Below are 56,227 nucleotides of genomic sequence, written 5' to 3'. Positions count from 1 at the left end.
CGTCCTCAAGATGGTCCTGCTCGCCCTCGACGCGAAGCTGGATGCCACCCGTGAAGTCGGCGAGCTCGAATGGTCCCATTGGGAACCCTTCCGTGTACTTCATCGCGGAGTCGATCTCCTCCATGGTGTGTTCGCCTCGGTAGATCATCCATGCCGGCCCCTCGCCGTAGGGACGCATGAGTCGGTTGACGATAAATGAGGGGATGTCAATCTTGCACCGGATCGGTGTCTTATCGAACGATTCGATGAGGGCCTCGGCGGTGTCCCCGACGGCGGCGGGCGTGTGTTCGGTCATGATAACCTCAACCAGCTCCATCAGCATCGGTGGGTTAAACCAGTGAGTACCGACGATCTGTGACGGCCGATCGGTGACCTCCGCAAGTCGAGTGATGTTGAGGCCGGACGTGTTCGTCGCGAGGATGGCATCCTCGGGGGCCACTTCGTCGAGATCCTCGAAAATGTCTTCCTTGACTGACTGCTGTTCGACTGCCGCCTCGGTGACAAACTCTGCACCACTGACCGCTTCTTCGAGATCGGTGGTGAACGTCAATCGATCGATCGCCTCGTCTGCCTCCGCTTCGGTTGTGGTTCCATTTTTGACGGACTTCTCATAGGACCATTCGATCTTCTCTTCCGCCTCCGCGAGTTGTGACTCGTCAATATCGTTAACGTACGTCTCGTAGCCCGCCAATGCGGCGACGGCGGCGATGCCACGTCCCATCTGTCCGCTACCAATGACTGCAACGGTCTCAATGTCGGTGAGTTCGACGACCATACACGTGTCATCTCGAACGGTATTAAAAAGTGTACCGTTCGAATGGAATTGCGTGACCTGCCTCGGAGTCAGGTGGTTTGAGAGAGCGAAGCTCTCTGGCCATCGTGGACATTTTTGCTTTTCGAATGCCCCTGTGACAGTCGGCCTGTTCGGCCTATCGAAATGGTCCCTTCGGCCGACTGAGTCGCTCCGCCAGAGGAGTAATTATATGATGAACACTGACAGTGATGTGTACGCATGCCAACCGAGTTCGAAGCCACCAGCGTAGAGTTCGATAGCGAAACTGGAATCGGATACATGACGTTGACCCGTCCCGACGCACTGAACGCCCTCAACGGTCAGCTTCGGTCGGACATCATTGCCGGTCTCGAGGAACTGGAGTCGGAAAACAACGACACCGACGGAATCGCACTCCGCACCGTCGTGATCGAGGGCGTTGGAGGGAACTTCTGTGCCGGTGCGGACATCAATGAGTTCAGCGATGCTGCCCCGGGAGACCGGTCGGAGCGAACTCACTACGAGTTCATCCGCGACTTTCCGGTTCCGGTTATCGCCAAGATCCGGGGTTACTGTCTCGGCGGCGGTCTCGAGACGGCCATGTCGTGCGATTTCCGGCTGGCCCACGAAGATGCACGGTTCGGACTCCCAGAAGTTGATCTTGGACTGATCCCCGGAGCGGGCGGTGTTCAGATGCTCAGCAAACGGGTCTCCCCTGCGGCTGCGAAAGAGATTGCGATGACGGGCGAGCACGTCAGTGCCGAGCGCGCACACGAACTGGACATCGTTCGCGATGTCTACGGCTCGGAGTTTAATGACGCCGTCGTCGAGTTCGCCGAAACGCTCGCGTCGAAGCCACCGCTTGCAATACAGGCGATTAAACGGTCGGCCGCCATCGCCACACAGACAGGGCTTGAGGAGGGCATCGACTACGACCGGCGACAGTTCGAACCATTGCTTTCGACCGAGGATCACGAAGAAGGCGCTCGGGCGTTCGCAGAAGATGACTACGAGCCGAAGTTTAACGGACGATAGCAGAACGGACATGACGATCGTCTGTGATCATTTGTCGATCAGTTTGAGCGTAATTGATTTGTCTTTCACGCACAACTGATCATACGGATCATGGACGACTTTACCAACTTTGACGTGCGTCGCGACGACGGAACTGTTTGGCTTACCCTCGAGAGCGAGAGTTCGATGAACTCGCTTAATGACACGCTGGTAACAGAACTTCTGCACCTTGCAACCGATTGTAACGAGGACGACGACGTGCGATGTATCGTCCTGCAGGGATCCGACGGCGTGTTCTCCGCCGGCGGTAACATCACGTCATTTGACGAGGATCAGAACGCCGCTGCGGCAACTCTTCGCCGCGGTGCGTCTGCCCTCCACGACGTCGTCGTCCAACTGAAACAGGGAGAAACGCCGCTCGTGACAGGCATCAACGGGCCCGCCGTCGGAGCCGGGTTTAGCCTCGCGCTGTTGGGGGATATCTCCGTCATACACGAAGACGCGTACCTCCAGTACGGATACCCCGGTGTCGGGCTGACCGGCGACGGCTCCTCGACGTTTTACCTCCCACGAATCGTCGGACTGCAGGAAGCAAAGCGGATCGCCCTGCTCAACGAACAGATTCAGCCGACCGAGGCGGTGGATCTCGGCCTCATCACCGAGGTCGCGAGCGCAGACGACTTCGACGAGCGCCTCACCGAAATCGCCGATCAGCTAGCCGACGGGCCGACGAAGGCGCTCGGTCGCATCGCGCGACTATTCGACGAAACGTACGCCCGACAGTTGCCCGACCAGTTGGCCGCCGAGACCGAACAGATGGCGGCTACAGCGAAGACCGACGATTACCTTGAGGGCGTCTCCGCCTTCAAGGGCAAGCGAGAACCGGAGTTCACGGGACGGTAGTCTACTGACTCAGGCACTTCGGAGATCTTCGAGGACGTCCGTCCAGTAGTCTCCGCCGTCGAAGTCGAACAGAATCCGGTCCGCGGTTCCACCGTACTTCTCGAGGATTTCCCCGGCGAGTTCATTCGGCGGGGCATCGATTGCGAACGCGTTGACCATCTCGTCAGTCACGAGGTCGGTCATTTCGTCCCACTTATCCTCTTTCGACAGTTCGTGGAGCTCCATTCCGACGTCTTTCCACCCGTGAGTCTCGAGCACGTCGTGGTAGGTTCGGGTCGACCCATAGAACGCGATCCGACGCTCCACTTCCTGACGTCGCTGTTCGCGCTCGGCTTCGGAGTCGCCAGTGATGAGGAACGGACTCGCAGAGAGCGTCACCTCGCTGGGATCACGACCCCCTATCTCGGCTCCTTTCTCGACCAGTGGAGCGATGACCTCGTCCGTGTACGTCGGTGTATTGAACGCGTGCATACAGAGCCCGTCAGCGACATCGCCAGCCATTTTGATGTTGTAATCGTTGACACCTGCGACCCAGATATCCGGTGGGCCGACCTCGAGCGGACCAGGGTTGAACTCGTCGGTCATCAGGGAAAATTGATAGAAATCTCCGTCGAAATCGAGGTCAGACTCGGTACCCTGAAACACGTCGAAAATGTGGCGTAACGCCATCACTTCTTCGCGGAGTCTCGAGCCCGGATGCTCCCACTCGAAGTCGACCGAAAACCGGCGTTCGTTGTGTCCTTTGACCTGCGTTCCGAGTCCGAGTGTCATTCTGCCGCCAGAGAACCGCTGGAGGCTCCATGCCATGTATGCGAGTATCATCGGTGATCGGGTAAACGCCGTTGCGATGCGCGTCCCGATCGTCACGGTGTTCGTCCGGTCCGCGATCGGCGAAAGCGGAAGAAACGGATCCTCGTCGAGTTCCGGCGTGAAGATACCGTCGAACCCGATTTCCTCCGCTTTTACGGCTAACTCGTTCGTCTCGGACGAAAGGCCAGCGATGCTTGCATCGATTTGTATCTCTGCCATCGGCTTATCTATTGCAGTAACGTATGTTAACAGTTTCCACCTTTCTCGAGTCGATTGGCGGAGATGTGAATGCCGGTACGTTTCATCGATAATAATATGTGTACCGGGACAAACGTATTACTATGTTCGGCCGTAACCGACAGGCCCAGTGGGCCGTGTTATCGGCTCCACCTGCCCCTCGAATGGAACGAGCGACGACAGCGCGAGCAGTGCAATCTCGCACGAGCAACAGTGGCGGTTCCGTTGGAAAGCTCCGCTGGAGCCGAGCGGTGCCCGGCGAGAACTCGGTCGACTGCTCATCCAACGAGAAATCGCTACTGAGACGTGGTTACTAATGCTCGCTTTAGATGATATCACCGTTCTCAGCCTCGAGAGCGGCGTGAGCGCTCCATTATGTACTCGAATGCTCGGCGATTTCGGTGCCGAAGTGATCAAAGTCGAACGGCCCGGCGTCGGCGACGTCAACCGCCATTGGGACTCGGCAGTCAATGGGGATTCGTCAGCTCACGTCTGGGTCGACCGGAACAAGTTGAGCATCGAAATCGATCTCAAATCCGACGAGGGGACAGAGATATTCTCAGAACTCGCTGCCGAAGCCGACATCGTCGTCCAGAACTACGCCCCCGGTGTCGTCGAACGGCTCGGCGTCGACTATGACACCGTCTCGACGATCAACGAGGACGTGATCTATCTAAACATCTCCGGATACGGGCGCACCGGTCCGTATAGTGATCGGAAGGCGTACGACCTCGTCATGCAAGGCGAGACCGGTTCGATCCTTATGAACGGCTCGCCCGACGCGCCGGCGAAAATCCCGATCAGTATCTGCGACATCAATGCCGCGACTTACGGGACGATCGCCACGCTGCTATCGCTCTTCCATCGCGAGCGGACCGGAAACGGCGACGAAATTGACGTGACGATGTTCGGTGGGATGCTCTCTTGGATGGGTTACTTCCCACATAAGTACTGGCACAACGACGAACTCCCTGAACGAATCGGGATGCGTCATCACCTGATCACGCCGTACGGACCATACGAGACGGCTGACGACCAGTACGTCAACTTCGCCATCCTAAGCGAGGCCCACTGGAAGGAGTTCTGCGTCGAGATCATCGACCGCCCCGTCCTCCTCACGGACGACCGTTTCGGGACGAACGAGGATAGGATATCAAACCGAGACGTGCTCGAGTCTACGATCGAATCGATCGTAGAAAGCGAACCACGAGACTATTGGGCCGATCAGCTCTCCGAAAGCAGTATTCCCTGGGGTGACGTCAATCAGCTCGACGACGTACTCGACCACCCGCAGACGGAACACCTCGATCTTGTGAAAGAACTCGAGACCGAAGACGGCCCCGTCCGATACGTCGACAACCCGATCTCGTTCGACGATCTCGAGACGACTGCCGAACAAATGCCGGATCTCGGTGAGCACACTAACGATATCCTTGAGACGATCGGCTACACCAGTGATGAGATCGACGAATTGCACGCGAACAACATCGTATAATTCGGTCAAACCGCCGAAGAGCGGATCGTGATCGAATAGGTCCGGAAAATTCGATCGGAGACCGTCTCACCGACGACAATCCGATAGTCAATCACGCGTTCTGACGATCAATTCAGTTCCGCTGCGTGTCGAAACATGGACAACCTCTATTACAGAGTGAATGCGAGTAGAAGGCGTGCTAATGAAAGACGCTGTCATCGTCGATGCAGTGCGAACGCCGTTCGGAAAGCGGGACGGATCCTTCCGAGATACACATCCGAACGATCTCGCCGCGAAACCGCTTGAAGCGCTCCGTAAGAGAAATGGGTTTGAGCCAGAAACGATTGAGGACGTTATATATGGGTGTGTAAGCCCGGTTGACGAACAAGGATCGAATATCGGACGGCTCGCACCGATGGTCGCTGGCTGGGGCGATATCGTTCCGGGGGTACAGCTTAATCGGATGTGCGGTTCGGGCCAGCAGGCAGTCAACTTCGCTGCGACAAATATCATGGCCGACCAACATGATGTCCTTGTCGCCGGCGGCGTCGAACACATGACCCGCGTCCCAATGGGATCCGATGCAGCGGAAACAGGGTTGACCGACACCTACTTCGAACACTTCGACGAACGAACGCATCAGGGAGAAGGTGCCGAACGCATCGCCGAAGAGTGGGACCTCAGCCGTCGCGAACTCGACGAGATCGCCGTCGACTCCCAGCGCCGATGGGGGAATGCGTGGGATGAGGGCCGCTACGACGATCAGATTATCCCCGTTGAGACTGAACTTGACGGCAAGTCGGTCACCGTCGAACAGGACGAGCACCCCCGCCCCGATACAGACCTCGAGACACTCGACAACCTGCCGCTCTCGTTCCGCGATGAGGGCGATGGCTTCCACCATCCCGGTAATGCCTCGGGGATCGTCGACGGTGCAAGTGCCCTATTGGTCGCGAGCGAGGAGGCCGCGGCGGAACACGACTGGGAGCCGATGGCTCGTATCGTCCAGACCGAGGTCGTCGGCGTCGACCCGGTCACGATGTTGAAGGGGCCGATTCCGGCGACTGAACAGGTCCTCGAGAAAGCAGATATGACGATCGATGATATCGATCTCTTCGAGGTCAACGAGGCGTTCGCCTCGGTCGTCGCCGCTTGGCTCGAAGAGACTGGCGCGTCGTGGGAGGACACCAACGTCAACGGTGGTGCGATCGCCCACGGCCACCCGCTCGGAGCAACGGGTGGTGCGTTGCTGACGAAACTGGCTCACGAACTCGAGCGCACGGGCCAGGACACGGCGCTATCGACGATGTGTATCGGCTTTGGCCAGGGTATCGCGACGATCATCGAACGGGTCTAAGCTGCCTGTCTGCTCGTCAGTCGACCTCCCATTCGTCCGTGAGTTCCAGATGACGTGAAAAGCGAATGTACCCACGGCTCGGTCGACGATTGTGATCGAGACCGGAATTGAAGTATCAATGTGAAACCGACTCACCGCCTCCGTGAAAGGGGGCGGTCGACTCACCGTCTTTTCACGGTATTAAACACCGAAACCGTTATATGATGATCAGTGCTTGCTCATACCATGCAGGGAGTAACCGTTAGCTGGCTTGCCGAGCGTAACGCGTACAAGTTTCCCGAAAAGGAAGCAGTCGTCATGCGGCCGCTATCAGGCGGGCGGGATTCGATTACGAACGCGACATTCAACGAGCGCGTTAACCGCGTCGCGAACGGACTCCAAGAACGGGGTATCGAGCGCAACGATAAAATCGCTGTCTATACAGCAAACTCGATTCCGACGCTCGAGATGTACCTCGGAGCCATGCGGATCGGCGCGCTCCCGGTTCCAGTAAACCACCGATTCCAGACCGACGAGGTTCGGTACGTCCTCGAGGACTCCAACGCACGACTGCTTCTCTTTGACGGACAGGCTGTCGATATCGTCGATGAGATCCACGACGATAAGGAGGTCCCCAATGAGTTACTGTTTTACGGCGATGACTGCCCGGAGTACGCAAACGATTACGTCGACTTTCGAGAGGGGGCGGCCGCTACTCCGGTCGACATCGTCCCATCACGGCTCGACGAGGCGATGCTCATGTACACGTCCGGTACGACTGGCAAACCGAAGGGGTGTCTACTCACCCATGACAATATCGTCCAGGCGACTGTTAATGCCATCACCGAGCGGGCCTTCCAAGGAAGGCAAGTCGATACGGACGGACGCGCCATCATCGTTACACCCCTGTTCCACGTCGCAGCCTTCGCCAAGTTCGTCAACAATCAATACGCCTCTGCAACGACAGTTTTGGTTGACGGGTTTGATGCCGAGCACGTGCTCGGGGTGCTTGAGGACGAGGGGATCACGAGCGGCTTTTTCGTTCCCACGATGGCACGCGCGTTGCTCGGAATCGATGATTTCGACTCGTACGACCTCTCGTCGTTCGCCGAATTCGGGCTCGGAGGTGCGCCGTCCGGTCGAGAACTCAAGGAAACGATTGCGGAAGCCTTCGGTGCCGACATACGAGAAGCGTTCGGGCAGACAGAGATGTCCCCGACGACGACGATGTTGATGCCGAATGAGGCATTTGACCACGCTGACAGCGTCGGTCGGCCGCTCACCAACGTGCTCTGTAAGGTGGTCGATCCGGAGACGGGCGAGGAGGTCGAACCTGGGGAAATCGGTCGGGTCTGTTATCGAGGGCCGACGATGTTCCAAGGCTACCACAACCTACCCGAACGGACCGCGGACGCGTTCGACGACGGCTTTTTCGTTTCAGGTGATCTGGTGACAAAAGATGAAGACGGTTTTGTCGAATTCGTCGGCCGGGACGATGACATGATCATCACGGGCGGTGAAAACGTCTATCCCGCCGAAATCGAGGAAGTCCTGTACGAGCACCCAGCTGTCGACGAGGTAGCCGTCATTGGTGCCCCCGATGAACAGTGGGGTGAACGGATAAAAGCAATCATCGCCCCGGTGAATGCCGAGAATCCCTCGAGCGAGCAGCTTCGGCAGTATGTCGGTGACCGGCTTGCGGATTACAAGAAACCGAGGGAGTTTGTTTACGTCGAATCACTCCCGCGAAACCCGTCAGGAAAAGTCCTCAGAGATCCACTTGAGTCGAAAGAAGGTTCCGTTGTTGATAGCGATTCATAGCCCGCTCAAGTGGCCTGTTCCGTCCTCCCTGCGACGCATCTTCGATTGGTACGAGTCAGGGCCGGCGATATCGACAGTAGCCCAACCGCTGAATTGACTCGATAGGATAGGGAGGAGAAGTTCTGCGAAACGTGGCACTGTCGCCGACGAGAAACCGCACTTTGAGTTCGATGGTCGCGTAGCGCCGCGTCTGATCGACTGGCCATCGACGCCATCGCTTGACACCGTCCGCTGACACGTATTTTGAAGTGAGTTCAGGTCAGTGTCAACGTATGCGACTCAACGGAATCCGCGTACTCGATCTGACTCGCCTGTTACCCGGCCCGTACACGACACAGCTTCTCGCCGATTCGGGGGCGGAAGTCGTGAAAGTAGAGGACACGGGAGCCGGTGATTATGCTCGCGAGAGCGAACCGAAGTCGTCACGCGGTGTTGGTTCTGTTTTCGAGATGGTTAATCGGGGAAAACGAAGCGTCTCGATCGACCTGAAGTCAGCAGATGGGCGGCTTGCCTTCTACGATCTCGTCGAGACGGCAGATGTCGTATTCGAAGGGTTTCGACCAGACGTCGCCGAACGGCTGAGAGTCGATTATGACACCCTCGTGGAACACAACGAGGATCTCGTCTACTGTTCGCTCACCGGGTATGGACAAGACGGCCCGTGGTCGGACCGCGCCGGTCACGACCTAAACTACATCGCTCTGGCTGGGCTGCTCGATATGACCCGCGAGGCCGACGACGCGAAACCGCAGATGCCAGGATATCCGATCGGCGATATGGCGAGCGGATTGTTCGCCGCGTTCGCCATCACTGATGCGCTCCTCTCACGGGAACTGGGGAACACAAACGGTGAGTACATCGACATCTCGATGACTGATGTCGTCGCATCGTTCTCACAGTCGGTCGCCTACGGGGCGTTCAACGGCGATCCGGAGACTCCCAGACCCGGCGAGACCACGTTTACGGGAAAACTCCCCTGTTACGACAGCTATCAAACCGCAGATGGGAAGTGGGTGACGCTTGCCGCCCTCGAGCCGCAGTTCTGGCGTGCGTTCTGCGAGATTGTCGAAAAAGAACACCTCATCGAGCGCCATCGATCGACCGATCGGGACGTTCGGGAAGCCATCCGAGACGAACTTGTAGATATGTTTCGCGAACGCTCACGCGAGGAGTGGGAGGCGCTCCTCAAGCCGGCTGACACTGCGTTCGCGGGCGTCTACAGCCCGGCCGAAGCAGTCTCCCACCCTCAAATCGAGGGACGCGATATTATCGAGCGGGCCGATTCGGCCCCGCCCCGGATTGGCTTTCCTGCCCGCTCGAACGAGGACCGTCCACAATCAGACGAGACCCTTCCCGAGCAGGGAGAACACACCGAGCGCTATCTCGCTGAGGTCGGCTACAGCGAAGCAGAGATAGCCAGTCTTCGCGAATCGAACGCGATTGACTAACAGCGAGAGACGACAGGTCAGCGGGGCTGCCGTAGCGCGTTTTCCTCGTGGTGCCCCGGATATAAACGAGAGAGGTTTTATGCACTAGCGAGAACAAACTGGTGATAGATGTCACAGAAGTCTAGCAGTAGTGGTGGCGTCGCGTTCGATATCGACGAAGAAACGCAACTTATCCTCCAGAGTCTCGACGAGTTCGTCGAACAGGAAGTTGAACCGATAGTCAACGACATCGACGAGGAACTCTCAAATCCGCGTCTAGGACACGACATCGATGGCCGCATCGTTGACGACGTACTCGACACGATCGACCAAATTCGGAAAAAGAGCGCAGAGGCAGGGTTCTATGCGATGAATATGCCCGAAGAGGCCGGCGGCGATGATATCTCGGCCGTCACGTGGTATCTCGCAAACAAACAACTCTCGGCGACCGGTGTTCCTCTCGCCGACCACGTCTTGGCCGGCCCGTCTGGGCCAAAGCCCCTGCTCGCGCAGGCCGAAGGCGACCAACGGGTGAAGTACCTCGAGCCGGCGATGCACGCGGAGAAGACGACTGCCTTCGGGCAGACCGAACCGGGGGTCGGCTCGGATTCACCAAACATGGCCGCCCGCGCCGAGAAAGACGGAGACGAGTGGTTGCTCAATGGCACCAAACAGTGGATCACGAACGCTCCGTACGCGGACTTCATTCAGGTATTCGCACGGACGACACCACAAGAAGAGGCCGGCCGTTACGGCGGAATAACCTGTTTCATCGTCGAGGAAGACGAGTACGAGATCGGCTCGTTCAACAACGCTGTCGGTCGCGAGGGAATGCAAGCGGAGGTCCACCTCAACGACGTTCGACTCTCGGAGGACCGTATCCTCGGTGAGCTCGATAACGCATTCTACGATGCGATGTCGTTCCTCGGACTCGGCCGAGTCGAAATCGGCGCACGAGCGGTCGGCAACGCCGAGTGGCTCCTCGATCGCGCGACTGACTACGCGAACGATCGGGAAGCGTTTGGAAACTCCATCGGAAACTTCCAGTCGATTTCGCACAAGATCGCTCGCGGCCGGGCGAACGCTTTCGCCGCGGATACTGTCGGACTCCGATGTGCGTGGCAACTTGATCAAGGCGACGACGCCATCACCGAATCATCGATCCTAAAATGGTTCGCGACAAACACGTTTTGGGAGATTGCCGACGACGTCGTCCAAATACACGGTGCGAACGGTCTCGCCGAAGAGAACCGCTTTATGGACCGCTTGCACTATGCTCGGACCCAGCGTATCGTCGAGGGAACCGACGAGATTCAGCTCAATACGATCGCGAAACAATACGGCGTCGAGATGTGATGTCGATCCGGTTTGATTTATCGCTCGAGGCGTTCTCTCCGTAAGTGACCAACTGGCGTTTCATCGATCCCGTTTTTCTTGGGGATAGTGTTCGAAGTAAGCGGACTCGTTGTTCAACTCAGTTGGAACAACGTCCGTCCATTGTCGTGGTCGACAACGGTAGAAGCAGAGATGGTTGAGCCGGTACTACACTCGCTCGATGATCGTGGCGACAGCCTGGCCAAAGCCGATACACATCGTCGATAGCGCTGTGTCCTGGCCCGTACGCTCGAGTTCGTGAGCCAGTTTTGTCAGTAGCGCGCTCCCAGTTGCTCCGAGCGGGTGGCCGTGGGTGATCGCGCCACCGTTGACGTTGGTGTCTTCCCAAGAGATTCCCGTCTCTTCGAGCCAGGCGGCGACGACCGAGGCGAACGCCTCGTTGACCTCGAAGAGGTCGATATCACTCGCCTCCATGTCTGCCTTCTCGAGGACCTGTTCGGTCGCCGGGATGGGGCCAGTGAGCATCATGACTGGGTCGACACCGACGACCTCCGTCTGGACGATTCGGGCCATCGGCTCCCAGCCGTGTTCCTCGGCGGCCTCCTCGCTCGCGATCAACAGCGCGGAGGAACCGTCGACGACACCCGAAGAATTTCCTGCGTGGATGACTCCCTCACCTTCGTCTCGGAACGCGAGCGGCAGGTCGGCGAGCGTCTCGAGGTCCGTTCCGGGTCGGGGGTGTTCGTCTTGTTCGACGGTGATAGGTTCGCCGTCGAGTTCGGTCTCGACGGGCACAAGCTGACTGTCAAAGCGGCCTTCGTCATTTGCCTGCTTCCAGCGTTGGTGGGAATCCACGGCAATTTCGTCGAGTTCGCGCCGAGAGAAGCCCCACTCGGCGGCGACGCGCTCGGCGCTTTCACCCTGATGAACGAGTTCGTCGTAGTGTTCAAAGTATGTGTCTGTCGTATCGGGTTCGGCCGTCTTTCCGCTCCGATTACTAGACATCGGGACGCGGGTCATATGTTCGACGCCGCCGGCGACGACAACGTCGTGGAAGTCGGCTCGGACGTTGGCCGCGGCCAAATTCACTGTCTGTTGACCGGAGCCGCACATCCGATCGAGTTGCAGTCCTGGGACGGAGTCGCCCCAGCCGGCGACCATGGGAGCGATTCGGCCGATGTTTGATCCCTGTTCGAACACGGGTTTTACACAGCCGTACATGACGTCCTCGATGATTGTTGGATCGAAACCGTTGCGCTCCTCAAGCGCCCTGAGTGGAGCGGCCGCGAGGTCCTGTGGGTGTGTGTCGCGAAGCGAGCCGTTATGTTTACCGAACGGCGTTCTAACGGCATCGACAATTACAGCGTCATTCATCGTCAACAATGATAACACATGTCGTATTAGGAGTTACGGTACGGAGATTACAGACCATACAAATACAATCCGATGAGACCTCAGTCACGTACGATCTCGTAGTATTCCACATACTTCACGTAATCGCAGTCACGGAACCCGTTCTCACTCACTCTATTTATGGAACCCCCGGTCTCTATGAGATCGGGGAACCGTTCTTTCGTCGCCTCGGCGAGTTCGTCGTAGTGGCAGACTCTCGAATCATCTTGGATATCGGTAGCACTACAGTGACTGATTTCCTCTACCATGGTAGTAACCAACATTCGGAGGGTATTCAATGTTATCATCAGTCTGAGCCAGTTCGCAGTCGCGATCAACACGGGCCCCACGGGCCGACATGGATATCGCCGACTACACGATCGTCGACGACCTCTTCGACATCGGCCCCGAACTCGTTAATGAGTTCGAAGACTGACCTACCGGATAAAAATCGAGCTGTTCGGGCCGTTCGGTCCAATCCGCTACTTGTTCATAGTCAATCAACCATTCGACAAAAGGACTGAAAGAGGAAAGACGATCTAGTCATTCATTGTCACTGTTCTACATCGTAACCAGAACCGCATTTGTTCCGACGATTCGGGAGAACGGGATTCGAATGCGAGTACGAACTACCTTCGAACGTACCAGAACAAGGGTTCGAAATCGCGTTTCGAATCGGTTCCGGATACTATCACGAGGCTTCGGTTCTCACGGGCAAATTATCCCCGGATGTAACCGCCGTTGACGCTGACCACTTCCGCGGTGATCCAGCTGGCAGCATCGCTCGCGAGGAAAGCGACTGTGTCGGCGATATCCTGTGGCTTGCCAAGGCGGTTAAGCGCGTATGACTCGAGGACCTTCTCTCCGTATTCCGCGAGCCAGTCCTCAGTCGCAGGCGTCTCGGTTGTCCCCGGTGAGACGATATTCATCCGGATCCCGTGTTCGCCGACTTCTTTTGCGACGTTCATCGTGAACGCGACGTTTCCGGCTTTCGCGCCCCCGTATACGGCGAGGGATGGATCGTTTCCTTTGTATGAATCGCTGGCATAGTTGATTATACAACCGCTTTCTTGCTCGACCATGTGCGAAAGTGCGGCGTGTGTACAGTTCATCGTCCCGAAGTAGGTTACCCCGACCGCCTGGTCCCAATCCTCGGGTGTAGATTCGAGGAACGACGATGTACGCGTACTCAGTCCCGCATTGTTAACGAGAACATCAATCGAACCAAACTCGTCGACAGTGGTATCGATCATCTCAGTAGCGTCGTCATATGACGAAACATCCGTCTGGATCGCTAACGCTTGCGTATCGTGCTCCTCCTCAATGGTCGCAGCGGTCTCATCAGCGGCTTCGATATCTACATCAGCGATAGTGACGTTAGCGCCATGTGCTGCGAACGTTTCGCAGACAGCCTGACCGATCCCGCTTGCGCCGCCGGTCACAACGACACTATCGTCCGTAAAGTCGAACTTCTCGGCAAGTGTTTTTTCGGACACGGACTCCAATTTTAGTGCATCTCATATAACACTACCGGGTAGCGTCGGTTACGATTGGAACCTCGTGGTTCCACGAACGCCATCCTACAGACAGTAATTAGCTGCCAATCTACCCACAGTATACTGAGTCACCACTCGATGTTGGGATGATTGAACGGGGCTTGCTTCGAGAGTCCGTAGTCTCTGTGTTGCGTTTCAATATCTGTCCAAGGGTGGGAAATTTACCAGTGTGAGCACTATTGATTTTCTCTGTATCTCTCGTGTCCCTCTGTCATTGCGTTCGGAGAGATGAAGGAACGCCCTGCAAGAGCCAACACTGATTCGCGAGCTATTTGACGCAACCAATTCGAACGAATAACTATTCGTTCCGAAAGGCGGAACGCGATTGGTTTCCCGAGGGGCCGTTCTGACATAGCTGCATCGGTCCGTATACCTATGGTGTATCCCGAAATGAGTAGAAACGGTAGTACAATCGAAAACGGTATGCTCGCTGTTGAGACGAGAACTGGAAGAGGGATGTTCCGTTATTCGGAATTTAGCATAGGGCACGGGACGTGACCAGATTCAAGGGTGGGAAATGATCGTCCCACCATCAACTGAACTCCTCACGCAAAACGGTGAACCGATTGACCGTTTCGATGCAACTGCTGATACGAAGTTTGAAGGGAGATTATTGACTTTCAAAATAGGTTGTTTGGACGGAAGCACGTGCTGTGGATGTCCACAGGCGATTATGCCGTGATATCTCTATTTCATAAGAAGGCCTGAACCGTAACATCTGGTCCGAGCGACTACCGATTACCTTCGATTGTGAGTCCAACACGGCGGTTGGGAAAGCCGTCGATCATTGAGGCTTCGTTCGACTCTTTCGAATCAGAATGCGACCGCTCTACCTTCGACTCTGTTCCGCTGCAGAGAACGAATTGAGAGAATAGTGTGGGATTATCGAACTAAGAGACGTATATGCCCGAATTTCGATATTGTTACATTGGTTGATCGGCCTCGATAGCAGGATCTAACTGGATTTGAATATACGGAACACTTCACCGATGTGGCTACCGTCTAGGTTAACATAATATTGGATAGTGCAATCGGTGTAAACAACACCAGAGGCTACGAATCAATCGGGTACGGTGTCACAGACCAAGACTGGGTCCCGATCTTTAAATCAGGCAAACGGCCAAGAACGCGTACTCGCCGTCCGAAAATGATGAGCAAGGAAGCACTCGGGCCGCCGGCCAAATCGCTCACAGCTATAATGATGACGGATAGGATCTTGTATCGATGCCTAGCTCGGATCGACGGGACTAGTATTTCCTCTTTGGAGTCGAATGCAGGCAGTGAACGCGATCTATAACGAGCAGCTAGAGATCCACACAGTATGTGCTGCGCAGCGCTCTAGAGCACATCGTCCGTTAACCAACAACATAGCGGATGCAGCGTCGCTTGGATGAACACAACTCAGATCTGAGATCGGCAGATGAGAAGACTACCGCTCGAGATAGATTGGATTACAATCATAGGGTTGTAATTGACCTGCTCAACCAACTATGGTGTAGATATAGGCACAGTCTAGTATCTTGGCTGAACATATTTAACGAATACGTCTTCGATCTGGTGCATTATCACTCAGAGATACAGTTCGGGCTGTCAGGTTCCCAAGACAAGAATTTTTGAACGCTTTCGCGGAAGAATCGTTTAATCTCATTTTGGACCAAGTTATCCAGTCGAGAGTACTGCCTCTAGGGGCTGTGTTCAGATTAGTTGATTCCATACGTACGCGTAGCTCTGGAGCCAAGTTTCAGCGGTATTCGGTTCGGCGTTTCTGAAGCAATTTCCGAACTGGTAGGTTCGTCGTTCTACCTCTTGGAAGAAACGTTCGACGGTGGTCCGATTTCTGTGTGTCTCGTGTCGAAACCGGAGATAATATCAGTTGAGTATAGCTTTCAGCCAGGGTCCGGAATCGATGAGAAACATGGCGTCGTCGACGTCGTGTTTCTCGGTGGGTTCAGAGAGAAAGATTGAGGTATACCCTCGTTCCGCGTCGAAAACAGCCTGATATGAAGAAAATCGTTCGTTTCGGGACCGACAACAGCGTACAGTCAGTAGCGCTGATCGTCGAGATGGATCACGGTCTCATCGAGCTCAATGTGATCCGGCTGGGCACCGTCTGTCGGCTGTAAGTCAGCTTTTTTCACCCATTTGTGAACAGTCGAGCGCGGTCATTTGACACCGATTACTCCAAGACAGATATAGTAATCGAGAGTGATAATTAGCACAACTGGAGATGGATACTGAGTTCCATGAACTCGCGCGGTGTCTGCTCGCGCTCCATAAAATCTAACTCGATCCCGATGCTAGATCCGTCGAAGCAATCGAATTCTGGCATAGCACAACGAATTCCACTGCCTCGCTCCTTCAAACTCTAATCTGAACAGCGCCGGTCAGTATGTCCCCAACCGTTTTCCGGATCAGTGATAGCGAACTGGGACCAGTCGGTTACTCGTTACCTGTTCAACTAACCATCAATCTCTGAGAGTGCTTCTGTGGCAACGTCTCCGAGTTCACCGGCCTCAATATGTGAGTACCGCTCTCGCACCATCTCCTCTGAATTGTCGAGATAGCGGGCCGCAACCGTGTATCCGAATGCGCGGACAAGAACCTCGCCCATCCCGCGTCGACCGCCGTGTGGTGCGAGATAATCGTGTTTCGGATGGTCGATGTCGACATCACAGTCTTCCGAGAGTTGCTGGAGAATCGACCGTGCGCCATCCGTCGTAATCGACGGCGGCCGAACGTCCTCGTCGAGAGCCAACAACAGGTCGCGAGCGTACTCCTCACGTCGCTCGTCAATCGCATCTGGGCGCTCCCCTCGGTTGGCCAGCTCATCCTTCATGAGCGTCGCGAGCGTCCGCTGGTCGAACGTCGGGAACACTGGCCACCGCTCAGTTGGTGGCTCCATCAACTTTTGATAGCTCCGAAGCGGCGAGATCACCGGATCGGGGAGGCTCGCAGCGTCCCACTGCTGTTTCTTCCGATAGACGTCCATGCTCCCGTCCTCGAGCGAGATTTCCTCCCACCGGACCCCGCGCCGGCGCGGGTCGTTCGGGTCCCGAAGCAGTTCCCCGACACGGACAGCTGTATAGGCGAGGACGAACACGAGGGCGCGTTCACGGGCAGCTTTCAGCGCCGTGTATCGCGCTCGCTGTCTGTCTAAGGGATCGGCATCCTTCGGGAGTGTCGTGTACATCTCGATGGCATCGCGGGCTCGCTCGTCGACGTGCCGAGTGAGGGCGTGGCGTTGTTCGGACGTCCAGGCCTGCTGGTCACCGGGCTTGCGGCCGTCGTCGTCGGGGAGTGGTGCCATCGCACTCGCCCGCTGCGCATAGTGCGCCTCGAGGTAGCCCTCGTTGACGCACCAGCCACACCATGCAGAGATATAGCGGTAATAGGTTTGTACAGTGTTCTGTTTGAGCCCTCGATCACCGGCGAGGTGTCGGGCGTACTCCCGAAAGACGCGTTCGTCGAGGTCCTCGAAGGTGGGCTCTCGGTCGACATCGTCGGGGACGATCCCGGCCCAGTCGTCGCTGCGGTCGCCGTCGGCCCACTCGGCGAACCGCTCGAGCTCGCGTGCTGCGTTTCGTCGGTAGTTCCCGCCGTCCCCACCACGGCCTTTCCCCTTGTCTTGGAGGTAGCGCTCGAACGAGTCGATAAATGGGGTCAATTGCGTTCTTCCTGTGGATGTATTCCGGTCCATAGTGTTCTCTCTAAGTGCCTAATGGAGTCAGTCACACAGACAGACGCCGCCCTCCCGGATCTGACTCACCGCGAACTGATGGACAGCGATTGCGAGTTCGGTCATTGCGTCCGCTTGTTCTTCGGTTGGACGACCGCCACCGTAATAACTCTCAGTCCGGTTTTCGCTGTAGAGGTTCCTCATCTCCTCTGCAGTCTGCCTCTCGAATAGCCCGATCTGATGGGCACGTTCGTAACTGAATTGATGATCCTGGAAATCTTGGAGTGTATCGGTCGTCATCGAGAGGGCATACGCCTCGATTGACCGTTCAATGGCCCCAAAACAGACCTCGATGACGGCAGTGTAGTACCCGTCTTGTGCTTGGAGTGTGTCGACAACTTCGAGAAGGCGACACGCTTTCGTCAGCTGTGTCTTCCAGTCTGCATCGGCGCTAATTCCGTCCTCGAATTCTGTCCGACCTCGTCCAACCATCTCAAAGGCGTCCTGCGCACGCTCAAGTGCTGCGAGCACAGATGACGGGTCTGAGCCGCTACTCATCGGCAGCTCCTTCCTCCAGAAGGAGGTTTTCGACAGTTTCGAAGTCATTCGTCTTGTAGACTGGAATTCCCGAGACGATGATTTCCCGAATGTCATCGGTGTAGGCCGGAATCGCTTGGACGGCCTCGACGTCGATATCGTACGCATACCGGTCACCATCGAATTCCATCTCTTCGAGGTCGCGTGCGATGGCGTTCGCTTCTCGTTGGCTTTCGGCCCGCCCAGAGCGAACTAGCACCCAGAGATCGATATCGCTTCGTCGGTCAGCATCTCCCCGGGCAACACTCCCATACAGGATGATGCCGACGACGTCACTAATGTTCTCACGGAGCTTCGTTACAGCAGTTTTGACCGGCTGGTGATATTCCGATTGGGGAATCCGAAGAATCGGATCGTCTGGGATGGAAAGACGCTGTCTGTTGATCTGAATAAGGCGCTGGTTGCTTTTGGGAGAGTCTGTGACCAGATCATTCGAACTGAGAACATTCACAGCCCGTCGAACGGACTGGTGTGAATGGCCGATCTGCGTCGCAAGTTCTCGCAGGGAAAAGTCACTGAATCGATGGTTTGTCAAAAATAAAAGGACATCACTCGTCGCCTTATGTTTGAATAATTCCGGATCAGAAGGGGGTACCGAAAGCGAAATGGATGCTCCGGGCGAATCCGTACTTTCCGTCTCGCGGTTCATATGACGTGGTACGGACTACTACTATAAAAACATTATATGTGGATCTGATTCTACCTAAATACTCACTACGGGATCAACGTGCTTGCGGAGAAAGACATCCGGATACCGAGTTCGTCGACGATCTCGGAAAAAGTGACGGGACCGTGCTGCAAAATGGAACATAAATCTGAGCGAGTATTGGCGTCTCGAGGGGGTCAGCGACCGTCTGAAGCTGCTGAATGGGTGGCTTGCCCGACCAGGGAGGTGAGTTCGCCATCTCGATTGCGAAATATCGATAATTCGTGAACAGGCATCTGACCGGGGAGGTGAATTTGGAGCCCACTCGGTAACTGCAGAAAGACACCCCCTCTCAGCGTCTCTACCCCGGAGAAAGCGGCGTCATGAGGCGGTTGCAACATTCGTGCTTCCCCGACGGCGTCGGGGTGCTTCAAAGTGGTCGTGATTACCGGAGCAATCACGACCAATAATCAAACCGAAGGGACCCATCGGTTTCGGGAGTTTCCAGACGCCTACCCACCAAATAGACGATGGCGACACAGTTGTAAACTGTATGCCACTATATTGAAATTTCGGGGTGGAAGTTGAGACTACAGCGGGTATAGTGGGCCTCTGATGCGTGAATTTGACCGATTCGGTCAGCGGAAACTGCCACAGATGGCTCTCAAAGCGGCTATTATTATCATATATCCAACTATATGGACAAATTTCGAGACTTCCAGCAGCGTAGCCACTCAGACGGCACGCTAACCCGAACAGAGTACCTCACTACCCGATTCCAGTTTCCTTCTTCAGCAGCGTCAGCGTGTTGTCCGCTGTAATCACCGGTGAGTGCTCGTACTCACCAGTCAACTCAACCTGCACGAGCAGATCGACAGCTCGCCAGATCGAGTACAGCAGACACGCGAACGCGAAGTAGAAGAATCGAAGCCCGAAATTCTTCGACGTTGTCGCCGCCATGAACCGCTTTATCGATCGGTAGCCACTCTCGATTTCCCACCGGTAGCCGTACTCCGTGAGGTGTCCGCTCCCCCGATTCGTCATGAACACCGAGTACTGGCGATGGTCGTCGTGCTCTGAATCCTCTTTCCGCCGATAGATTAGCGTCGTCTTGTGCCACTCGTTCTTGCCGAGGTGGAGCTTCCGATCGGTCTCGTATCTGTCCTGACCCCGCTGAAGTAACCGCTCGGCCTGGGCTTTCTCGCTGGTCTGCATCCGTTTTGGGACGACGTAGGAGAGCCCGCGCTGGCTGATCATCTCCAAGACGTGCTGGCTGTCGAACTCCCGGTCCATCAGCACGTTATCGGCGTGAACGAGATCCTCGGCAGAGTCGAGCAGATCCTCGACGATTTCTAATCGTGTCTCACCCTTTCGGACCGGACGTGCGTCCAGCACCATCGGGACGGCATTCCCGACCAACTGAACTGTCGCCCACTGGTAGGCGTACTCGTCGTTCTTTTCCTTCGTCCCGATAATCTCGTCTTCGTGGTCGGTGCGGTCACCTGTGAAGGGATCATTTTCAGTGATATCGATCGCTACGATTCCGGCACGATAGAACACCTCCGTCGCTGCGATCTCTTCTAAGAGACGGCCCACCGCCTGCCGATACATCTCTCGGATCTGTTCGATCGAGAGATCACGAAGATGGTCACGATGCGCGTGTCCCATTGGAGTCCGGTCACGAGTCGACTCGTGGATGAAACTGCGAGCTCCCTCATTCGCAGCGAGATTCTCTCGCAATCCCAGATACGTGTGCAAATCCCAATACGCATTCTCGGGGATCTCACAGCCCTCACTACGATTAAGCGAGAACGTGGGGAAGATGATGCGGCTGACGTGGTCGGTGATCTCGCTCGCCTGTTCGAGAACGACCTCATAGTCTGGGTTAGACTGACCGGATTCAGTATCGTGGTGCCGAAGGGTCCGGTCCGGTTCACGCGGAACCGTGATACCCGCGTTCTGAGCACCGATGAGAATCGTTCGAGCAACGGTTTCGATGGTCTCGCAGAGCTCGTTCGTGAAGCGTGTGTGCCAGCTTCGCCATAGCGTCGACTGATCTGGGATCGACTCGATACCCAGTTGCTTACGGATATCAGATCGACGGTTGAGGTACTCAACGAGTGCTGTCTCGTGGTCCCACCCGTGGAGTTCTTTCAGCACGAACAGGCGAAAGAGCGTGGCCATCTCGTAGAGTGTCGAGTTCGCGTAGCGATCGTGAGGATCGAATCGAAAGTAGGCCAGCGGAACCGTACAGACGAACTGTTCAACGGAGGTATGGCCGTCGTGATCGAACCACGCTTCCGACACAGTACGAAGGTCCGACTCCAGTCCAGTTAGCGAACTCCGGTCATACAACGGTGTCGAGTCGTACGCCGGCCACTCGACGTGCGGTTTCCGGGCGATCCGACGAAAGACACTCCGGCGAGACTCACTGGTTGGTGCCACTGTGAGACGCTGGACACGTCACGGCCAAGAACTCGTTCTCTTCGACAGACAGTCAAGAGAGCAGCCTACAGGTGGCCGTATCCTATGCGTTCGAGTTCTGCTTCCAGTTCGACGTGCATCGCTTCGACAGTTTCCTCGTCGAAATGCTGGCCCGTCATCGCACCCGAAATCTCCGCGATTTCAGCGTGCCACTCGCGTACTGCGTCCGCAAGAGCCGCGAGGAGTTCTTCCTCCGTCTTGTCTGCCCCGTCGACTTCTTCGACGACCTGCCAGCCCGGTTGAAAGTTTTCGAGGACGTATCCCCTCTCTTCGAACTGAATCGCGAACCGCTCGCAGACTGCCCCGAATCCGGTTTTGAGACTGAGTAGTGGAATGACGTGGACGACATTATTGCACTTCTCTAGCTCACGAAGATCCGCAACGGGGACCGCGGTTTCAGGGAGCACCGAATAGAGTGGGTCTGGGAGTGGCGAATCACTTTCAGCGGTTCCTGGCACGTCGTACTGGTCGTCGATGGGATCGCCTTTCTCTTTCATGACCTCCGGTGGTTTGTCGCTCGGCTCATCGCTGAGAATCTCTTTCAAGATTGCGTAAAACCGCCATTCATCGCCGTAGTCGTAGAGGTAGCAGATGCGATCGTACTGTTCGATACCGAGCTGGCGGGTCATCTCGCCGATCGTCACCTGGCCAGCGTTCTCAATCCGTTCCGTACGCAATACCGGATCACCACCAAGCGACTCCTCGTACTCCTGCGGGCACTGGTATTTGACGGCGCTGTCCCAGTAGTCTTCATCGTCGCCGACGAACCAGAGGTGACCCTGATCGAGTCCGACTGCGGGGTTGATCGCCGACTGGAACTCGGCGATCGTTCTGTCCGCGCCGACGATGATATCCCGCCACAGTGACGTCGGATCGGGGTCGAATTTGACGCGAAAGCGGTAGGCAGTCATCCTTGCATCTCCGCTCCCGTGCGGAAACTGGTGAGGTCGTCGATACGCTGTTCGAGCTCCTCGATCTCCGCTCGGAGCTGATTCGCCTCATCGTCCTCGCTAGCAGCAAGGCGATCTTTCAATCCCTGTAGCCGGGATTCTTTCACGTCTTCATCGACCTCTGCCTTGCGGACGTACTCGCTTTCTTGGACCTCGTACACATCGGAGTCGGAGAGCGTGGTGACCTCAAGTGCTTCATCGACTTTCGAGCGGTCGACACTCAGTACACGCTCGCGATCGATACCAGCGTCCTCAAGACGTTCCAACACCTCGTCGTCGTCTTTGAGCGAGCGATTTCGGCGACTCGTCCGTTGGACGGAGCCATACTGCCCGGAAACCGGACGGTCGTGATGGAGCCGAGCGAGGAGGACATCCGCGACCTCCTTGCGGAATTCGTTAGCATCTCGCTGGACATCCGAAAGCAGAGTGTAGAGATTCACCAACGCGTTCGTCTCCAGTTCAGAGAGAGTAGTCACATCGTGACGTTCGAGTGCATCGATGAGGAGGAGCGCGTCCGAGTAGACATCCAATCCGTCGGGTTCAGTTCGTTCCTCGTCTGTTGATTCCTGCTCGACACCCATCACCTGCGTCGCCGTCGAAACCGCTGATTGTGTGATGATGCCAGCGTCCTCATCAACCTCGAATCGTGGATGGACACTCCACACCGCCGGATACGGATCGGCATCCGCCGGGAGACGGTCAAGGTCAAATCCGTCGGGGGCGTCCTCGATTCGTCGATAGAGCGTTTCGAACTGGCCACGCTGGAGCGGCCGCGTCTCGTCTCTGTCTTCGAACTGAATGATGACGCAAGCGTCCTGCACGTCAGTAATCCGAAATCGCTGATGGGAGAGCGGTGTGATAAGCGTCGCACTCTCGGGGAGGTCGTCAAGCTCCTCGAGAAGCGTGTGCCAACTTGCGGTGAAAGACATATGTCGTGGTTGTGCGCCATTCAGACTAAATCTTGTTCACGACGCGGCCACTGGCAGGTAGTCTCCGTAACAGACAGCCTGATACGTGGCTCGTCGGAACTACCGATATGGCTGAGACGTACGCACTCCGTGTCCAGATCGAGTCACACGAGTACAACGGCGAATTCTATCTCGTCGGCGAAGGATACGGAACCCCAGCAGACGTGCTGGATAACGTCGCTGCCGACCATCTCTTGCGAATCGCGAATGCGCGACGTATCGAAGAGTACCTGCTCGATGTGCTGCAGCACGGAGGAAATACAGGTAAACCCCAGTATGAGGCGACAGACAGCGATGTCGAATGCTGGGTTCACGTCGACGTCTCCTACCGGAGATACGCCTTCGGTGTCGGAGACAGAGTGTTCGAGTTCTCAAGCGAACCGACCAAAAGCGAAATCGCGTCGACTGTCACGCAACTCCAGTCGTAGGCTGTGGACTCTCGTTCAGGGATCGAAGTGGTAGATGTAGGGGTAGTCAGCCTTCCCAGCGGGCATAATCTCTTTGAGTAGCCCGCGAACCTCGGATTCGGAGGGAGCACTGGTGATGATCCGATCATCGTAGATCGCTACATAGGCTTCGTTGAGTCCCAACTCGCGCAGTTCGCGACCCAAGCTGCGGGCTCGAGCCTTCCCCATCTCCTGATGGTAAATCCGCTCCAGTTCGTCGGTTTTCTCCCGCAACTGCTCGATCTCCGGCGCGTATCGCTCTCGGTTGCGCTTGTTCTTCATGTAGAAGCGCAACTCCTCGGCGTCCGTCTTTTCGTCTTCCTCGGGTGCTGGAAGCGAGTCGATAATGCCGAAGCGATGTTTGGCCTCTTCGTACTCGTCATCGATGTCAGTACTGAGCGAGCCCCCGAAAATGATGTTCTTGACCCCGATCCATCCATCGTAGACGATCTGGTCCTCGAACGGCAATAGGACAACACTCGAAACTGGGACTGGAAGTGCGGACTCGTCCCATACTTCGGCGAACGGAAGCCGATCCGGGCGGACTGCGTATGCTTTCGGCGGTTCTGTCCAATCGAGGAAGATTGCGTCGTCCTCGCGATAACGGACGACGACGAACTCTCCAGCGACGAAGTCAGTCCATGCTGTGACCTGTTCGAGATCAGCCTCTGACAAGGTTGACAGGATTCTCTTCAACGAAGTCCTCAATCAAGTCTGTCGTCGACTCATTGTACAGCGTGTTTCGGAGCGGGAGAAGCTCGTCAGTGTAGTGATGTGCCAGATCAGTGACAGTTTCGATTTCTTCTATGACCTCGAATCGGTCGTTGACATACACCAACAGATGGGCGTACAGGTCCAGAAACCGTTGTTCGCTCTCTTCGGATAGCCGTCTGTCGGCTTCACTCATCGGTAATAGACATGTTCACGGCCACCTAATCAGATGTTTCGAACTCCAACCCGTCATCGGTACTCCGAGATCGTCCGATACGGGACGTAGTAGCCGATCTCATCGATCCACGTCGACAGCCATTTGTCGGCAGTCGCTTCATCGATTTTCCCAGCATCGATTGTAGCCAACAGAACGCCAATCGACCCGACAACGGTCACACCCTGGTCTTTCGCAAATGACCGAGCATCTCCGTCGTCTGTCAGCAGTCGACCGTCGTGTGCGTCGGCGAGGGCGAACGCCTGTGCTTCACCGGGATCGAGATGGTCACTGACAACCGCCTCTCTGTTTGCGACGGTGTCCGAGATTGGCGCGACCGGGATCTCGTCGTCGAGTGTATTGAGTGCTGACTGAAGATATGGGTGGTCATCAACGCCGTTTTCGAGTTCTTTGCGAACGACTGGTACCGTACAGATTCCAGAGAGGTCAGCAACTACCCACAGCTGATCGATGTACGCAAAATTCGAGAGGACAGTCGTATTCAAGACGCTCGGGTTCGCTGGGAGATCATTACCTGTCATTTACCACGTGGCTCCTCATCAGACATGTCCTCATCATCGAAGTCGAGTTCGCGTGCTGCCTCTACCTCGTAGGCTGCATCGTCTTCGTCAACGAGCCCGAGGCGAAGTTCAACGCCGTGCTCACGGAGGATGTCACGCATCGTCCAGCGGTCGACATCAGCGAGTCTCGCAGCATCACCGAGTGTGATCCGCTCGCGTTCGTAGAGGGCGACCGCAGCTGCAATACGTTCGTTCTCGTGGTCCTCGAAGTATTCACGCACGAACTCGCGCAACGCATCGCTCTTGCCCCCGAACACACCAGCCTCGACAGCCCCCTCAATGAGGAGATCGAGGTCATCTGGGTAGGAGCCGGTAATTCGTGCCATCGTTCTATCCGTGACTACGTCTTCATACTATTTATGAACTGCGCCAGAATGCCATATGCATTGAGATGATCAGTCTCAACTACTGCCGGAACTCATTCTGCGCGAGGTCACCCGTCACCGAGTTCCGAAAGGCGGGCTTGAATTTCCTCAGTATCCGCATCAGAGAGCGCCTCAGCACCGAACTGAACGAGTAGCGGGTAGAAGTGGCGGTTCTTCTTGAATTCGTCCTGGCCCGCCTTTCGGAGCTTTAGCTGCGACTCGAGGTAGGTATCCTCCATTTTGTCGAGGACATCGTCGGGGATGTAGATCGTCCGCCCGTTCCACTCGTCCTTGATGTTCGTCTTCGTTTTGATCGTTTCGTTCGTTTCATTCGTTGAAGTCGATTCGGTCGTTTCGGTCGATGAACTGGTTTCCACCGTTTCACTCACCTCACTCGTTTCGCTGGAATCGACCTCATCGTCCTCCTCTTCGTAATTGCCCTCGATGCCGGAAGCATCACCCCAGCCGTCGCTCATGCTTCCACCTCCTCAAGCGCGGTCTTCTCGAACGTCTCATCGAACAGGTCGGCGATCTCGTTGAACAGGTCGCGTGCATCCTCGACGCGCTGGTTCTCCTTGCCGAAGCCGAAGACGGACACTCCTTTACCAATCGACTGAGAGAGGTCGGTCCGCTTCGGGATCTCGAACACTGGGAGGGAGTACGCCGACTTGATCTCCTCGATGGTGTCGCGGTGTTCGGCGTTTTGCTCGACACGGTTACAGACGATGGCGAGCCGATTGATATCTCCGTATGCCTGTTCGAGGGAGCTCAGCTGCTTTGCGAATATCTGGAGGCTGTTGGCGTTGAGCTTCTCGGGAATGACGGGGATGACAACGTTGCCGGTCGCGACCAGGGCATTATCGGTGAGGACGTTAAGCGACGGCGGTGTGTCGACAATGATGTAGTCGTAGTCCTTCTCGAGTTCGTCGAGAGTCATCTCCAACCGCTCGCGACTCTTCGGTGCCTCAAGCAGCGTCTGGATGTTCTTGTTGTTCGCGAGCTTCTCGCTCGCGGGGAGGATGTCGAATTCCTCGTGCTCGACGATAATGTCGTTCACCGACTCCATCTGATCGAAGTCGAGGACGTCGAACAGCGTTGTACGGTCGGTATCGTAGTACAGATCGTTGTAGCCAAGCGAGCAGGTGAGCCCCCCATGATAGTCAATATCGACTAGGAGGACATCGTAGCCCCGGGCAGCTAGCGCCCCACCTGTGTGAATGACGTCAGTCGTCTTCCCGGCGCCTCCCTTCTGATTCGCCACGGTGATTCGTGCGGTATTGGTGTCGGTCATTTCTTTCGTTTCCCTCGTTGCGTTCGTTCCGTTCGTTTTGGTCGCTCTGTTCGTTTGGTTCGGTGAGGGTGTTTCACTCGGTGAGAGGAATACTACGATGTTAAAACCAATTGTTCGTTTCGCTCATTGAGGCAAACACACTCGTTTTCATCAATGCATTCGTTCTATTCGTTACGTTCGTTTCGCCCGTTCTGTTCATCGAGTAGAAGCCGGCCAGCCCATCCTCAACCTGTTCGTTCCTCAGAATGCGTTCAACCCATTCATTTTTCTCGTTCTGTTCGTTTTGCTCGTTGAATTCGTTATAGTCGTTCCGTGTGTTTTCAGTGGGGATCTGGACTACCTTCGAGACAAGTGGGGAGATCGTGCTTTATGGCCAGTCGAGTAAGAGTTTTAACTGTTACCGGATTATTGGTAACCACCAGATGTATGAGGTGCTCGACGACACGGCGGCACAGACTATCCTCGCCATCGAGAGTGGTGACTCCATCCGCCATGTCGCCCAACACCTCCACACGCCCTACGAGACAGTGAGACAGGCCGTCAATCGGCTGGAAGACGCAGGCTACGTTTCCTATGACGACGGCCTCACTGTAGTCGACGAGCGCGTACGCGACGCAGCGCTCGATCTCGTCGCTGCCAGCGCCGGCGTCAGTCCACCCTCCATCGAGGAAACGTACGTCATCCCACAGTTCAGTGACTGGCCGTTCGCGTTCACGCGGATCGACGCCGTCTACGTGTGGACTCAGGGCGGCTACCAGGTCGGTCGCGAGCCCGACGACTATCCACTGTTCCTCGCTGTTCGTGAGCAGGACGTCGACGCCTGGGAGACATTTTTCGAGTGGTTCGACCTCCCGACCGCATTCGAACGACAGCCCCGAGACGAGTTGGACGGACCGCTGCAGATCGTCCTCGAGCCACGCACGTCACTCGATATCGAGCACGTCGAAGGGTACCCGGTGATCCCGAGAGCAGAGACAATCGAGTATATGCGCGAGAACTACGCCCAGTTCCAGTCGGGGCTGGCGATGCTCGACCGGATGTACGAGGACCTCGACCTCGGCGTCACGTATCGAGAGACCGAACGGGCCCAGCCATGAGCTTCAACAACCGAAGTGACGCGCTCATCGAACTGCTCGAGGAGCTCACCCAAGAGGGTCACGAGTACGTTCTCGTCGGCGGGTACGCTGTCTCAGCGTTTAATGCTCGATTCTCCACGGACCTCGATATCGTCGTCGCGCCGGACTCCAAGGCTGACTTCGTCGAGTTCCTCGAACAGCAGGGATTCGAGGAAACGGACAGTCACGCCAAGAAATGGTTCTACGACACCGAAGTAATCGAGTACGAGAAGCGGCTCACGCCGCAGCAGCCGATCGGCTTCGATCTCCTGGTAAACGGACTCGGGTGTCGCCAGACGGAGGCACAGTGGTCGTTCGACTACCTGTACGACCACAGCCACCAACAGGAGGTGAGCGGAGGTACAGTGACGACCACAGCCAGAGTCATCGATGGGGCAGTCCTCGTCGCGGCAAAGCTCCATAGCAGCCGTGAAACAGACCTCCGGGACGTCCTGGCAGTAGCAGAAGAAATCGATCTCGACGCTGTCACGCCTCACCTTCGGCGAGGGGACGACGATGCGCTACGGGAGCAACTTGAGCGTGGACTGGAGATCATTGGAAGGTTGTGCCATCGCGAGCGCGTGAAAAAAACGTGACGTGACTTTCAGAACCACCTCCATTAGACAAACGCGAACGGAGCCTTCTCACACCGATGGTTTACCGAGAAGAAGACTGATCCACAGAAGGGACAATGGGTTAGAGTGCTCGCGGAGCAGCTGCTCATCCTGCTCGGAGAGCGGTCGCACCGCGAACGTATTGGTTCGCCTCACGACAACAGACATTTGTTCCTGAATGTCTAAATGTCTTTTGGACACAAACGATGCGACCGAACATCGACATCTCGCACACACTGAATGGGCGGGTGAAAGACTACGCCGAACAAGAGGACAAGGACCTCGAAGAAGCCTATCAAGAGATTATCGAAGCCGGTCTAGAGGCGGTGGAACATCCAGACAAGCCGTAGCACCTGGATTGTGGGGCCGTGTTGTCGCTCAGACCCAGCCTGAAAGGATGGGCCCACTCGCTACGAATCATCCGAACCAAGGTCATTCTGGAAGCCTTCTCGGAAATCTTCGGACGATTGCCAAAATCCGTTGCCTGAGTCCGATTTACCGCATTACTCGTCATTTCTTGGAAATGCGGAAGCGACACGCCGCGGCTTATCTGGTACGTGGCCATCTACTAGAGTATGCCCGACCGCTCCACATCGACGTCGAACCGATTGGCGGTAGACCAGCCAACACGGAGCGCTGACCGCAACCAGAATCTGGCTAATCAAGCCGATCCCGCGACGGACGGAATGTTGCTACCCTCCCTTGAGGACGGTATCACACTCCTCGATGTCGACGGTGATCAGGGTGTTCCGATCCTTCAGTCATTGGTACTCGATCATCTCCTCTTGCACGACGGGCCCGCTTTCTGGATTGACGCAAACGGCCAGCGACGACGGCCACGCTGACGCAGATCGCCCCCAGTCAACGGTTGCTCAACCGAATCCACGTCGCACGCGGATTTACCGCGTACCAGCACTACGGCGCCGTCTGTGATCTCCCGACGGCAGTGAACAAGTCGATCCAAATGTCCACCACCGATGCCGGGGCGGCCGGTCGACGGGCACCAAGTCGCGACGAGGACACGTCGCCCCATACCCCCGCCCTCATCGTCGCGCCGGCCGTCGACGCCCAGTACCGCGCCGACGATACCCTTGGCGAGACTCACGCGAAAACCCTCCAGGCCCGAACCCTTGCCCGGTTAGCGACCTACGCCGAGGGGTACGACATCCCGATACTCGTTACGCGAAACGAACGAAACGAATTCACCGAGCCGATCGCGACGGTCGCCGACCACCATCTGGAGTGCGAGCAAACTCGGATGGGGCCACGGGTCGTCGGCGAGGACTTCGAGACGCTCGTCTATCCCGTCGACGACGGGGCGTACTACCAGACGACGTTCGCGTACTGGCGGCAGCTGCTCGCGGCACGCGCCACGCAGGTCGGCGTGGAACCGACGACGCCAGCGCCGTCGACTCCGGAGGGTGTCGAGACAGGGGTCACCGCTGACGGTGAGACGGTGGCGGCGACCGGGACAGGAGGGCGATAGCGATGGGGCGCACGAACCCGACGTACCGAGATGCACTGCGGGCCATCGAAGAGCGCTGGGCAGAGTTCCGGCGGGCACTGCGGCGTCGCGACCAGCCGCGCTTCGACCGGCTGTTCGAGTACGCCCGCAAGCACGCCGACGCGAGTGGGCTGTTGAACCACCAGGACCCGCTGCTGCCGGCGCTGCTCAGCATCGATCTCGAACAGGAGGCCCGCCTCGACGACCACGAGGAACGCCTCGAAGAGCTCGAAGCCGCGGTCGCAGCACGCGATGATCAAGAGAGTGCCCCACCGGACTCGAACCCGTGACGATGCCGTTCAGTATCGACTTTCTGGACGACGGCCGCGTCCTGGAGTGGGAGGCAACCGCTGACGGCGCCGTCGCGAGCGAGCGCGATGACTACACCCCACGCTTCTACGTCGCGGCCCGCGACCCTGATGCCGACCTCGACCTCACGCCACTCCAGTCAGTGTACGACCAGCACCCGGACGTCGTCGCGACCGAGACGGTTGCGCGACTCCCCGGCTTTCGACGGGACGAGGAGGCCGTTCTCGCGGTCGATGTCGCCCACATCGATCGCGTCACTCCACTCGCCCGGCAGGCGCGTCAACTGTCGAACTATCCAGTCGGGGATCTCGCCTGTTTCAACGTCGACTTCTCGCGAGAGTTCCGGTACTGTCTGGAGACCGGCGCCGATCCGACGCCGGCGAGCGAACTGTCGACGCTCCGGCTTAGCGTTCCGGTGACCGAAACGAGCAACGACGTCTACGGAGAGTTGACCGTCGCCGGCGACACCGTCACCGGCTCGCCGACGGATATCCTGACCGCCGTCCAAGAGGCACTCGAAGCGCACGATCCGGATGTCCTGGTCTTCTCAACGAGCGAGATCGTCCCGACCCTGTACGAGATGGCGACGGACGCCGGCGTCGACGACTTCTCGCTGAGTCGGTGGCCGGACGTCGATTATCAGCAGCTCGCGAGCCGGTCGACGTACTCGAGCTACGGCCGCGTCGGCCACTCGCCGGCGAGGTACAACGTACCCGGGCGGGCAATCATCGACGAGTCGAACACGTTCTTCCACGGGGAGACGAACCTCGACGGCGTCCTCGACCTCGTGTCGCGCTCGAACAAGCCCGTCCAGGAGCTCGCGTGGGCGTCGATCGGGAACGTGCTCACGGCGATCCAGATCTGCGAGGCCCACGACCGCGGTGTCCTCGTTCCGTGGAACTCCTGGCGCCACGAGTTCTACAAGCCGATGGGGACGCTCCACGACGCCGACCGCGGCGGCTTCATCTTCGCGCCCGAGGTCGGCCTCCACAAGAACGTCCACGAACTCGACTTCTCCTCGTTGTACCCGAACATCATCTGTACCCGGAACGTCTCGCCGGACGTCATCCGGTGTGACTGCCACAGCGACCGCGAGGACGTCCCCGGCCTCGGGTACTCGATCTGCGACGAGCGGGGTTACCTCGTCGACGTGCTACAGCCGATCATCGACGCGCGCGACGAGATCAAGGCGGCCATCCGTCGCGAGAAGGAACGGGACAACCCCGACGAGGACCGGCTGGCAGAACTCGAGGGACGGTCGGGAGCGCTGAAGTGGATCCTCGTCGCCTGCTTCGGCTATCAAGGGTTCAGCAACGCGAAATTCGGCCGCATCGAGTGCCACGAAGCAATCAACGCGTTCGCTCGCGAGATTCTGCTGACGGCGAAACAGCGGCTGGAAGCTGGCGGCTGGCGGGTCGTCCACGGCATCGTCGACTCCATCTGGGTGACGCCGGACCCTGACGTCGACGACGAGGACCGCGAAGACCTCCAGACGCTCGCGACGGAGATCACGGAACGCGTCGAGATTCGGCTCGAACACGAGGCCCACTACGACTGGGTGGCGTTCGTCCCGCAGCGCGAGAGCGACGCCGGGGCGTTGACGAAGTACTTCGGGAAGGTCGCCGGCGACGACGACTTCAAGATCAGAGGCATCGAAGCCCGGCAGCGCTCGACCCCGCCGTTCATCGAGGACGTCCAGCGGGACTGTCTCGACCAGCTCGATGCCACGCGGTCACCGCACGCGGTGCTCGGACGGCTCGAACAAGCAATCAGCGAACTACAGGCGGGCAACGTAGAAGTAGAGCGGCTCGTCGAGCGGAACCGTGTCTCCAAGCCCCTGGAAGGCTACTCACAGAATACACAGAACGTGGCCGCCTTGAAGCGAGCCCGCGAGCAGGAACTGGCAGTCCACCCGGGCCAGGATATCGAGTACGTGGTCGTCGACGACGACAAATCCTCGCGAGACCGGGTCGCCCTCGCCCACGAGGAGATCGAGACCTACGACGCCTCGTACTACGAGACGCAGCTGGTCAGAGCAGTCGAGAGCGTGCTTTCACCGCTCGGATGGGACCGATCCGACATTCGCCGAGAGCTCTCCGGTGAGAGGGACGCCGTTTTGAGCTCGTTCGGAGCCACCAACGAACTGTCGTAGTGGACCCCACCCCTGGTTTCCGTCGTTTCGATCCAACCCCACGTTTCCGACGTAATTTTCGACCCCCCTCGTTTCCGTCGTTTCCTCACGCCCCACCCCGGATTTCCGTCGTCCGCACCCACTCAGTAGTAGGGGGCCACTACTCGCGAGTCCAGTCCTGCATCCGGCTGTCCTCGAGGATCGTCTCGCGGACGACCTGGGGGTCTTCGATGAGTCGGTTCTGGAGGTGGATGCCGCCCGCACTCCCCTTGTTGATCTTCTCGATTTCGACAACCCCGAGGAAGGCCTGCTCTTTCAGGATGTCGCGAAACCGGCGGACGGAGAGGATATCCATATCGAGATGGTTGCAGATGCGTTCGTACTGGTCGTACACCCGGCTCGTGAGGAACGCATCGTCGTTACTGTTGACACTCAGTTCCGTGAGCGCCAGCAACGCTGCCTTCGCCTGCGTGGGTGCGCCGTTCACGAGTTCTCTGAACCGGTCCTTTTCGGCGTGCTGCTGTGCCTGGCGGACGTGTTCCTCCGTCACTTGCTCTGCCCCGGCCTCGTAGGCGACCTCCCCGGCGTGACGAAGAATGTCGATCGCCTTCCGAGCATCGCCGTGTTCCTGCGCGGCAAAGGCCGCCGAGAGCGGAATCACGTCCTCGGAAAGGACGCCGTCCTGGAAGGCGTCCTCACGGTTGAACATGATCTCCCGGAGCTGGTTGGCGTCGTATGGCTTGAAGAACAGCTCCTTGTGCTGGAAGCTGCTTTTCACGCGCTCGTTCACGTTGTCGACGTACTGGATCTTGTTGCTGATCGCGATGACACCGACGCTACAGTCGATTTTCCCCGCCTCCTCAGCGCGCGAGAGCTTCATCAACACGCTGTCGTCGTTCATCAGATCGATCTCGTCGAGGATGATGATCACAGAATCGAATTGAGCATCGAGCGTCTTCCAGAGGAGTTTGTAGTATTTCGACGTACTGAGGCCGGTATGAGGGACGGAAATTCCAGTCGAAGATTCATCGTTCAGCTTCGCGGCAAGTGAGGAGATTGCTTGGGTTTCGGTATTGTCTTCAGCACAGTCGATATACGCTGTTCCAATCTCGACGCCATCCTGAGCGGCATTTTGAGCTCTTTGACAGACGTGTTTTGAAACGAGGGATTTGCCGGTCCCCGTTTTCCCGTAGATCATCACGTTTTCCGGGGAGTACCCGTGGACAGCACCGTTGAGACGTTTCGCGAGCTTCGAGATTTCCTCGTCGCGACCGACGATCCGGTCAGCCTCCGGCACGTGGCCGATTTTCAGGAGATCCTTGTTCGCGAAGATGCGATGCCCGGATTCAAAGAGTGGATCGTCGACAGAACTGGGTGAAGAGTCGGGCGTCATTGAATATCACACGGTGTGAGCGGGGGAAGTATAAATCTAGTGGAGAACGCCACCCCACGTTTCCGACGTTCCTTGTCCGATATCAGCCGGAAAATGCCGTCATTCGGTGGAATTATATTGCTGACAATATAGCCGCGTTTCCGACGTGAGAGAGGAAACCCGTAGACGGAAGCGTCGCCTCGATGTCGAATCCCGAACCCACACACCCCACGTTTCCGTCGTAATCACCGAACAGATGGGGAGGGGACTCGAAGAAGACGTCCACGACGAGATACCAAAGACGAGAGCGGCCTAGCCGTCCAGAGCTGGCCGTCTATAGGAGCAGATAGAAAGGATTGTTTCAGCTGAGGGGGCGAAGTACTTCGTCCCCTCCTTGGTCGAAGTACACTTAATGAGCGTTTCTCATCTATGCCACTTTAATCTATGTGTTCCAGAAGTTAGTTCATCTCTAGGTTGGTTCTAGGTCAACATAATTAGTGGCTGCATAGCACTATCGTAGCCTCTCCCTACGCCGTCGTGGAGAAACGACGGAAACGCGGGGGGTGTGGACCCTTCGAAATCAGCGTCACCCCTCCACCCACATCCAGTTACGACGGAAACGTGGGGTGGGTGTCCTCCCTCACCGAGTTTTACTCGTCCGGGTTGACCGGGCCCCTGTACTTCGACTTCACTGAATCGCCCTCCCGCCACTGCCAGTAGTAGTAGCGATTGTCGTTGATCTCCTTGATCGTGACCGTCGCTTTGGCCGGGACGTCGTCCGGGAGATCGTCTGGCTGCTCCTCGACCTCTTCTTGATCTGCCGACTCCTCGAGACGGGCCTCTCGTTCCTTGTGCTCGGCGAGCGCTTCAGCGTACGTCGCAACATCTCGGAGCTGCTCCGGATCCGACTCGTTGAGCGTGTTGACGATCTCCGTCGGGAGGTTCGCCGGTGGGGTCGGGGGTTCGTAGGACATCAGCTACTCTCGTGTTAACCAACATGACCCACGAGTCCATAGTTTTGTTGGTTAAGACGGTGGGGACGGTTCTCGCGATTGCTGGTTGTAACACTACTCGAAACTTCTTTATATACGAGTTTCGTACTATGTTACACCGTGCTCCGGCGCATCGAACTTGAGGTCCTCGCCACGGTCGACCGCGGCGACACGATCTCCGAACTCGCGACGAAGCTCGACCACAGCGAGAGCTACCTCTCTCGTGCCGTCGCCGACCTCGTCGAGAAGGGGCTCGTCTACACGGAACGCGACGGCCGGCGAAAACGAGTCATCCCGTCGGATGCTCGCGCCGTCGAGCTCTATCAGGACCTCGTTCGTCAGCACTCCCACATTGACTTCCCCGAGCTACTGACCGGCAAGGCACTCGAGGTGCTGTACTACCTCGACCAGCCGCGAACCGTCTCCGAGATCGCCGACCGGAGCGACAACTACCGCAACACGGTCAACCGGGTCCTCAAGCGGTTTCGCGACCGTGGGCTTGTCGGGACCATCGACGGCCACTACGAGTTCAACGCCGACTTCAACCGCCTCCACGAGTTCGCCCGTGAACTCGCACACCATCTGCATCGCCAGCGCCTCGAAGCCGTTGCCCCGAAGGGTACGATTCTCTGGGAGGACTACGACGAATTCCTTGCTCAGGCCGAGACGGAGATCGATGCGGAGGCGTTCCACGAAACCGGCCTCGCTCGATTCGCCGCCTTCGACCTCCAGTTCCTGCTCACCGGCCACCGCTACTACTTCTATTCTGAAGAACTCGATGCCGTCTCGCCGGCGGAGCTGTGTTGTCACACTCTCTTGATCGACGACGGCAGCCGTCACCGCTCGTACTGTCTCCTCCTGCTCAGCCACGTCGACGTCTCCGATGACCCCGACCTCTGGTTCGTACTCGAAGAAACGGTCGATGAACCGCTCCAGATCGGGATTCCGGAAATCGTTGTCGAGCATCCCAACGGGGAGGCTGAGATTCTGATACTGCGTCTCCTGGTACCCACAGTCCTCGCGAAAGCCGGAAAGGAAGCCGAGGTCGACAGCGTCGACGACAAATGGGGCTCGATGCAGAAACGCCACGTAGTCTGCCTGTCTGGCGGCGGCGATTTCGCGGGCGGTGCTGGCGCTGGAGCTCAGCTCGAGAGACATGATTAGGCACGCGAGGCCGCTGCTGGCTGCCCCCGCACCCATTCAGGGGCCCGAAAACCGAGGCACAGGGGATTAACCAACAATAGAGGGAACTCACGCGGAGTATGTTGGTTAAGAGCAGAGCTTACTCTTCGTCCTCACGCAGCTCTTCGGCCTTCCACTTGAGCCGGCGCAGAATTGGCGTTCGATTCTGGTGGGCGTTCTCGTAGGCAACGCACTCCTGGAGGGTTTCCATATCCGGAATCGTCTCGATCCCTGCCTTGATCAGGCTCGTGTTCGGTGCTTCAAGCCGCTTTTCAGGCGGAAATTCGTCTGACGCCTCTGAGTCGTCTGTAGATGTACCCATAACGGATGCCTCCACCTATCGAGGGCACGAGCAACAGCAGAGAATTGAAGCAGTAGATCTTGGGAAGGTGCACCCACTGCGAATGAGACCATCAAAATAGAGGCCTTCACGACAGGATTCGCGCTGTCTCGAAGCCCAATCAGGCTTCCGAGGATTCGAGCAAAACGAGGTTCTGAACAGGGTATGGGTTATTCTCGCCGTCGAACTCGTCCTCAGGGACGTAATGCCAGAGGTGGCCGTCTACCTGGTAGAGAAACGACTCGCCGCCTTCTGCTTCAACTCGTACTCGCTTCCCGACATTATCGTCTTCTTCCCAGCCGATCACGGTCAACGGCTCGACGGGCCATTCAAAGAATTTGACCGAGTCACCACGCTCCAACTCTTCAAAAGTCTCTATATCCCCCTGCTGTGGCTCTCGCGCGTCGAGAGTCGGATTATGCTCAATAGACATGGTCTCTGGGTACGCCCCTACTCACTTAATACTGTCAGCAGTGGATTCCAGCCGCTAGAACGGAAGCACGCCTGGCGAATCTTCTCTCCGACTGCTCTTAGCCCATCGCCTCTTGGAACCGCTCGCGCAGCGCGTCCTCGCGTTCTTCGAACTGCTCGACTTTCTCCTGCAGGTCGTCGCTGACGCGCTCGATGCTCGCCAGCGCTCGTTCGCCGGCCAGCGAGGCCTGTGACCCGTCGTCACCGTCCGCCTCTAGCTGCTGCTCGTACGCCTGCTCGACGCGCTCGATCGTACCTTCCGGGTTGAACAGAATGTCGTTGGCGATCCGAACGTATTGATCGAGGGATGCCCCCTCTTTCCCCTGGAAGAAGTGGGTGAGAGCGTACGTCGCGCCGGAATGCAGCGTCCACATATCGATCTCGAAGGGGGACGCCGCATTGGCTTCTGCATCGCCGGCGGCACGCTCGGCCAAGTAGTCCGGGAAGCCCAGCAGGGTGTAGAACTCCGTGACGGTGAACGGGAGCTCCGAGAAGTCGAGGTCGATATCCTGAGCGTCCCGGATGAACTCGAATAGGTCGTCGGCGACGAGTTCGACCTGTGCGAGGAGTTCCTCCCACCAGGTGCGGAAGTTCCGCACGTCGCCGACGTGTTTGATGACCTCCTTGTCGGTGAGGGAGCGCATCGTGTTCGAGCAGTAGCCATCCTGAGCGAACCCCTCCACGTAGACGGCGTGCTCGCCGAAGAAGTCGTAGCCCGACGTGACGCCCATCGTGATCGGGTCCGACCGGCCGGGCAGGCGCACCTCGAGGCCGTCGAACATGATGTCCATGTGGACCTCGCCGCCGCCCCGGTAGCGCCGAATCTCGCCGAACATCACCTCGCCCAGCGGCGTCCCGTCGATGGTCTCCTCGCGGAGGACCTCCTCCAGCGGCCCGTAGACGTCGACCGGGTTGATGATCGAGTACGAGTCAGTCGGGATATGGAACAACGGGTCCGTCTCCGTGTCCTCATCTCGGGCCTGCTCCCGAGCCCGACTCGGCTCGACGAGCGCGTTGAACCGCTCTGTCTCGACCCACTCGTCGGTGAATGGATTCTGGTACGCCACGGTCGTCTCGACGGCCTGCGGAAGATCACGAACCGCCTCGGCGAAGGTCACAGGGTCTGCATCTCTATGGCGCTCTCGATACCACTCGGGTAGTTCGGTGTCGGTACGTCCATCGACGCCAGCGAAGATGGTTCTAGACTCTGGATCTTTCACCTTAGTCACCTCACTTCAGGAATCCTCGTCGACGTGCGACTGCATCGTCTCGCGCCCTGCGCCCCTCTCCCGGGCGCAAAAACAACACCACGTTAACCAACACCCGTCTCTGAACGGCGAGGAGTGTTGGTTAATCCAGGTCCAGTCCGCGGCTCGGATCAGATATCGGAACTACTCAGATTCGTCTCTCCGTACCCGGACCTGCTCAGGATTTGGAACCCAGGGGTGTGCTTCCCAGCAATGCCGAGCGTGGCTTTGCGGTGAGTCGAACTCTCTACTACAGGATCCACACTCGTAGGTGGCATCGGGCCAGGGCTCGCTGACGAACATCGCTGTCACCGTCGTCGCCACCGGCTCGGGAGCCTCGTTCCGTGAAACGTACTTGTAGCCGAGAACCGTCCGTTGGCCCATCGCTGTTCGGGCGATCTCGGTGGGCTTGTCCTCGGGGAGATACACCCAGCGAACGAAGTTGTCGACCGATTTCTTAGCTGAGGGCTGGAGGATGAACCATCGCTCGTGGTCATCTCGGAACAGGTAGCGTTCGGTCCCCGTGTTTTGGAGGTATATTGGGTCACCCCTGCCGGGGACGAGTTGCAGTCCGAGCGACGGCGATACCGGTTTCAACAGCTGGTCGACGACCGATGAATCGTCATCTGTCTGGCTGTCCGAATCTGCCTCCGCTACGAATTCATCGAGACTGGCATTCGTGGTCACGGGGACCACCTCCCGAGTGAGGCCTGTTCCCGGTCGGACTCAGCTGGGACCTCGCAGAGAAACCGCCACTTCGGCTGCTCTCGGATCTGCTTATCGGGGCGATTTCCCGCTTGGCCGGGGTCCGTTTTACCGGCACAGTGCCAGCCCTTGTCTCTGAGCGCTTTGATCGTCGAGCCGTCGAAGTCGGCTCGCACGAACGTCAGCAGGAGCCGAACGCCTCGTCGCTGGCCGTGCCGACGCACGAACCGTTCCATCGACCGGGCGAGGGCGGCAGAGGCGAGATTGGGGAAATCGACGCCGATGCAAATCCGTGCTGCCTCGACGATTTCGTCGCCCTCGAATCGCGTCCCGTCGTACTCCAGCGAGCGAATCAGCGGATAGCGCCACGTAATCGCACCTAGTAGCTGGTCCTGGTAACAGAGTCCGTGATGGACGAGATTCGTCCGGGGGACATCGTCCATATAGGAGTGATGTGCTTCGTAGATCGCGCCGGCGACATGGCGCGGGATCGATTCGATATGGACGCGCTCTGCGAACCGCAAACCGAGCGGCGCCGTGACCGGCTGCCCCTCCCGATGGATGGGACACGAGCACCCCTCGGGGGTAGGCGTATACTGGAAGCCGGTACTCCGTATTTGGTCTAGAGAGTGAGTTTCGGTCACGAGTCGGTGTCGTCGGTGCGCTCCTGTCGGTCGTTGTATCGCTCCAGTTCGCGCCCGATTTTCTCGAGTGCCTCGACACCACGTTCGAGGAGCTGGTGGGTGGCTCGCGCCAGTCGAAGCGTCTCCATCAGTGCTCCCCCTCCGGGGGTTCGATGAGGTCGTTGCTCTCTTCGGCGAGTTCCTGGATTACCCGTTCTACGTCAGCATCCTCGGCAACCGTCCGATGTGCGAGCGGGGCAGGATATGCACGGTCGCCCTGGCTGCAGAGCACGACCAGCCACTCGTCGCTTCCATCCCCGAGTACGATGTAGTGGTCGCGATCAGCGCGCTGGAAGACCCGCCGGTCCGGGCGAGAGACGGTTCGCCAGTTCTCGGGGAGCGACGGTGACGGCCGTCCGCCGTCCGCGAGCGCGACGACATCGTCGGTAAGGGTCGCCATCGCGGCGTCGATCTCCTCGCCGGTGAGGTGCCAGCACGCCGCTTCACCGTCGCACTCCAGCTGTGAGACTACCTGATTCCGGAACGCGATGTAGTGCTCACGGGCGAACTGCTCATCGTCGTAGTAGTCGAGAAGGAGCGCGCACGCGAGCTGGGCGGGCCCGCTACCACTGTACCCCCACTCGAAACCGCTCGGACTGTGGTTGACGAGGTCCAAACTGCGCTCGAGGGAGAGTCGCCGATGCTCCGAGAGGTTCAGGACGACGGCTTGGCCATCGACGCGGAAGCCGACGTATTCGACTGTGTCTTGGTGAGACTGAGCGGCCGATGCGACTGGAACCGATTCCGAACTGGCCACTGGTACATTCCCGTTCATCGCTGCTCGCGGGCGGTTCGATGACCCCCGCACCCTTCTCAGGGGTTCAACAAACAGGACGGCGCTGCGTTCGGCAACGTATTTGGCAGTTGCAACGTACTGTCCGCATAATTCGGAATGGCTGTACTGGACGATTTCTCGGGGTTCGAGTTCGAGGACGTGATGGAGGACGTGTTCCGCAACCTCGGCTACGAGAACTATCCGTTTCGAGGGCCCGATGTAATACACGCCACCGAAGAAGATCCAGATTTGGAAATCGGTGAAACAGATGATTTATCGGAGATCAGAGAACAGTTGGAGACATTAGATCCATGGTCTGAGTTCCGGGACTGAATATCAATGATGAGAGAACATCTGAGACTTGTTGGCGGGGTTTTACTAGGCGTAGCAATTGCAGTATTCATCGGATATGGTCCCCTTCCTTTTGTTCCCGTTGATAGACTCATCAGGGACGTCCTCAAAACGCTGATTACAGCTCAAGTCTCACTATTGGCCATCATTTTCTCAGTCGTATTCATTGTAACTCAGATTGTTAGTACACGCTACTCTACAGGATATATTGAGCTGTTTTCGAAGTCACCAGCTATCAAGCATACGTTCTATATTTCAATGGTGTCCATCACTCTCAATATACTGTTCCTCACAACCCTTGACATCTACAAACAGAGTACAAAATTAGCAGCTTTCATACTGCTCCTGGAAACATCATTAGTCTTCTTTTGGGGAATTTATAAGTATATTACTATTGTATTTACACAGTCTACTCCAACAAGGCTTCTGAAACAATACGGTGATAGCCTCTCGCCGATGGATTATGTTGAAAACTCGATCTCTGCTGCGCGAACGGAGACAACTTCGGATCACCCACTGCAAGTGGTCTATGATACTTCAAGAAATGCAATAGACGAAGAAGAGATTGGGGTTGCTGAGGTAGGCGAGTCAGTCTTATCTGACGTGTCTAACGAGATCGTTGACGAAATAGTGTGTACTGGGGGAACTGACGATATCGCAATTCCCCCGGATTATGACGATGACTTTGCAAATACAGAAGAAGGGGAACGTATCGGCTTGCTGTTTTCACCTGTTTTAGACCGATATTTCCCGGAGATTGCAACACGGGCCGCTGACGTTAACGAACCCACATTGGTTCGCAACACGATGGAGGATATGAGTGAGCTTGGGAGTAAGGGAATTGAATGTGGTGCACCCAATTTAGCAAATCTCTCAGCTCTTTTGATCCACCAACGAGTTATTAGACCAGCTCCGGACCCTACCAATAAGAATGACGCTTACAGTGAATTGCTTTACACAGGGGTTTCAGGCGTACTAGATATCTTTGAGGAGAGTTTAGAAGAAGACGAGCTAGACACGTTCCTTGACCAATCGCATATGGTTTACGAGGGGATGCGTCTCGTTGATGGAAAGATCGATCCTGAGAACATACACCAGAATAGTTCTATTATGGAGTTTGCAGAGCGTCAGGAAGAGTGGTATCGGACTTTTGTAGAGAAGTATCACGATTATTTCGAAAGCAGAGACTTTTCTGAGGACGACTTACTAGGGAAAAAGTCAGATGACATCACACCGAGCTGGGATCCAGAGTTATATAATGACTCTCGAGTTTCTGTCCTAATTAACATCCGTCTAAATCTAATGGCCATAACGGCCGAGCACACCAAATCACTGGAGCAATCAGAATCACCTGGGCTGATTTCTGTATCTCTTGATGAGGCTTGGAGAAAAATCGTTGGCGTAGCACTTTCCAATCCACCTCGTTCGAGTGCTGTTTTGCTCGTTCAGCGGTATCTAGAAATTGCAATATACCGCGCAGAGGAGTATGAAGGTCATGCGGTTACTCTGATATTGCATTTGGCTAACGCCCAGGGTGAACAAATCGAGATTATTGAAGAAGCATTTGATAACATACTACAAAATCCAGATCCGATGCAGTTCGTCGAATACTACGGGTTTAGAGGTCTACCACGGAGTCTTATTTGGACTCCCTACGAATTTGCAGATCATTCTGATGACTATCTGAAAGCCTCGCTCGAGCTACGCACAATGTTTAAGAAACACGTCATAAAGAAGCAACTTCACCGAGCAAATAGCGCCGCAACACAGCTAAAACAGCAATTATCAATGTAGCAGAGCTCTGGTTATCATATGACCGATGTTGATATCGATGAAGTAAAGCCACACATTCGTGAGGCCGTACAGGAATTTATTGAAAGCGTAGCCGAGGATGTCGTATCAGAGGGGTATCGTATCCCTGAGATGGAAATATTGTTGAGCAATGAATCGACGCCTGATGTACACCAGATCTCTGTTCCCAGAGAACTGATTACATTGTATTCGAACCGCCAAGACGAATTCTTCAGGGACGTCGCGGAATGGCTAATTGATTCTGGAAATGCATTTCCGAAGGATGATTCTATTGACGATGAGGAGATCCCCACCACGGTCCTCGGAGATCCTGCTGATCTACCCTCGGAACGGGAGTCACGAGTTCTTCACCATGAGAATGTTGTTTTCAACTTTGCCGGAGATGTGTTGAACTACGTTGGTGATGTCGAATTTGATGAAAAGGCATTCAATGTAGCATTCGAGAACGAATTTCGTCCCAACTACGAAACTGGTCTACGCAGTTACGAGATCATCATTCCGCTAATTAACTTTACTGGGCCGAGGGGATTTGATTCAGATGAAAATATCCCACTGAACTCTGATATCGAGATTCACCACCGAGGAACATATCACCGGGTAGATTCAGTATCTCTCTCTACGCTAAACGAGGACACTGCAAATGCACTGAGAACATTTGAATATAACTACCGTCATCGGAATCCCTCCGATTTGATTCATTCTGGTCAATGGGTTATCCACGCAGAAGTAAGTTCATCAACCGATAATACTGCCATCCCACATGAGATGATGGACGCACCAGGGGAACAACTGGGAAAACGGATTGTTACGGTTCTCCGACTTTTCGGGCCAAAAAAAGGGTCTGTCGGATTCGATCGAGCGTTTGAGGTTTCGTCCGGGTGGCAAACGTATCGCCTTGGTATTCCCGAGGTTCTTGGTCTTGATGAGGGTGGACGAGAACCATCACTTTCGCGGGAAAGTTACTCTCTAACAGAAGACGATCAAGAGGACTTTCAAAATTTCTGGTCCCAGCTATGTAGTGACATCCGGCTGGACCCCGAGTACGAACTCTCAACCTCCCTTCGGCGTTTCAATGAAATGTACGTGAAGCCATACCCAGGTGATAGATTGCTTGACTGTATGATTGCCTGTGAGGGGCTACTTCTTCGAGGGCCGCACCCGGGAACCAAGAGATCTCGAATGAGCCTGAGAGCAAGTCTCTTACTCGATGAGTTTGCAGGAATTGATAGACAAGAGACGAGAGAGCGCATTAAAACGGCGTATGAACATCGTGGCAAGCTGGTTCATGAGGACGAATACCTTACTGATATCTTGAACCCAGGTGTTGACCGAGACTCTCAGTCGTTTGTACATCCCGAAGAATATCTCACCCAACTCCGGGAACTTCTCGCTAATGTTATCTTAGCTTATCTAAGAGCCACATCCAATGACTACTCTGTATCCGAGTTGAATCAAGAGTTGGATAACGCACTACGAGATGCTTCATTCACCCTAGGCGAATTATAAGGAACCGGTCGATTCTCAGCCGATTAAATTTCCAGTCTAGTTCAGTGGAGGATGCTTTCCATATTTTCTACCTATAGTATAACTCAAGGAATTATATTTGCGACAACTGCTAACGGTGCTCTACGCCAGGTGCGACACCTCTGATGGTTCCTCGACGTCGTCGAACTCGCCGCGCTCCACCGGTTCCCAGTCCTCACCCGGCTCTGGACTCCACCAGTCGACCTTGTAGGCGCCTGGTGCGCCGAGGATCTTCACGCGGGCCGACCCATCAGGCAGATCGCGACGCAGTTTCTCGTCGACGTGGAGGTTCCAGGTCGTGGTTGTATCGAAGCAGGCGAGCACGGCCTCCTCGTAGCCGCGTGTCTCTCGGGATTCCTGGAGTTCGATCTGGGTGTTGCAGTTCTTGCAGAACACCCCCTCGAAGGGGATGTGAGTAAAGACCTCCTGCCCGCAGACGGGACACCAGAGGAACTCGAACAGTGCCTCACTGTGTCGGTCAAGTACTTCGAGACTCATTGGTTGACTAACCCGGTCGTCCCGGGCCACCACCTCGTGCCCGGCCGAAAAACAGCGCCCACCGCTCATTCACTCACCGCTCGGCGCCGTAGACGATGCGTGAGGGGGCTTCGTATCCACAGTCGGGGCAGTCGTACCACCGCTGGACTTTCGCCCGGTCTGCTGCCTTCTCGCCGACGCGAACGTCGTTGTTCGGACACTCCGGACAGCTGAGGTCCGGTGCGGGCCGCTCCCGGAGCTTGTCACGGAATGACGTCGCGTCCTTCGTCTCGTATCCCCGCGACCAGACCGGGTAGCCGTCGACGAGAATTGCCCCACGCCACTTGTACCGGTAGGAGTCCGGCGCTCGATGCAGGACGGCTCGCGCACCGGTCTCGGTGTTCCGATACGCAAGCGTCGGCGAGCGGCTCTCGCGTCGCCAGTTGGTGATGCGAGGCATTGGTTAGAAGTGGACATCAGCGGGCACGATCCAGAGCTCTTCACTCTCCTCGAGGAGTCGATCCAGCTGTCCACGGTGGCGAATGCCGGTCGCGTGCTCGGTGTACAGGAAGACCGTCGGGCCGTCGTACGCACCGACCTTGTGGAAGGCGTGCCGGGCGAGGTCCTCGTCGCGCATGATCTCCTCGTCGGAGAGCTCGTCGATGGCCTCCTTCACCCGGTCAAGATTCCGCTCGAATTCCTCCTTCGTCGCCTCCCAGCCACGCTCGAGGAGATCCTGGCCGTCATCAGAGTCGACGGGGGCTGCAGTCGGCAACTCTCCCCATCGCGCCTTCCCCGCAACGGACGTGTCCTCCTTGTCGAAGGTCACAAAATAGTCGAATACTGCGCAGGAATGTGGCTCAGCGCCAACCAATCGATTGAACACCGTTTTCCCTGTAGCCAATGCTTCGTTTTCTGTCGATGCCTCTACGAGCGCGTAAATGACCATATGCATCTGAACCACTCCAACGCCCGTCGGTACAGTCACGGACGCGCGCCATTCTCTCGCTGGCGCGAATAGACAGCTTCAGAGAGGATGATGATTCAGGGCACCTCAGGCAAGAGGTGTCACATTCTGTATCGCTGGGGTGGATTCGTTCAGTAGAGGTGAACTGGGTATCGAAGGCGAGCGGGAGCGGTAGTGGAACGGAATTCCGTCCGCGTTCCATCTCACTCAGTCGGTGGGTTGTTGGCTCTCTGAGTTGCGGAACGCCCGAAGAACCGTTATGGAACCACCAGCAACCGCTCCGATAAGTAAGAGTCCCCCAAGTACTGCAAATAGCGAGACTGTCCAGACGTTGCACCCGTCAAACCAGACGATGGTTACGTCGGTGTATCTGATTCCACGAAAAGCAGGAGCCGAAATGGTGTTGCACGCCATCACCGTGCGACCACCCAACCCCGGCGTCGTAATGAACCCCAAGAGGACGAAAAGAAGCCCAGCACTTGCGGAGAGTACGGTAGCACGCCTAAGTTCCATACAAAAACACAATAGTAAAAATGCAAATGACTTTTTGCCATCACGTAGCGGCTACGAGACAGAGATAACTGCGCAAGTACACTGAGTAGCTAGTTCAGTATCTGACACTCGAAAATAAATCTCCACAACCCCCCAGACCAATAGAGCCGATCTTCCTGAATTGGGTCACTTCTCCCCTCCTCGTCAAACGTAACGTATTGACGTCCACCTCGAAACGAGGATCCCCCACGCTGGAAGCAGAGTTCCACGGGAGTGACTTACGGGTTTGTGCGCTGTTCGTTGGGATTTATCCCGAACTCAGGGGCGTCTGTGGTCGAACGCCACTCGTGATTGTCCCACTGGAACCGCACGGGCCGCGCCATCGGCCTGACTTGCTGCTCGGTGTTCTGCCGGAGGAAGTTCCCTGCGGCGGTGAGATCTGCGTGTCCCTGGAACCCGCAAGGACAGGTCAGCGTCTCCCGGTGCCGAACCGTCTCAGTTTGTTGCCCACACTCTGGACACGTCTGGCTCGTCCATGCCTCACTCTTCTCCACTACCTCAATCCTATACTCCTCACAGACGGACCGCAGCTGATCGACGAACTGCTTGAACGCCCAAAAGTTCTCCAGCTTCTCGTTGATTTCAGGGGATGGTTGGATTTCGATGACACCGGTGAGATCGCCGATGTACACCGTTGCGATCCCCTCGTCGTGCAATCGTTCAACGAGGTCACGGATGTGGGCTTTCTGGGTATGGGTCCGCCGGCGGGAGCGTTTGCGGTAGAGCCGGCGGATTCGCTGGCTCGTGTCCTGCTCTGGCGGCAGCTTGGACGACAGGCGCGCGATCTCTTCGGTCGTCGATCGGAACTGCTCGAACAGCTCCTCACCGTCGTAGAGGTACTGTTCCCCTGTCGTGGTCGTACAGGCAACGAGATTGTTGGCACCTAAATCGAGGGCGGCTTCTTCCGAAGCCAGTGGTGAATCCAGTTCCGAGTCGTCGACTGAGACTGGTTGATATACTCGATAGGTGTCTTCAATCTCGTCGTATTGAATTTCCAGTCGCCCCTGTTCGCCGGACCACTTCGGATCGCCACGCACCTCCAGCCGGAGCCGTTCGTAGTACCCCAGTCCATACTTCTCTTTGAGATCCTGGCCGACTGGAATTTCGACCCGGGAGTAGTCGCCCCACTCGATCTCGTACGAATCGTTCCGAACGAACAGCCGGAGATCTCGCCCGTCCTCTTGATTCCCCCAGTAGCCCGGTGGGGACGCTTCTTCACCACTTTCCAACAGCGCGAAAAACGACTTCCAGGCGGCGTTGTTCTTTCGTGTCACTGTCTGGACGCCGGCAGCGCCGAGTTGGCCTTTGTACTGTCCGCGAAACTCATTGGCCTCCCAGATGTTCTCGTCATCGAAAAACCGCTGGCGGCGGGCATAGGTCAGCTCGTTCCAGAAGCTCGCCGTCGCGTCCATGACGTCTTGTAGGAGGACCTCATCCGACTTGGAGAGGGGACGCACCTCGAAAGTATTGGTCCGTTTCATCGCTTGCTGACTTCCTGCTGGTCGGGTTGCTCCCACCGGCGCGGGATGTAGCCGATCTGTTCGATCTCGGCGGCCTGTTCTCGGAGAAGCCCGACGAGGACTTGCTCTGGAACGCCTGCCTGTGCTTGTTCGACCAACAGACTCTGAAGTCCATCACGGGCGTCCTCGACGGCTTTGAGATCGTTATCGCCCATCGATGCGCTCCCGGGTATCCCCGGTTTCGTATTTGAATGTTGGCGACGCCGTCCGGCTCTGAGAGTTACGGTGAATTCGATCGAAGACGGCGCCGGCGTGTGGGTCCGCGCCGACCAGGCGGTCGAACACCGACTTTCCGGTGGCCAGCGCGTCGTCGTGCGTCGATGCCTCTACCAGTGCGTAAATCACCATATGCATCTCAAACACCTCGAAACGCCGACGCACCGGGTGTCGTTGCTCGCTCCAGCTGCGCCGGCACCCTTCGCCGGCGCTCGAAAAACCTCCTCGTGACGGCGGATTCTCATGATTCGTCCGCTCGTTCGACAGTGATGGTCAGGTCGCCCGACGCGTAGTCAGCCTCGAAGTCGACGGCGAACGCGTCCGCCTCGTAAGCGGCGTGGTAAGCACGGTGGCGTTCGAGCGAGCCAGTCGCCTTGAAGTGGAAGAATGCGGCCGCCGTGTAGGGCTTGCTCTGTGTTTCGACCTGTGACTCGACGGATGCGGGGAGCGCGATCTGGGGCGTCTCCGTGTCGATACTCGCAGCGAACCCCTTCGCTTCCTCGACGGTTGCTTGCGAATATGCCGGTGTCTCGCCGGTGAGCACGTTCACCGGGGTTTCCGTCTCGTCGGTGAACAGGACGTCTTCGAAGGTGTGTGTTCCGAGGATCGCCTCGGGGTCCAACTCGCAGTCGTGAAACGGATCGTCGTCTGAGGTCATCGAATCACGAGCCTACGGCGGGGCTCACCCATTCCGACCCCTGAAAAACAGCAGCTGCCACGAAGCAGATCGAACTAGGAGTGGTTGAGGCTCGCCTTCTCGAAGGGTGATTCCCTGGTCGGAATGAGCAGCTCCTGTCGGTCTCCGACTCGCTCGGCCAGCTTCCGTTTCAGGTACTGTCTCGCCGTCGACGGCGTGAAGACGCCCTTGCCGATCATGTCGCCGACGACGTCTTTGAGGGCCGTGAACTGTCCCTGCAGGTGGCCATCGCCGACCGGCTCGCCGTCGTACCAGCGCACCGTCGCGAGCGCGCCGTTCCCGACGGTCTCTCCCTGTTCGACCGTCTCCGAGTCGTACTGGAGCCCGAACCACAGCGTCCGATAGGCAGTCACCTCGAACGTCGTCGACACCACGAAGAACGCCTCGTGGTGGAGGTAGTCGAGGTGGTCAGCGACGATCTCGTCGAGGGTGAGCCCGGTGGCGCGGGGCTTCGGCTCGACGACCGACGACGGTCGGTCCTCGTCAGCGAGGTAGCCGTCGACGGCTTCTGCCTCGAGGCCATCGGCAAGCTCTGCGAGGAGCTGTTTCGCCCACTTTGAGTCGGTGTCGTCGCCACCGAACGGCGACTCAGCCGAGATTCGGTGCTTGAGCTTCAGGTTCGCTGCGCCCCAATGGCTGTAGTGGAGCGTGTACTGTCCGTCTGTGCGTTCGTACGCAACGAGTGCGCGGTGTCCCATCGAGCAATCACCTCACGGGGCGACCGCGACTGGATCGCCCCGCACCCCTCCCGGGGGACGAACAACGCTACTCGTCGATCGGGTCGGGGGAACTGAGGTCCGCGTGGAGGACTTCGCCGTCGTGAACAACGTACCGCTTGGCCAGGACTGGGAAGCGGCACTTAGTGAACCCCGCTGTCTGGATATCGAGTTCCTCGTCGGCTTCGAGGTGGTCGGCGAGTTCTCTCAGGAATTCGTGGGTCACGATGACGACCTGAAATAGAATGGTTATAGGAACTCGTTGGCTAGGACCGAGAGAACGCGCAGGACCCCATCATTGTTTTTCGATGACATTTTCTGAACATTTATGCACGAAACCATTTGCAAACGGGGCAATGACATCATACACGGCAACGGCATCGATGGTGAGCAAGAACTTGCCATCCACCTCTTTATCGCCTTCTACACACTATGCTACACATCACTGGCAGAGGACACCTGGCTAACCGATTCCGCGGGAAGTAGGACATAACCGTAAAAAGCAGAATTCAGGTTTGAGGTTAGAAACGGCTAGCCTCCCCTTCCTATTTGTATCAGCTGTGCTAATCGGGAAGTATCTGGTGAGGTAAAGTATATGAGATCGTTCATTATGAGAGCGGGGAGGAAATTCAAGAACCTCATCGGGCGTGATCAGGAGGAGGAAGAAGAGACCTATCCGTCTCCGATGGCAGAAAGTTATGTTCCTCGAGAAGACGTTCAGGTACAGATAGCTCAGCGGTTAGACGGAGATGATACGCTATTCCATGTTGCGGGGGAGCCAGGTGTTGGGAAGACTTTTCTTCTTGATTGGGTTGAGGACGAGTTCGGTGACGAGTACTCCATCGAACGAGTCGAATTGGGCTCTCACCACAGTGTCCCAACAGTGACACAGAAAATCTACCGAACAATCCTAAGTGATATCCCGGAATCAGTGAAGAAAGGCGACCGAGAAGTCACTGGTGCCTCTGGAAGTGCAGGCCCTGTCGGAGGCGGTCTCTCATGGACACGAAACCCTCCCGATTGGGCTGAAGATAGGTTCGAGTATATCGAAGCACTTGATCAGATGGCTGACCATGTTCCAGACGGTCACACGCGTCTCATCTGTCTTGACGACGTACACAACGTCGACGATGATGAGGAGAAAATCAAGGATTCCCTCGTCGAGATAGCCGAAGTTCTCGGACCGGAGGTCACCTTGCTTTCAGCAGGGCGACTGCAGTTTGCAGGCCAAGTCCCGGTGACCCGTCTTTCCACGTTCAGTGAGACACAGTCTGTTAAACTTCTGACGAACGAAGTACCGGAGATGGAGCCAGCCACAGCACGGGAATTGCATGACCGGCTGGGTGGCCATCCGTACTATTTGGGACTCTTAGCAGATATCGAGGATCCTGCTTCCGCCATCGAAGTTCCTGAAGGGGAGATCCGTGATTATATCGAGGTGGAGTATCTGGATGCGTTAACCCGGGACGAAGAGCGGTTCCTCCAAGCGACATCCCCGCTCACCGAACTGAATGAATATGTCTGTAGCTCTGTGTTGGCGGACGAGAACCGGTTTGATCAGGTCGGTGTCCGCCGGTTGTTACGTGGCCTCAACAGGCGGGTGATTGTCCAAGATAGGGGGGATGGTCCCGACGGGACGACACGGTACGCTATCCACGATAAATTCCGGGAATTCTTGCTTCGTCAAGAATCGGATTCTGGCGAAATCCATGCGGCAGCATTCAATTTTCACGCAGATCAGATTCAAAGCCAGCTAGCTTCTGATGGAATTGATTTCGAACAGGGAACCCATTCCACCACGCTCTGTACCCATCATCTGTCAGCCCTAATCGAGCTGCAGGATCAACAGCAGACAGTAGCTGCTTTTCTGAAAACAGCGTTAGGTGAGGATGGGTTGCCGTTCTATACGGCGACTGTTCTGCTTGATGAGCTCAAAGTATGGCCGACAGATGATGTGCCGGACACTGTCGTGGCGACGGTGCTGTCTGTCTTGGAGGGGCGGGAGCCGCTTGCAGGGTACTTTTTCGATGAGGAGGTTGATCGATCGTGGGCTGAACAACTCTACGATCAAGGGGTATTCGCTGACCCGGATGTTCCTCATATGCAGTACCTGAACAGTATAGTTGACGTTCACCCGGACTTTGTGGTCAAGGTCATTACTAATCTCGACACCGATGATTCGAATACACGACGTTGGTTGATCAGTATCGCAGGCGATCTGCCAGCGGATGCAGCAGCCGAGACAGCTGATGTTATTAAGTCATGGGTCTCGGAATCAGAGTCATTCCAACAACTGGATTTCTATGCTATACAGCTCATCCAGCACTTGATTGAACACGACGAGACAGACGCCGCACTTACTATATTGAGAGGTGTGCTTCAGGCACCACAGCGTAGTGCTGACGTTAACTGGCAACAGGATCGGCAGTCCGAACAGTACCAACTCCATGAATTGTTCCAAGAAACACGTGAGACCTTTGTCGAGGCGTGTGGTCGTGACTTCATTGATGCATTAGAAGAGGCGTTACGACAGACGTTAGACACTGAAACTGATCCTGAAGGCGATTCAATTTATGAATCGGTGGCTAGCCGAACCCCAATCTCGGAACTTGATTATGGTGAGGAAAATACCGGTGAGCGGAAGCATATTCTGTTCACGTATTTGAGCCGCGCAGCCAAGCAGTGGGTTAGTGCTGATCCAACTGGGAATGACCGGGAAGCTCTCATCATCTCCTATCTGGGTGACACCATTCCTGCGTTCCGTCGGATCGGCTTGTTCCTCCTTAGCCAGCATCCAGATGTCTACCGAGAAATCATCGCAGACGAACTGGGCGCGGAATCGAACTACGACGATGACAGCATCCAGTATGATTTCTACAGGTTAGTGGAGATTGGGTATCCATACCTGGATACAGACGAGCAGGACCATGTCTATGAGGTTCTCCGCAACGGTCCCGGAGAGAGGCGATGGATTGAGGACCGGGCTGCCCAGGTAGCGCCTGACCGTGAGCAATCGAAAGAAGAGATTGTACAGGAACGTGTTGAGCGTTGGCGGCTCAAACGCCTGTACCTTCTCGATGGAGAGGCCTCAGACGATCAGCAGGAGTACATCGACGAATTGGTTGACAAGTATGGCGTTCCCGAACAGACTGCGTCCGAACCATACACGCCGTCAGTTCAAGGAGGTGTTGTGAACGAGCGAGGGCCGGAGGAACTTGACACGCTTCGTGATCAAGATGCTGAAACGGTCCTACAGAAGTGTGTGGGTTGGTACCAACCTGAGGATGGGAGCCGGTTCTTCGAAGATGGTGAACGGGAAGATATCAGCCATTGGGGGTTCGCAAAGCAGCTCCAACAACTGGTCGAAGAACAACCGGCAGCGTATGCAGAGTCGATCCAGATCCTCGAGGAGGGGAAACCCCAGTACGCGGATGTCGTCCTCGATTCGTTTGTCGATGTACTCCAGGATGATGGACAGTTCCCTTGGCCACCGATCTTGGCATTCTGTGAGACTGTCGTTGATGAACCTGGTCGGTGGAGTTCTCGGTGCCGCACCTCGATCGCTCGGCTGATCGGTCAGGGAATCCAAGCAGACCATACTGACTTCCCCCTCCAGTATATCGAACGCGTTGAAGATCTGTTGATTGCATTAATATCTCCCGTTGAATTGGATCCTGATCAGGAGCAACCGCATAGCTGGATCGGTGGCGTCGGTACGACTGAACCGGAGGTCCGACAGCTCGGGATCAGGGCAATCGTCAGCTATCTCATCTGGCAGGATCAAAACGGCCGTTTAGAGAAGGACCAGTTAGACGCTCCGCTGCGCCAGGTGATTGAAGCTAAAATCAGTGAAGATACTGCTACCCCGGTACGGACCGAATTGGGCCGCCATTTCAGAACGTTCTGGGTAACAGACGAGGAACTAATACGGACACATTTGGACAACCTCTTTCCAACACCCGGAACGGACGAGACGAAGGAGCTGTTCGCGGCGACATGGAACGGATATAGTCGGGGCAACCAGTTTCTTCTTTCAGCGTATCCCCATCTCAGACCGTACTACCAGTATGCGTTGGACCTGCTAGCGGAAGACGAGTCCGATGAAGGATGGATCACTGTCGAGTCAACAGCATCCCATGTCGCTATGGCATACATCTTTGAGGATGAGCCCCTTGAGGATGAGGACAGTCTGATAACCCGGTTCTACGAGATGATGAGTCCTGAAACCGCTGCGAACATTTCGCAAGCGTTGGCAAACGGTCTTGATAACGAGGACAGTGACTTCCACCAGCACTGGGATGCGATCCGGGAGCTCTGGGAGTGGCGGCTTGACCAAGTTGAAACCCAGATTGATGGTATTGAGGACGGTGCTGAGTACCACCGTGAGTTCAGATATTTCCTTCGGTGTCTCAAACAGACCAATGCGAGCAACCTGGAAGACGAACAGAGGCTTGTCGAACGCACTGCGCCCTTCCTCATCCATCAGGCCCCGCATGTACGGCTCCTTGAGGAATGGTTAGCTGAACAGTCAGATACCTACCCGGCTGCAGCGATATCTGTTTACTACGCTATCGTTGAGGCGGTCCCTGACGACGAATGGTATAATGTCGCCCGTTCAAGTAAGGACGAGATGCGTGAGACGCTGTATACCAACGCGGTCCGGGCAGGGGAAGAACCAGGATCTCACGCATACAGGGTCGCAAACCGGTTCGCAGCAGCTGGATACGAGATAGATAAGGAGTTTCTTGACAGCTACCTTGGTGACGACGACCCTTGATACCGCTATCTCGCACTCTTCTTCCTCAACCTTGGCCAGCACGAATCCAATACGGCCAAGGATGGCCACGTCTGGACTTCGCCGGGTCGCCCCCGCACCCCTGTCGGGGGCGATAAACCGACGCAAGAGGAGCCTCCCGAGGTGTGGCCGGCGACGCCAGTTAGGAGTCTGCATGGGCGTCCGCCCCGGCACCGTCGCCCGGCCGCGTGAGAAGGCTCACCTCTTCCAAGAGGTCTCTCGCGGTCTCGACTCGCTCTCGATCCGCGTCGTCCAATCGGTCGACGTCGAGTCGGTTGAGATTGCTGAGTATACGATGCATCCGGTAGCCCTGTTTGAACTCTTGCTCCATCGGAAGCGCCTCACCGCTCGCCGGCGCGGAAAGACCCACCATCGAGACTGGTGTCGGGCTTGCAGGAGATCCCAGCCTTAACCAACGAACCCCGACGGTACTCGCAGGCTGTTGGTTAATCGATGCCCAGCACTGGCCTTACTCGAGATTGGGGCCGTAGCGAGCCGAGCCACACACCCGGCACTCCCAGATCGGTTGCCCCGTCCACGCCTCATCCGGGGCCGACTCGTGGGTCTTGAACCGACGGTCGGTCGCCCGTCCACAGTTTTGACAGTCGAGTTCCTGAGTCGTCGGTACCGACGACGCCTGGCGATTAGCCGCAGCTTCGCCAGTAGATTCGGTCAGCGCCATCGCTGGAATCAGCCACACCACATCGTCGGCGTCGTTGAGGACCGCGTCGAGACGCGACGCGTCGCGGATGCCGTCCCCACGCTGGTCGTAGAGCCGCGTCGGGGCCTGCTCCTGACGCTCCGACGCTTCTTGGCCGTGCCACCCAGTCCGGTCACGGGCGGCACTGAGAAGCCGCTCTCCCTCCGCTGACGACACCTGTGCCGCGTCGGGGAGTGAGGGCCATTGCTCGGCCAGCTGGCGCGCTGGCGCCTCGTCGAGATCGTAGATGAGCGTGTAGTCGTCGACGGCCGGCTCCGCCTCGTTGGCAGAGAGGAGGTTCGCCGCGGCGCCGCCCTTCGCGACGGCGCCGTAGAACGTGGTCGACTCGACGACCAGGTGGACGATGCCGAGGAATGTCGTCGACGCTGACTCGTCCGTGCTGGTGGCGTCACTACCGAGATGGTTGGTGAGACAGAACCGGCATTTCGTCTGCCCGTCTGGAACTGACGCCCCACAGGACCGGCACTCGCCGTCGGCGGCCGTCGGTGCATCGGGGTAGCCCCCCGTGCTCGTCGCGACGCGTTGCCGCCGGGGGTCACCATCACGCCCGTCGTTAAGCTTCTCGTCCGGAATGTGGGATGCCTCGCCGGTCGGCCGCAGTTCCTCGAAATCAGAATATCGGTTGTGCATCGGTTGGCTCGTAGATTCTGTCGGTATCGCATTTCAACATCCGGATGCCTATACTCGCAACAGACTCTCGATTATACGAGAGAGTACGAACATATATGGGAGCGGGGCACGAACACTGTTGCAAGAGGTGCCAAGCATGTCTGAATCCCCGCGAGATGGGGTCCAGTCGTGGACTGAGTCGATGAGTGCCCGCGACCGTATTCGGGCGGTCGCCGAGACGCTTCGCGAACCGCGGTCGGTCAACTGGATCAGCGAGCAGGCCGACGCCGCCTGGAGTACAACCAACGAAGAACTCCAGGCGCTCGTGGAGCAGGGTCAGCTGCGCCGCGTCGAGGCCGGCGAGACCACGCGCTACCAGCCGGACTACACGCGCCAGCTCTTCGAGGAGATCCGCACGCTCATCGAGGAGAACACGCGCGAGGAACTGCGGAGCGAATTGGCCGCGATCACCGAGGAGATCGAGGAGTGGCAGGCGGCCTACGACATCGAGACATGGGAGGAGCTCGAACAGTCGCTCGCCGACGACGACCTCTCAAGTTCCGAGCTCCGCGACCGCCGCGACGTCATCGCGTTCTGGCGCGAGAACGAGGAGGATCGCCGCCTCATCAAGCACGCCTTGGAACTCTACTCCGATGTCGAAGCCGCTCGCGAACAGATGACCGACATGGCTGACCGCGCCACGAGCTAATCCTCCTCTCTCACAGAATGATCTTTCTTGCCGGTCGCGACCGCTATACACAGCGGACCCTCCTCCGCGACGTTCACGACCGACTGACGAGGCAGGCTGGGTGTGAGGACGTGCG

At 56.8% G+C, this 56,227-nt stretch carries 52 protein-coding genes and 8 pseudogenes (1 of these 60 cut by a window edge); 21 read left to right on the top strand and 39 right to left on the bottom strand.

The genetic code is table 11. The features are described 5' to 3' along the window. Positions 1-775 carry the 5' portion of a 3-hydroxyacyl-CoA dehydrogenase gene (locus AC0QDI_RS23375; RefSeq protein ID WP_474672320.1) on the bottom strand. The gene continues 422 nt to the left of window position 1, outside the view, so 775 of the gene's 1,197 nt are visible here — the first part of the coding sequence; it begins with the start codon at positions 773-775; its stop codon lies off the left edge, out of view. Positions 776-1,012: 237 nt separating this feature from the next. On the opposite strand from AC0QDI_RS23375, the gene AC0QDI_RS23370 reads away from it, so the two are divergent. Both AC0QDI_RS23370 and AC0QDI_RS23365 read left to right on the top strand, forming a co-directional pair. Then, entirely contained in the window at positions 1,013-1,807 is a 795-nt protein-coding gene (locus tag AC0QDI_RS23370) for an enoyl-CoA hydratase/isomerase family protein (protein WP_474672319.1), read from the top strand. A 90-nt stretch (positions 1,808-1,897) separates the two neighbouring features. Further along, positions 1,898-2,689, top strand: coding sequence for an enoyl-CoA hydratase/isomerase family protein (locus AC0QDI_RS23365; protein WP_474672317.1), 792 nt, complete (start codon positions 1,898-1,900; stop codon positions 2,687-2,689). A gap of 9 nt (positions 2,690-2,698) precedes the next feature. Here AC0QDI_RS23365 and AC0QDI_RS23360 read toward each other — a convergent pair whose 3' ends face one another. After that, the gene (locus AC0QDI_RS23360) at positions 2,699-3,718 is read right to left on the bottom strand and encodes a TIGR03617 family F420-dependent LLM class oxidoreductase (protein ID WP_474672315.1); all 1,020 of its coding nucleotides are present in this window, start codon (positions 3,716-3,718) and stop codon (positions 2,699-2,701) included. Between the two features lie 334 nt (positions 3,719-4,052). Between AC0QDI_RS23360 and AC0QDI_RS23355 the strand changes: the two genes are divergently transcribed. The 5 genes from AC0QDI_RS23355 to AC0QDI_RS23335 all read left to right on the top strand — a co-directional run bounded on the left by AC0QDI_RS23355 (position 4,053) and on the right by AC0QDI_RS23335 (position 11,150). After that, entirely contained in the window at positions 4,053-5,231 is a 1,179-nt protein-coding gene (locus tag AC0QDI_RS23355; RefSeq protein ID WP_474672314.1) for a CaiB/BaiF CoA transferase family protein, read from the top strand. Between the two features lie 181 nt (positions 5,232-5,412). Further along, positions 5,413-6,567 (top strand): thiolase family protein, encoded by a 1,155-nt coding sequence (locus AC0QDI_RS23350; RefSeq protein ID WP_474672313.1) that lies wholly within the window; start codon positions 5,413-5,415, stop codon positions 6,565-6,567. 225 nt (positions 6,568-6,792) lie between these two features. Beyond that, positions 6,793-8,367, top strand: coding sequence for a class I adenylate-forming enzyme family protein (locus tag AC0QDI_RS23345; protein WP_474672311.1), 1,575 nt, complete (start codon positions 6,793-6,795; stop codon positions 8,365-8,367). Between the two features lie 272 nt (positions 8,368-8,639). Continuing rightward, positions 8,640-9,815, top strand: a complete 1,176-nt coding sequence (locus AC0QDI_RS23340; protein WP_474672310.1) for a CaiB/BaiF CoA transferase family protein — start codon at positions 8,640-8,642, stop codon at positions 9,813-9,815. A gap of 108 nt (positions 9,816-9,923) precedes the next feature. Continuing rightward, on the top strand, positions 9,924-11,150 hold the full coding sequence (locus tag AC0QDI_RS23335) for an acyl-CoA dehydrogenase family protein (RefSeq protein ID WP_474672309.1): 1,227 nt from the start codon (positions 9,924-9,926) through the stop codon (positions 11,148-11,150). A gap of 186 nt (positions 11,151-11,336) precedes the next feature. Here AC0QDI_RS23335 and AC0QDI_RS23330 read toward each other — a convergent pair whose 3' ends face one another. Continuing rightward, a complete protein-coding gene (locus AC0QDI_RS23330; RefSeq protein WP_474672307.1) occupies positions 11,337-12,503 on the bottom strand; it encodes a thiolase family protein in 1,167 nt (388 codons plus the stop codon). Positions 12,504-12,583: 80 nt separating this feature from the next. Next, positions 12,584-12,790 (bottom strand): DUF7979 domain-containing protein, encoded by a 207-nt coding sequence (locus tag AC0QDI_RS23325; RefSeq protein WP_474672305.1) that lies wholly within the window; start codon positions 12,788-12,790, stop codon positions 12,584-12,586. Positions 12,791-12,836: 46 nt separating this feature from the next. On the opposite strand from AC0QDI_RS23325, the pseudogene AC0QDI_RS23320 reads away from it, so the two are divergent. Continuing rightward, positions 12,837-12,957, top strand: a pseudogene (locus tag AC0QDI_RS23320) (electron transfer flavoprotein subunit alpha/FixB family protein); the annotation flags it as partial. Between the two features lie 283 nt (positions 12,958-13,240). Here the strand turns inward: AC0QDI_RS23320 and AC0QDI_RS23315 are convergent. The 8 genes and pseudogenes from AC0QDI_RS23315 to AC0QDI_RS23280 form a co-directional block, all read right to left on the bottom strand. Further along, positions 13,241-14,017 (bottom strand): SDR family NAD(P)-dependent oxidoreductase, encoded by a 777-nt coding sequence (locus tag AC0QDI_RS23315; RefSeq protein WP_474672303.1) that lies wholly within the window; start codon positions 14,015-14,017, stop codon positions 13,241-13,243. 1,755 nt (positions 14,018-15,772) lie between these two features. Then, positions 15,773-16,406, bottom strand: a pseudogene (locus AC0QDI_RS23310) (IS6 family transposase). 129 nt (positions 16,407-16,535) lie between these two features. After that, positions 16,536-17,774 (bottom strand): phage integrase SAM-like domain-containing protein, encoded by a 1,239-nt coding sequence (locus AC0QDI_RS23305; RefSeq protein ID WP_474672302.1) that lies wholly within the window; start codon positions 17,772-17,774, stop codon positions 16,536-16,538. A 27-nt stretch (positions 17,775-17,801) separates the two neighbouring features. Next, on the bottom strand, positions 17,802-18,311 hold the full coding sequence (locus tag AC0QDI_RS23300; RefSeq protein ID WP_474672300.1) for a DUF8154 family protein: 510 nt from the start codon (positions 18,309-18,311) through the stop codon (positions 17,802-17,804). Further along, positions 18,304-18,999 (bottom strand): nucleotidyltransferase domain-containing protein, encoded by a 696-nt coding sequence (locus AC0QDI_RS23295; protein WP_474672299.1) that lies wholly within the window; start codon positions 18,997-18,999, stop codon positions 18,304-18,306. Before AC0QDI_RS23295 ends, AC0QDI_RS23300 begins: the two co-directional genes overlap by 8 nt. A gap of 765 nt (positions 19,000-19,764) precedes the next feature. Continuing rightward, the gene (locus tag AC0QDI_RS23290) at positions 19,765-21,441 is read right to left on the bottom strand and encodes a transposase (RefSeq protein ID WP_474672297.1); all 1,677 of its coding nucleotides are present in this window, start codon (positions 21,439-21,441) and stop codon (positions 19,765-19,767) included. A gap of 65 nt (positions 21,442-21,506) precedes the next feature. Beyond that, positions 21,507-22,391: a DUF7964 domain-containing protein gene (locus AC0QDI_RS23285; protein WP_474672295.1), complete on the bottom strand. Its 885-nt coding sequence runs from the start codon at positions 22,389-22,391 to the stop codon at positions 21,507-21,509. After that, positions 22,388-23,359, bottom strand: a complete 972-nt coding sequence (locus AC0QDI_RS23280) for a DUF7983 family protein (RefSeq protein WP_474672293.1) — start codon at positions 23,357-23,359, stop codon at positions 22,388-22,390. The genes AC0QDI_RS23285 and AC0QDI_RS23280 overlap by 4 nt, the downstream gene beginning before the upstream one ends. Positions 23,360-23,466: 107 nt before the next feature. On the opposite strand from AC0QDI_RS23280, the gene AC0QDI_RS23275 reads away from it, so the two are divergent. Then, a complete protein-coding gene (locus AC0QDI_RS23275) occupies positions 23,467-23,826 on the top strand; it encodes a hypothetical protein (protein ID WP_474672291.1) in 360 nt (119 codons plus the stop codon). A gap of 15 nt (positions 23,827-23,841) precedes the next feature. Here the strand turns inward: AC0QDI_RS23275 and AC0QDI_RS23270 are convergent, their stop codons facing one another. The 6 genes from AC0QDI_RS23270 to AC0QDI_RS23245 all read right to left on the bottom strand — a co-directional run bounded on the left by AC0QDI_RS23270 (position 23,842) and on the right by AC0QDI_RS23245 (position 27,006). Next, positions 23,842-24,312 carry a hypothetical protein gene (locus tag AC0QDI_RS23270; RefSeq protein WP_474672289.1) on the bottom strand — a complete coding sequence of 157 codons (471 nt, stop codon included), beginning with the start codon at positions 24,310-24,312 and terminating at the stop codon, positions 23,842-23,844. Positions 24,313-24,505: 193 nt separating this feature from the next. Then, positions 24,506-24,751: a hypothetical protein gene (locus tag AC0QDI_RS23265; protein WP_474672288.1), complete on the bottom strand. Its 246-nt coding sequence runs from the start codon at positions 24,749-24,751 to the stop codon at positions 24,506-24,508. A gap of 53 nt (positions 24,752-24,804) precedes the next feature. Then, a complete protein-coding gene (locus AC0QDI_RS23260; protein WP_474672286.1) occupies positions 24,805-25,311 on the bottom strand; it encodes a PIN domain-containing protein in 507 nt (168 codons plus the stop codon). Then, positions 25,308-25,676, bottom strand: a complete 369-nt coding sequence (locus tag AC0QDI_RS23255) for a UPF0175 family protein (protein WP_474672284.1) — start codon at positions 25,674-25,676, stop codon at positions 25,308-25,310. The genes AC0QDI_RS23260 and AC0QDI_RS23255 overlap by 4 nt, the downstream gene beginning before the upstream one ends. 107 nt (positions 25,677-25,783) lie before the next feature. Then, positions 25,784-26,191, bottom strand: coding sequence for a DUF8160 family protein (locus AC0QDI_RS23250; RefSeq protein WP_474672282.1), 408 nt, complete (start codon positions 26,189-26,191; stop codon positions 25,784-25,786). Next, positions 26,188-27,006 carry a ParA family protein gene (locus tag AC0QDI_RS23245; protein WP_474672280.1) on the bottom strand — a complete coding sequence of 273 codons (819 nt, stop codon included), beginning with the start codon at positions 27,004-27,006 and terminating at the stop codon, positions 26,188-26,190. The genes AC0QDI_RS23250 and AC0QDI_RS23245 overlap by 4 nt, the downstream gene beginning before the upstream one ends. A gap of 422 nt (positions 27,007-27,428) precedes the next feature. On the opposite strand from AC0QDI_RS23245, the gene AC0QDI_RS23240 reads away from it, so the two are divergent. From AC0QDI_RS23240 to AC0QDI_RS23215, 6 genes and pseudogenes are all read left to right on the top strand, one after another. Then, complete coding sequence (locus AC0QDI_RS23240) at positions 27,429-28,103, top strand: RNA polymerase subunit sigma-70 (protein ID WP_474672279.1); 675 nt, start codon at positions 27,429-27,431, stop codon at positions 28,101-28,103. Continuing rightward, positions 28,100-28,678, top strand: a pseudogene (locus AC0QDI_RS23235) (nucleotidyltransferase family protein); the annotation flags it as partial. The gene AC0QDI_RS23240 and the pseudogene AC0QDI_RS23235, both read left to right, overlap by 4 nt. A gap of 263 nt (positions 28,679-28,941) precedes the next feature. Next, positions 28,942-29,085, top strand: a complete 144-nt coding sequence (locus AC0QDI_RS23230) for a hypothetical protein (RefSeq protein ID WP_004514842.1) — start codon at positions 28,942-28,944, stop codon at positions 29,083-29,085. A gap of 336 nt (positions 29,086-29,421) precedes the next feature. After that, a pseudogene (locus tag AC0QDI_RS23225) lies at positions 29,422-30,221 on the top strand (hypothetical protein). A 2-nt stretch (positions 30,222-30,223) separates the two neighbouring features. After that, positions 30,224-30,529: a DUF8156 family protein gene (locus AC0QDI_RS23220; protein ID WP_474672277.1), complete on the top strand. Its 306-nt coding sequence runs from the start codon at positions 30,224-30,226 to the stop codon at positions 30,527-30,529. 2 nt (positions 30,530-30,531) lie between these two features. After that, the gene (locus AC0QDI_RS23215; protein ID WP_474672275.1) at positions 30,532-32,700 is read left to right on the top strand and encodes a type B DNA-directed DNA polymerase; all 2,169 of its coding nucleotides are present in this window, start codon (positions 30,532-30,534) and stop codon (positions 32,698-32,700) included. Positions 32,701-32,839: 139 nt separating this feature from the next. Here AC0QDI_RS23215 and orc4 read toward each other — a convergent pair whose 3' ends face one another. Both orc4 and AC0QDI_RS23205 read right to left on the bottom strand, forming a co-directional pair. After that, positions 32,840-34,072 carry a DNA replication protein Orc4 gene (orc4, locus tag AC0QDI_RS23210; RefSeq protein WP_049908454.1) on the bottom strand — a complete coding sequence of 411 codons (1,233 nt, stop codon included), beginning with the start codon at positions 34,070-34,072 and terminating at the stop codon, positions 32,840-32,842. 629 nt (positions 34,073-34,701) lie between these two features. Continuing rightward, positions 34,702-35,025, bottom strand: coding sequence for a DUF6788 family protein (locus AC0QDI_RS23205; RefSeq protein ID WP_474672274.1), 324 nt, complete (start codon positions 35,023-35,025; stop codon positions 34,702-34,704). A gap of 138 nt (positions 35,026-35,163) precedes the next feature. Here AC0QDI_RS23205 and AC0QDI_RS23200 point away from each other — a divergent pair. Further along, positions 35,164-35,931, top strand: a pseudogene (locus tag AC0QDI_RS23200) (helix-turn-helix transcriptional regulator); the annotation flags it as partial. Here AC0QDI_RS23200 and AC0QDI_RS23195 read toward each other — a convergent pair. The 8 genes and pseudogenes from AC0QDI_RS23195 to AC0QDI_RS23160 form a co-directional block, all read right to left on the bottom strand. Beyond that, a pseudogene (locus tag AC0QDI_RS23195) lies at positions 35,914-36,201 on the bottom strand (DUF6610 family protein); the annotation flags it as partial. The pseudogenes AC0QDI_RS23200 and AC0QDI_RS23195 sit on opposite strands and share 18 nt — an antisense overlap. 124 nt (positions 36,202-36,325) lie before the next feature. After that, complete coding sequence (locus AC0QDI_RS23190; protein ID WP_474672273.1) at positions 36,326-36,547, bottom strand: DUF8129 domain-containing protein; 222 nt, start codon at positions 36,545-36,547, stop codon at positions 36,326-36,328. Positions 36,548-36,686: 139 nt separating this feature from the next. Then, positions 36,687-36,998 (bottom strand): hypothetical protein, encoded by a 312-nt coding sequence (locus AC0QDI_RS23185; RefSeq protein WP_474672271.1) that lies wholly within the window; start codon positions 36,996-36,998, stop codon positions 36,687-36,689. Between the two features lie 97 nt (positions 36,999-37,095). Then, positions 37,096-38,265, bottom strand: coding sequence for a hypothetical protein (locus AC0QDI_RS23180; protein WP_474672270.1), 1,170 nt, complete (start codon positions 38,263-38,265; stop codon positions 37,096-37,098). Between the two features lie 162 nt (positions 38,266-38,427). Next, the gene (locus AC0QDI_RS23175; protein ID WP_474672268.1) at positions 38,428-38,970 is read right to left on the bottom strand and encodes a hypothetical protein; all 543 of its coding nucleotides are present in this window, start codon (positions 38,968-38,970) and stop codon (positions 38,428-38,430) included. Then, positions 38,967-39,431 carry a hypothetical protein gene (locus AC0QDI_RS23170; RefSeq protein ID WP_474672266.1) on the bottom strand — a complete coding sequence of 155 codons (465 nt, stop codon included), beginning with the start codon at positions 39,429-39,431 and terminating at the stop codon, positions 38,967-38,969. The genes AC0QDI_RS23175 and AC0QDI_RS23170 overlap by 4 nt, the downstream gene beginning before the upstream one ends. 197 nt (positions 39,432-39,628) lie before the next feature. Beyond that, positions 39,629-39,760 (bottom strand): hypothetical protein, encoded by a 132-nt coding sequence (locus AC0QDI_RS23165; RefSeq protein ID WP_008458061.1) that lies wholly within the window; start codon positions 39,758-39,760, stop codon positions 39,629-39,631. After that, complete coding sequence (locus tag AC0QDI_RS23160; RefSeq protein ID WP_474672264.1) at positions 39,760-40,446, bottom strand: DUF6166 domain-containing protein; 687 nt, start codon at positions 40,444-40,446, stop codon at positions 39,760-39,762. The genes AC0QDI_RS23165 and AC0QDI_RS23160 overlap by 1 nt, the downstream gene beginning before the upstream one ends. A gap of 117 nt (positions 40,447-40,563) precedes the next feature. Between AC0QDI_RS23160 and AC0QDI_RS23155 the strand changes: the two genes are divergently transcribed. The 3 genes from AC0QDI_RS23155 to AC0QDI_RS23145 are packed head-to-tail and all read left to right on the top strand — an operon-like array spanning position 40,564 to position 44,115. Next, positions 40,564-40,779, top strand: coding sequence for a hypothetical protein (locus AC0QDI_RS23155; protein WP_474672429.1), 216 nt, complete (start codon positions 40,564-40,566; stop codon positions 40,777-40,779). 6 nt (positions 40,780-40,785) lie between these two features. Next, positions 40,786-42,591 (top strand): hypothetical protein, encoded by a 1,806-nt coding sequence (locus AC0QDI_RS23150; protein WP_474672263.1) that lies wholly within the window; start codon positions 40,786-40,788, stop codon positions 42,589-42,591. 18 nt (positions 42,592-42,609) lie between these two features. Continuing rightward, a complete protein-coding gene (locus AC0QDI_RS23145; protein WP_474672261.1) occupies positions 42,610-44,115 on the top strand; it encodes a hypothetical protein in 1,506 nt (501 codons plus the stop codon). Positions 44,116-44,235: 120 nt separating this feature from the next. Here AC0QDI_RS23145 and AC0QDI_RS23140 read toward each other — a convergent pair whose 3' ends face one another. The 9 genes and pseudogenes from AC0QDI_RS23140 to AC0QDI_RS23100 all read right to left on the bottom strand — a co-directional run. Further along, the gene (locus AC0QDI_RS23140) at positions 44,236-44,631 is read right to left on the bottom strand and encodes a DUF7567 family protein (protein ID WP_474672260.1); all 396 of its coding nucleotides are present in this window, start codon (positions 44,629-44,631) and stop codon (positions 44,236-44,238) included. A 73-nt stretch (positions 44,632-44,704) separates the two neighbouring features. Continuing rightward, positions 44,705-45,070 (bottom strand): DUF7568 family protein, encoded by a 366-nt coding sequence (locus tag AC0QDI_RS23135; RefSeq protein WP_474672258.1) that lies wholly within the window; start codon positions 45,068-45,070, stop codon positions 44,705-44,707. A gap of 3 nt (positions 45,071-45,073) precedes the next feature. Next, complete coding sequence (locus AC0QDI_RS23130) at positions 45,074-45,565, bottom strand: DUF7995 family protein (protein WP_474672425.1); 492 nt, start codon at positions 45,563-45,565, stop codon at positions 45,074-45,076. A gap of 782 nt (positions 45,566-46,347) precedes the next feature. Then, a complete protein-coding gene (locus AC0QDI_RS23125) occupies positions 46,348-47,610 on the bottom strand; it encodes an RNA-guided endonuclease InsQ/TnpB family protein (protein WP_474672256.1) in 1,263 nt (420 codons plus the stop codon). Then, positions 47,607-47,804 carry a hypothetical protein gene (locus tag AC0QDI_RS23120; protein WP_474672254.1) on the bottom strand — a complete coding sequence of 66 codons (198 nt, stop codon included), beginning with the start codon at positions 47,802-47,804 and terminating at the stop codon, positions 47,607-47,609. Before AC0QDI_RS23120 ends, AC0QDI_RS23125 begins: the two co-directional genes overlap by 4 nt. Before the next feature lie 79 nt (positions 47,805-47,883). Beyond that, positions 47,884-48,003 (bottom strand): annotated as a pseudogene (locus AC0QDI_RS23115) (DUF7995 family protein); the annotation flags it as partial. A 103-nt stretch (positions 48,004-48,106) separates the two neighbouring features. Next, complete coding sequence (locus AC0QDI_RS23110; protein ID WP_474672252.1) at positions 48,107-48,523, bottom strand: DUF8025 family protein; 417 nt, start codon at positions 48,521-48,523, stop codon at positions 48,107-48,109. A 74-nt stretch (positions 48,524-48,597) separates the two neighbouring features. After that, positions 48,598-49,260, bottom strand: coding sequence for a DUF6735 family protein (locus AC0QDI_RS23105; protein WP_474672250.1), 663 nt, complete (start codon positions 49,258-49,260; stop codon positions 48,598-48,600). Positions 49,261-49,327: 67 nt separating this feature from the next. Next, positions 49,328-49,507: pseudogene (locus AC0QDI_RS23100) on the bottom strand (hypothetical protein); the annotation flags it as partial. Positions 49,508-49,873: 366 nt separating this feature from the next. Here AC0QDI_RS23100 and AC0QDI_RS23095 point away from each other — a divergent pair. Continuing rightward, positions 49,874-54,055 carry an ATP-binding protein gene (locus AC0QDI_RS23095; protein WP_474672248.1) on the top strand — a complete coding sequence of 1,394 codons (4,182 nt, stop codon included), beginning with the start codon at positions 49,874-49,876 and terminating at the stop codon, positions 54,053-54,055. Between the two features lie 160 nt (positions 54,056-54,215). On the opposite strand, the gene AC0QDI_RS23090 is transcribed toward AC0QDI_RS23095, so the two are convergent. Next, positions 54,216-54,404 carry a DUF8012 family protein gene (locus tag AC0QDI_RS23090; RefSeq protein ID WP_049908471.1) on the bottom strand — a complete coding sequence of 63 codons (189 nt, stop codon included), beginning with the start codon at positions 54,402-54,404 and terminating at the stop codon, positions 54,216-54,218. Positions 54,405-54,542: 138 nt separating this feature from the next. Continuing rightward, complete coding sequence (locus AC0QDI_RS23085; RefSeq protein WP_474672246.1) at positions 54,543-55,424, bottom strand: biosurfactant protein 1; 882 nt, start codon at positions 55,422-55,424, stop codon at positions 54,543-54,545. Positions 55,425-55,560: 136 nt separating this feature from the next. On the opposite strand from AC0QDI_RS23085, the gene AC0QDI_RS23080 reads away from it, so the two are divergent. Continuing rightward, positions 55,561-56,112 carry a DUF7342 family protein gene (locus AC0QDI_RS23080; RefSeq protein ID WP_474672244.1) on the top strand — a complete coding sequence of 184 codons (552 nt, stop codon included), beginning with the start codon at positions 55,561-55,563 and terminating at the stop codon, positions 56,110-56,112. Positions 56,113-56,227 lie beyond the last annotated feature (115 nt).

The organism is Natrinema sp. LJW11 (assembly GCF_056135975.1).
The sequence above is the reverse complement of the archived record's forward strand: the minus strand, read 5'-3'. Positions and strand labels throughout refer to the sequence as shown.

Bases quoted from the DNA above. Each gene is read 5' to 3' on its own strand.
- AC0QDI_RS23370 (WP_474672319.1), top strand. From the start codon at position 1,013: ATGCCAACCGAGTTCGAAGCCACCAGCGTAGAGTTCGATAGCGAAACT.
- AC0QDI_RS23365 (WP_474672317.1), top strand. From the start codon at position 1,898: ATGGACGACTTTACCAACTTTGACGTGCGTCGCGACGACGGAACTGTT.
- AC0QDI_RS23360 (WP_474672315.1), bottom strand. From the start codon at position 3,718: ATGGCAGAGATACAAATCGATGCAAGCATCGCTGGCCTTTCGTCCGAG.
- AC0QDI_RS23355 (WP_474672314.1), top strand. From the start codon at position 4,053: ATGCTCGCTTTAGATGATATCACCGTTCTCAGCCTCGAGAGCGGCGTG.
- AC0QDI_RS23350 (WP_474672313.1), top strand. From the start codon at position 5,413: ATGAAAGACGCTGTCATCGTCGATGCAGTGCGAACGCCGTTCGGAAAG.
- AC0QDI_RS23345 (WP_474672311.1), top strand. From the start codon at position 6,793: ATGCAGGGAGTAACCGTTAGCTGGCTTGCCGAGCGTAACGCGTACAAG.
- AC0QDI_RS23340 (WP_474672310.1), top strand. From the start codon at position 8,640: ATGCGACTCAACGGAATCCGCGTACTCGATCTGACTCGCCTGTTACCC.
- AC0QDI_RS23335 (WP_474672309.1), top strand. From the start codon at position 9,924: ATGTCACAGAAGTCTAGCAGTAGTGGTGGCGTCGCGTTCGATATCGAC.
- AC0QDI_RS23330 (WP_474672307.1), bottom strand. From the start codon at position 12,503: ATGAATGACGCTGTAATTGTCGATGCCGTTAGAACGCCGTTCGGTAAA.
- AC0QDI_RS23325 (WP_474672305.1), bottom strand. From the start codon at position 12,790: ATGGTAGAGGAAATCAGTCACTGTAGTGCTACCGATATCCAAGATGAT.
- AC0QDI_RS23305 (WP_474672302.1), bottom strand. From the start codon at position 17,774: ATGGACCGGAATACATCCACAGGAAGAACGCAATTGACCCCATTTATC.
- AC0QDI_RS23300 (WP_474672300.1), bottom strand. From the start codon at position 18,311: ATGAGTAGCGGCTCAGACCCGTCATCTGTGCTCGCAGCACTTGAGCGT.
- AC0QDI_RS23295 (WP_474672299.1), bottom strand. From the start codon at position 18,999: ATGAACCGCGAGACGGAAAGTACGGATTCGCCCGGAGCATCCATTTCG.
- AC0QDI_RS23285 (WP_474672295.1), bottom strand. From the start codon at position 22,391: ATGACTGCCTACCGCTTTCGCGTCAAATTCGACCCCGATCCGACGTCA.
- AC0QDI_RS23280 (WP_474672293.1), bottom strand. From the start codon at position 23,359: ATGTCTTTCACCGCAAGTTGGCACACGCTTCTCGAGGAGCTTGACGAC.
- AC0QDI_RS23275 (WP_474672291.1), top strand. From the start codon at position 23,467: ATGGCTGAGACGTACGCACTCCGTGTCCAGATCGAGTCACACGAGTAC.
- AC0QDI_RS23265 (WP_474672288.1), bottom strand. From the start codon at position 24,751: ATGAGTGAAGCCGACAGACGGCTATCCGAAGAGAGCGAACAACGGTTT.
- AC0QDI_RS23260 (WP_474672286.1), bottom strand. From the start codon at position 25,311: ATGACAGGTAATGATCTCCCAGCGAACCCGAGCGTCTTGAATACGACT.
- AC0QDI_RS23255 (WP_474672284.1), bottom strand. From the start codon at position 25,676: ATGGCACGAATTACCGGCTCCTACCCAGATGACCTCGATCTCCTCATT.
- AC0QDI_RS23250 (WP_474672282.1), bottom strand. From the start codon at position 26,191: ATGAGCGACGGCTGGGGTGATGCTTCCGGCATCGAGGGCAATTACGAA.
- AC0QDI_RS23245 (WP_474672280.1), bottom strand. From the start codon at position 27,006: ATGACCGACACCAATACCGCACGAATCACCGTGGCGAATCAGAAGGGA.
- AC0QDI_RS23240 (WP_474672279.1), top strand. From the start codon at position 27,429: ATGTATGAGGTGCTCGACGACACGGCGGCACAGACTATCCTCGCCATC.
- AC0QDI_RS23230 (WP_004514842.1), top strand. From the start codon at position 28,942: ATGCGACCGAACATCGACATCTCGCACACACTGAATGGGCGGGTGAAA.
- AC0QDI_RS23220 (WP_474672277.1), top strand. From the start codon at position 30,224: ATGGGGCGCACGAACCCGACGTACCGAGATGCACTGCGGGCCATCGAA.
- AC0QDI_RS23215 (WP_474672275.1), top strand. From the start codon at position 30,532: ATGCCGTTCAGTATCGACTTTCTGGACGACGGCCGCGTCCTGGAGTGG.
- orc4 (WP_049908454.1), bottom strand. From the start codon at position 34,072: ATGACGCCCGACTCTTCACCCAGTTCTGTCGACGATCCACTCTTTGAA.
- AC0QDI_RS23205 (WP_474672274.1), bottom strand. From the start codon at position 35,025: ATGTCCTACGAACCCCCGACCCCACCGGCGAACCTCCCGACGGAGATC.
- AC0QDI_RS23190 (WP_474672273.1), bottom strand. From the start codon at position 36,547: ATGGGTACATCTACAGACGACTCAGAGGCGTCAGACGAATTTCCGCCT.
- AC0QDI_RS23185 (WP_474672271.1), bottom strand. From the start codon at position 36,998: ATGTCTATTGAGCATAATCCGACTCTCGACGCGCGAGAGCCACAGCAG.
- AC0QDI_RS23170 (WP_474672266.1), bottom strand. From the start codon at position 39,431: ATGGACGATGTCCCCCGGACGAATCTCGTCCATCACGGACTCTGTTAC.
- AC0QDI_RS23165 (WP_008458061.1), bottom strand. From the start codon at position 39,760: ATGGAGACGCTTCGACTGGCGCGAGCCACCCACCAGCTCCTCGAACGT.
- AC0QDI_RS23160 (WP_474672264.1), bottom strand. From the start codon at position 40,446: ATGAACGGGAATGTACCAGTGGCCAGTTCGGAATCGGTTCCAGTCGCA.
- AC0QDI_RS23155 (WP_474672429.1), top strand. From the start codon at position 40,564: ATGGCTGTACTGGACGATTTCTCGGGGTTCGAGTTCGAGGACGTGATG.
- AC0QDI_RS23150 (WP_474672263.1), top strand. From the start codon at position 40,786: ATGATGAGAGAACATCTGAGACTTGTTGGCGGGGTTTTACTAGGCGTA.
- AC0QDI_RS23145 (WP_474672261.1), top strand. From the start codon at position 42,610: ATGACCGATGTTGATATCGATGAAGTAAAGCCACACATTCGTGAGGCC.
- AC0QDI_RS23140 (WP_474672260.1), bottom strand. From the start codon at position 44,631: ATGAGTCTCGAAGTACTTGACCGACACAGTGAGGCACTGTTCGAGTTC.
- AC0QDI_RS23135 (WP_474672258.1), bottom strand. From the start codon at position 45,070: ATGCCTCGCATCACCAACTGGCGACGCGAGAGCCGCTCGCCGACGCTT.
- AC0QDI_RS23130 (WP_474672425.1), bottom strand. From the start codon at position 45,565: ATGCATATGGTCATTTACGCGCTCGTAGAGGCATCGACAGAAAACGAA.
- AC0QDI_RS23125 (WP_474672256.1), bottom strand. From the start codon at position 47,610: ATGAAACGGACCAATACTTTCGAGGTGCGTCCCCTCTCCAAGTCGGAT.
- AC0QDI_RS23120 (WP_474672254.1), bottom strand. From the start codon at position 47,804: ATGGGCGATAACGATCTCAAAGCCGTCGAGGACGCCCGTGATGGACTT.
- AC0QDI_RS23110 (WP_474672252.1), bottom strand. From the start codon at position 48,523: ATGACCTCAGACGACGATCCGTTTCACGACTGCGAGTTGGACCCCGAG.
- AC0QDI_RS23105 (WP_474672250.1), bottom strand. From the start codon at position 49,260: ATGGGACACCGCGCACTCGTTGCGTACGAACGCACAGACGGACAGTAC.
- AC0QDI_RS23095 (WP_474672248.1), top strand. From the start codon at position 49,874: ATGAGATCGTTCATTATGAGAGCGGGGAGGAAATTCAAGAACCTCATC.
- AC0QDI_RS23090 (WP_049908471.1), bottom strand. From the start codon at position 54,404: ATGGAGCAAGAGTTCAAACAGGGCTACCGGATGCATCGTATACTCAGC.
- AC0QDI_RS23085 (WP_474672246.1), bottom strand. From the start codon at position 55,424: ATGCACAACCGATATTCTGATTTCGAGGAACTGCGGCCGACCGGCGAG.
- AC0QDI_RS23080 (WP_474672244.1), top strand. From the start codon at position 55,561: ATGTCTGAATCCCCGCGAGATGGGGTCCAGTCGTGGACTGAGTCGATG.